Genomic DNA, 55,471 nt, shown 5'->3' on the forward strand with positions numbered 1-55,471 from the left:
TGCTCGAAGGGCTTGTGCCGCGAATAGCCTATGCCGCCGTGCACCTGCATGGCGCGGTCGGCGGCCTCGCAGACCAGCCGGTTGCCCCAGTAGTTGCACATGGAGACCTTGTCCGAGAGTTCGCGCTCCACGGCCTTGTGCTCCATCTGGTCCATCTGCCAGGCGGTCTTGCGGATCAGGAGGCGCAGCATTTCCGCCTGGGTCGCCAGCTCCACCAGGGGCCACTGGATGGCCTGGTTGTCCGAAAGGGGTTTGCCAAAGGGCTTGCGCATCCGGGCGTACTTGACGCTCTCCTCGATGCAGTAGACCGCCGCGCCGAGCGAGGACGCCGCCTGCCGGATGCGGTTCTGGTGTACGAAGCTCTGGCCGAGGCCGAGGCCGCGGTCGATCACGCCCCAGTAGCTGTCCTCGGGGATCCAGACATTTGTGAAGCTGACCCGCGGGTGGTCGGTGGGCATGTTGAAGGTCCAGAGATACTCCTCGACCTTCACGCCAGGCGCATCCGCGGGCACGATGAAGCAGGTGATGCCGGTGGCGTCGCCGTCATTGCCGCTGGTGCGGGCGAAGACCATGCAGTGGGTGGCCACGTGCATGCCGGTGGACCACATCTTCTCGCCGTTGATCAGCCAGCCCGGCTTGCCGTCCTTTTCCTGGGGGACGGCGCGGGTCTCCATGTGGGTGGCGTCCGAACCGTGGAGGGGCTCGGTCAGGCCGAAGATGGTGCGCATCTTCCCGTTCAGCAGGAGGTCGGCGTACGTCGCGTACTGGGCGTTGGTGGCGAACTCCTTGAACATCAGGATGAAGGGGTTGTTCCCGACGATCGAATGTTCGTTCTGCAGGTCGTTGTGCAGGCCCAGGCCCTTGGCGGCCAGGTGCTCGCGGATCACGGCCATGGCCAGGTTAGTCCCGCCCTTGCCGCCCATTTCCGTCGGCCAGGCGAAGCGCAGGTGTCCCGCCTCGTCGGCCAGCTTGCGGGCCTGGCCCAGCAGGTCTTCCCACTCGTGGCGGGGCAGGCCGCCGCGGTCCCAGTCGGTCCGCGCCCACTCCCGGCGGTGATCGAAGAAGCGGATGTTGTCGTCCTTGCGCTCGAGCGGCTTGATCACGCGCTCGATGAACTCATCGAGTTCCCCAAGGTAAGCAACGAGTTCGGGGGGCAGATTGAAGTCCATGACGTTTCCCTTCGGTCAGCCGGTCTTGCGCCGTTTCGATTGATGTTCTCGATTTACAAGCCCACCCTCAGGCGGGCAGATCGTCAAGTCCGCAACTCTCCTGAGGCGCCCCTACGTCATGGAAGTCGATATTCCCGCCGCCCTCAATGTCCTGGCGCCGAAGCTGGGGGGAACGTCCGTCGAAAAGGCCCAGAGGCTGACCGGCGGGGCCAGCATGGAGACCTGGGCCTTCACCCTGGTGGGCGGCGGCGAGCCCCGACCCCTGATCCTGCGGCGTCGGTCGGTCCCGATGGATCCCGAGACCTCCCGGTCCGCCACCATGGCGGCGGAGGCGGCCCTGATCCGCGCTGCGGAGCACGCCGGCGCCCCGGTCGCGCCCCTGGTCCGGCTCTGCCAGCCCGAGGATGGCCTGGGCGAGGGTCACATCACCGGCTTCGTCGCCGGGGAGACCCTGGGCCGCAAGATCGTCGCGGATCCGAAGTTCGAAACGGTGCGGCCGCACCTGGCCCGCCAGTGCGGCCAGATCCTTGCGCGCATCCACACGATCCCCGCTGGCGCAGCGCCCCTGGCCACCGCCGACGCCCAGGGCGAGCTGGACCGCTATGAGGCCATCTACCGCTCTTCGGGGGCCGAACGGCCGATCCTGGAGATGGCGATCCAGCACATGCGGCGGAACCTGCCGCCGCCCCTGCCCAACGTCGTGCTGCATGGCGATTTCCGGAACGGCAACATGATGTTCGACCCCGACAAGGGGGTGGCCGCGGTGCTCGACTGGGAGCTGGCCCATGTGGGCGACCCGGCGGAGGACCTGGGCTGGCTGTGCGTGAACTCCTGGCGTTTTGGCCGGGCTGACCGCCCCGTCGGGGGCTTCGGCGAGTACCAGGACCTGCTGGAAGGCTACATCGAGGCTGGCGGCGCCGAGATCCCCCTGTCGCGGGTCCTGTTCTGGCAGGCCCTGGGGTCCCTGAAGTGGGGGATCATGTGCCTGATGATGTATTCCAGCTATGCGACAGGGGCGACAAACTCGGTGGAGCGTCCGATGATCGGGCGCCGGGTCTCCGAGACCGAGATCGACCTGGTGAACCTTCTGGAGGCGGGCCTGTGATCGAGCATCCCCGGGCGGACGAACTCATCGAGGCGGTGGCGGGCTGGGTGGAGTCCATCCGCCCCCAGCTGGATCCCCGCGACGCCTTCCTCTCGCGGGTGGCGGTCAACGCCCTCAACGCCGTCAAGCGCGAGCTGGTCCAGGGACCGGCCGCCGAGGCCGCTGCTGTGGCGCGGCTCTCCGCCCTGCTGGGGGTGGAGGGCGACATAAAGGCCCTGAACGCCGAGCTCTGCGAGCGCCTTCGCCAGGGGGCCATGGATGTGTCGACCCCCGGCCTCCTGGCCGCCCTGAAGGCCGGGATTGAAGACCAGATCGCCATCGACCAGCCGTCCTACGTATCGGTGAAGGTCCGCTGAAACCCGAATTCCAGGAGGAAACCATGGCCACCACACAAGTGCGGACCGACGAGGTCCTCTACGAGGTCTCCGAGGGCATCGCGACCCTTACCCTCAACCGGCCGGACCGGCTGAACACCATCTCCGGGCCCATGCTGAACCAGCTCACGGCTCTGCTGGTCCAGGCGAACGAGGACCCCGAGGTCCGCGTCGTGATCCTGACCGGGACCGGCAAGGCCTTCTGCGCAGGCCTGGACCTGGTGAGCGCCACCCAGGGTTCCGGGATCGGGTCCGACACCTCGGGCCAGAACGTCTCGGTCAACCTGGACCTGCGCAACACCCCGCCGACCGTCCTCTTCGCCATGGACAAGCCGACCATCTGCGCCCTGAACGGCTCAGCCGCCGGCTACGGCATGGACACCGCCATGGGCTGCGACATCCGCATCATGGCCCAGAGCGCCAAGATGGCCGCCGCCTTTGTGCGCCGGGGCATCGTGCCGGAATCCGGCGGTACCTGGTTCCTGCCGCGCCTGCTGGGGTGGGCCCGCGCCGCCGAGCTGATCTTCACCGGCCGCACCCTGTCGGCGGAAGAGTCCCTTGAGCTCGGCCTGACCAACGCCGTGGTCCCGGACGAGGAGATCCACACCGCCGCCCGCGCCATGGCCCGGGAGATCGCCGACAATGCGCCCCTGGCCGTACAGTCGGCCAAGCGCCTGATGCGGATGGGCCTGAACGAAACGTTCAATGACCACGTGCACCACGTCTACCTGCAGTTCCTGCAGCTGATGCGCACCCGCGACTTCCGCGAGGGCATGGTCTCCTTCCTCGAGAAGCGTCCGGCCGAATTCACCGGCCGCTAGGGCTCAGCGACGCCGATTCTTGCCCAGCTCGTCCGGACAGCCCCGGGCGAGCAGGTCGGGAACCGGCCCCTCCACCCTGTAGAGCGGATAGCGGTCGACCCGGCTGGTCGGCACGCCGCGGATAAGCTCGCCCATGGGGGTGACCTTGCCAAAGCACGCCTGCAGGTCGGGCAGGGACAGGCGTCGGCTCTTGTCCAGGACGAGGCCGGGACGGTCGACGGGAGCCGGGGCCGCATCTGGCCAGCGTTCGCGCTCGATCAGGTGGACCAGGGGCGCCTTGACCTGACCGGTGGCCGCCAGCTGCGAAAGTGCGCCGTAGTGCGCCACGCCCACCCAATCGGCGCCGGCCGAGACCCGGGCCGCCTCGACCTGGCGGGCGAAGTCCGGCCAGCCTCTTATCGGCAGGAGGGGATCGGTCCGGGAGTTGATCGGGGGGCCCTGTAGTCCCGCCCAGGCCAGCACCCCGACCATCGAGACGGCGCCCAGGCCGAGACCTCCCGCCAGCAGGCGGGAACGCCAGCCCCGGGGCCGGTCCGTCACCGCGCCGGCCACCGCCAGGGCGAAGGCGGCGAAGACGGTCGCGGGCCAGTGCGCCTGCACCCGGTCATGCAGGCTGTGGAGGGCCAGGTAGAGGCAGAAGGGCAGGGCGGCCAGCAGGGGCAGGGACAGGTCCATGCCGCCCACCCGACCCCGGTTGCGGATCACGGCCCAGACTCCCAGCCCCGCCAGGACCGCGAGGATGGGATTGAGCAGGACGAACTGGGTCGTCAGCAACTCGCCCAGGTAGGCGGGGCGGAACTGGGAGGGCTCGACCCGTCCGAACTGTTTCTCGAAGGTCAGCCAGTCGTGGGTGGCGTTCCAGGCGAGATTGGTGGCGAAGACCACCCCCGCTGCGACGACGGCGGTCCAGGGCCAGGGCGTAAGGAGCCGTCTGCGGCCTTCCGGTGAGGCGGCCAGCCACAGGACCACACCGGGGGCGAGGAAGAGAGCCGAGTACTTCGAGATGCAGGCCAGGCCCGCCGCCAGTCCCGCCAGGACCCAGAACCGTGGGCTACCGCCGGCCGCGATCCGAGCCAGCACCGACAGGGTGGCGGCCCAGAAGAAAATGGCGGGCGCGTCCGGTGTGGCGAGTATGCCGCCGGCGCCGATGGTCAGCATGGCGTTGTAGGCAAGGGCCGCGACCAGGCCCGTCCGGGCGCTTCCGCCCAGGCGTCGGGCAAGATCCGCGGTCAGCCAGGTGGTCGCAGCAGCGCCCAGTATGGGCAGGAGACGCACCCCCAACGGGGTGTCGCCGGCCAGGAAGGTCCCGAGCCGGATCCACCAGGCGATCATCGGCGGGTGATCGTAATAGCCCAGGTGCAGGTGCTGGGACCAAAGCCGATAGTAGGCCTCGTCTTCGGTCAGGGGGATGACGGCCGCCGCCCAGAGTCTCAGGGCGGTGAGCGCTAGGATCAGCAGCCAGAGGCCCCGGCCCGCGTCCAGCCTCACCAGACGGCCTTCGAGGTCGTGACGTAGTTCCAGGCGGCGGCGACGACGGCGCCCGCAAGGCCCGCCACCCACCAGGCGGGGCCACGCTCATAGACCACCGTGGCGACCGCCACATTGGCGGCGAGGGGCACGCTGCAGAGCACGCAGAACTTGATGTAGCCGCCGACCAGCTTCAGCCCCTTCAGGCGCCGGTCCCGGTAGGTGACAGCGTTGTTGATCAGGTAGTTCGAGGTCATGGCCCCAAGGGCGGCCAGGGTCTGGGCCCAGGAGAAGCCCAGGTGCAGGAGGCTGCGCAGGATGGCCAGGTGCACCACCACCCCGCTGGCCCCGACCATGGCGAACATCAGGAAGCGGGGCGAGATGACATCCCTGCTGAGCTTGGCGACCAGCAGGCCCAGGTACTGGACCACGACGCCGTTATCGAGCTTGGAGTCCCCGGCCTCGCGGGCCCGGAAGGTGTAGGGCAGCTCGATGATCTTCAGCGGCCGGTCCTGCGAGGCGACGATGTCGAACAGGACCTTGAAGCCCGAGGTCGAGAGGCGGGGCGCCACCGCCTCCACCACTGAACGGCGGACCATGAAGAATCCGCTCATGGGGTCGGTCAGGTCGGCCTTGAGGACCTGCCGGCCCAGCCAGTTTGCGAGGCGGCTGCCCGCCTCGCGCCGTGCGCCCAGGGCCGAAGCGTCCGCACCGGGCCCGCCGCAGTAGCGACTGCCCACGGCAAGGTCCGCGCCCTCCTGGTCGAGGGCGCGGAGCATGTCGGGCAGCAGGCGTTCATCGTGCTGGAGGTCGCCGTCCATGACGGCCACGAAGGGCGCTGCGCTGGCCATGATCCCCTCAATGACTGCGCCCGCCAGTCCGCGGCGTCCCACCCGATGAAGGCAGAGGACGCGGGGATCCACGGCGGCCACGGCCTTGACCTCGGCGGCGGTGCCGTCCGGGGAGTTGTCGTCCACGAAGATGACCTGCCAGCGCCGGCCGGCGAGAGCCGCCTCGACCAGGCTGATCAACTTGCGGACATTGGCCCGCTCATTGAAGGTCGGGACAACGACCGTCAGCTCAAGGCCGGCGGAGGCGGGAGAGGCGGCTGGCGCGGTCGGGTCGGAATCAGGCAATCGACACCCCATGTCTGGGCGTGGTTTACAGCCGGTGACCCGGCAAGGCCAGCCACGGCCCCGGCGACGGGGCGAAGGAAGGGACAGGCGATGACAAACCGGATGGGGATGGCGCTGGCCGCCGGGCTTTCAGCCCTGGCCCTTGCGGCGCCCGTCGCGGCCGACAGTGTTGGCCGTCCGCGGCCCGGCTATTGGGAACTGACCAACGTCTTCACCGTGGTGGTCACCCAGAAGAAGGTCGAGCGACGCTGCCTGGTGGCCTCCGAGATCAATAAGTTCATGACCTCGCCCTCCAACCGCCACTATGCCTGCACCTATCCCTCCCGTGCGGTGGGGGATGGCAAGATCCTCCTGAAGGGCAGTTGCAGCACCAAGGAGGGCCAGGTGGCCGACGTCACCGCCACCGGCGGCTATTCGCCGGAGACCTTCCGCCTCAAGCTCGCCCTCTCGACGCGGATCGCCGGCATCCCACTGGCCGGCACCGCCACCACCACGGCCCGTCGCCTGGGGGACGCCTGTCCGCCCGAAGCGGCCCGCTCCGACGAGGCCAAGCGGGTCCTGAAGGGCGGGAACACACCGCCGCAGAGCTGATTTCCGAAGGCCGGCCTGTCCGGCGCGCCATCGAAGGGATAGTCTGGAGCCATGTCCGAGGTTGAAGCCCGTCTCGCCGCCGCCGGTATCGTCCTTCCGGTCCCCGTCGCGCCCGTCGCCAACTATGTCCCCTTCGTGCGGAGCGGGTCACTGGTCCACATTTCCGGCCAGGTGTCCGTTGACGCCGCTGGCGGCGTGAAGGGCGTAGTGGGGGTGGAGGTCGACCTCGAGGCCGCCCGCGCCGCCGCCCGGCTGTGCGGGATCAACCTCCTCGCCCAGATGAAGGCCGCCTGCGAGGGCGACCTCGACCGCCTGGTGCGGGTGATCAAGCTTGGCGGTTTCGTCCAGGCCGGTCCCGACTTCTTCGACATTCCCCAGGTGGTCAACGGCGCCTCGGACCTGATGGTCCTGGCCTTCGGCGACGCCGGGCGTCACGCGCGCTCGGCCGTGGGCGTCTATCGCCTGCCCCTGAACTTCGCGGTGGAGGTCGACGCCGTGGTGGAGGTCCGATGAAGGCGCAGTTCGGAGAGGCCTGGGACCTCCTCTTCAGTCCCGCCATCGCCCATCGGGGACTCTGGAACCCCGACGGCCTCCCTGAGAACTCCCTCGGCGCCTTCCAGGCAGCCTGCGAGGCCGGATACGGGATCGAGCTGGACGTCCACATCACCGCTGACGGCGAGGCCGTGGTCTTCCACGATAACACCCTGAAGCGGATGACGGGCCGGGAAGGCCGGGTCCGGGACTACACCGCAGCCGACCTTGCGGGCGTGTCCCTGAAGGGAACCGAAGAGACCATCCCGACACTGTTGGAGGCCCTGGCCCTCATCGGGCGCCGCGCCATGGTGCATGTGGAGCTCAAGACTCCCTTCGGCGAGGTGGGCCCGCTGGAGCAGAGGGTCCACGAGATCCTGATGGACCATGCCGGCCCCACCTGCGTGATCGGTTTCAATCCCTACAGCCACGCCTGGTTCGCCGACCGGTTCCCGGGCGTCCTGCGCGGGCTGGACAGCTATCGCTGGAATGACGAGGCGACCCACATCTCGCCCGAGCAGCGCAAGGCCTTCGCCCGGCTGGAGCATGTCTCGATCGCCCGCCCGCACTTCCTGGCCATGAGCCTGGACACGGTGGCCAATCCCGAGGTCGCCGCCCACCGCAGGGCGGGCATGCCCGTGGTCGCCTGGACGGCGCGGACGCCGGAGCAGGCGGAGGCCGCGAGGCCACACTGCGACAACGTCATCTTCGAGGGCTTCCGGGCGTGACGCTGAAGCCCGCGGTGCGCATCAGCCGCCGCATCGCCGAGATCGGCCGGGCGGACTGGGACGCCTGTGCAGTGCGTGGAGATCAGCCCTTCAACCCCTTCATATGCTTCGATTTTCTCGATTGCGCTGAAGAGGCGGGCTGCGCTGTGGAAGCCCAGGGATGGGGGCCGCAGCACCTGGCCGTCGAGGACGAGGCGGGCCGTGTCGCCGCCGTCATGCCCCTCTACCTGAAGGGGCACAGCCAGGGTGAGTACATCTTCGACCACGCCTGGGCCGAAGCCTACGAGCGGGCCGGCGGCCGGTACTATCCCAAGCTCCTGTCTGCGGCGCCCTTCACCCCCGCAACCGGCCCGCGCCTGCTCGTCCGCCCGGATGTTGATCCTGACCTGGGCCGCAAGGCCCTGCTGGGAGGCGCCCTGACGGTCTGCGAGCGCTACGGCGCTTCGGGCCTGCACGTGAATTTCCCGACCCGCGATGAGTGGTCCTGGCTGGGCGAGGCGGGCATGGCCCTGCGCGAGGGCCAGCAGTACCACTGGCTCAACCGCGGCTATGCGACCTTTGACGACTTCCTCGCCGACCTCTCCTCGGGGCGGCGCAAGACCATCCGTCGCGAGCGGCGCGATGCGGGGCAGGGGCTGGAGATCCTCTGCCTGACCGGGTCCGACCTGACCGAGGCGCATTGGGACGCCTTCTACCGCTTCTATGTCGACACCGGGTCGCGCAAGTGGGGCCGGCCCTACCTGAACCGCCTGTTCTTCTCCCTGCTGGGCGAGCGGATGGCCGACCGGGTGCTCCTCATCATGGCGCGTCGGAACGGGCGCTGGATCGCCGGAGCCCTGAACCTGATCGGCGGCGACTGCCTGTTTGGCCGCAACTGGGGCTGCGTCGAGGACGTGCCCTTCCTGCACTTCGAGCTCTGCTACTACCAGGCCATCGAGTGGGCGATCGGGCGGGGGCTGGCGCGGGTCGAAGCCGGCGCCCAGGGGCAACACAAGATCGCCCGGGGCTATCTCCCGGCGCCCGTCCACTCGGCCCACTTCATCGCCGACCCGGCCCTGCGCGGCCCGGTCGAGGACTACCTCCGGCGCGAGATGGCCGCCGTGGAGGAGGAGATGGAGTGGCTCTCCGAGGCCTATTCCCCCTTCCGTCAGTCTGGAGACGCCTGATCGCGGGCGTGCTATCCCGCGGTGACCAGCTAGGGGAGACCGCCATGAGCCTCGACGGCGCCTACGATCCGGGCAACATCTTCGCGAAAATCCTGAGGGGTGAGGCGCCCTGTGCCCGCGTCTTCGAGGACGAGCACGCCTTCGCCTTCATGGACGTCTTCCCGCAGAGCCGGGGCCATATCCTGGTCATCCCCAAGCATTCCGACGCCCGCAACCTGCTGGAGGAGGATCCGGCGCGGCTGGCGCCCCTGATCCTGGCTGTCCAGCGCGTGGCCCGGGCCGTGCGCGCGGCCCTGTCCCCGGACGGCCTTGTCGTGACCCAGTTCAACGGCGCCCCGGCGGGGCAGACCGTCTACCACCTGCACTTCCACATCATCCCCAGGTGGGAAGGTACGCCCCTCGGTCGTCATGCGGCCGGCGGCATGGCGAACCCGGACGAGCTCGCCGAGCTCGCCCGCCTGATCGCGTCAAAGATCAGCTGACCTGCTCCTTCTGGGGGGGGCGAAATCCGGGGGAGGATTACTCCCCCAAGGGGGAGCTCCCGCCGGAGGCGGGTGAGGGGGTCAACGGCGTTTCTGGAGACCCCCTCCGTCGCGCTGCGCGTGCCACCTCCCCCTGATGGGGAGGAATAACAGACTCCATAAGGGCCCGTGGGAGGGCTCCGGGGGAAGCCAGGTCAGGGGCTGCAGGCCCTTCGCGCCCGCAACCCGCCCGCTCAGTCCGCGAGTTCCGGCGCGGGGGAACGTCCCTTGCGCGGCGTCTCGATGACCGGCGCTCCGGGTTCGCGCTTCTCGCCCTCGATGTCGAAGGCCAGCTTGCCGTCTCGCAGGACCACCTTGACGTGGCCGCCGCGGGTAAGGCGCCCGAACAGGATCTCGTCGGCCAGCGGCTTCTTGATGTGCTCCTGGATGACCCGGCCCAGGGGGCGAGCGCCGTAGAGCTCGTCGAAACCGTTCTTGGCCAGCCAGTCCGCCGCTTCGTCCGAGGTCTCGATGGTCACGTGGCGGTCGGCCAGTTGACCCTCCAGCTGCATGACGAACTTGATCACGACCTGGCGGATGATCTCCGGCGTCAGGGGGCGGAACTGGACGATGGCGTCCAGGCGGTTGCGGAACTCCGGTGTGAAGAGCCGCTTCAGGGCCTCCTCGACCTCATCCGCCTGCTTGCCGCGGCCGAAGCCGATGGCGTTGCGCTGGGCGTCCGAAGCGCCGGCGTTGGTGGTCATGATCAGGACCACGTTCCTGAAGTCGACCTTCTTGCCGTTGGCGTCGGTCAGGACGCCGTGGTCCATGACCTGCAGCAGGATGTTGAAGACGTCCGGATGGGCCTTCTCGATCTCGTCCAGCAGGACCACGCAGTGCGGGTGCTGGTCGACCGCGTCGGTCAGCAGGCCGCCCTGGTCGAAACCGACATAGCCGGGAGGCGCGCCGATAAGCCGGCTGACCGTGTGGCGCTCCATGTACTCGCTCATGTCGAAGCGCAGGAGCTCGATGCCCAGGGTCGAGGACAGCTGCCGGGCCGTCTCGGTCTTGCCGGTGCCGGTGGGGCCTGAGAACAGGTAGCAGCCGATGGGCTTGCTGGGGTCGCGCAGGCCGGCCCGGGCCATCTTCATGGCGGCGGAGAGCTGCTCGATGGCGTCGTCCTGGCCATAGACCGCCCGCTTGAGGTCGGACTCCAGCTGGAGCAGGGCCTCGGTGTCGGACTTGGAGACCGACTTGGGCGGGATACGGGCGATCTTGGCCACCACGGCTTCGACCTCCTTGAGGCCGATCACCTTCTTGCGGCGGCTCTCGGGCAGCAGCATCTGGCTGGCGCCCGCCTCGTCAATGATGTCGATGGCCTTATCCGGCAGCTTGCGGTCCGAGATATAGCGGGCCGACAGCTCCACCGCCGCCTTGATGGCGTCGTTGGTGTAGCGGAGCTTGTGGAACTCCTCATAGTAGGTCTTCAGGCCCTTGAGGATCTTGATGGAGTCCTCGATCGTCGGCTCGTTGACGTCGATCTTCTGGAACCGCCGGACCAGGGCGCGGTCCTTCTCGAAGTGCTGGCGGAACTCCTTGTAGGTGGTCGAGCCCATGCAGCGCAGGGTGCCCGAGGCCAGGGCCGGCTTCAGCAGGTTCGAGGCGTCCATGGCCCCGCCCGAGGTGGCGCCGGCGCCGATCACGGTGTGGATCTCGTCGATGAACAGGATGGCGTCGGGGTGGTTCTCAAGCTCCTTGACCACCTGCTTGACCCGCTCCTCGAAGTCGCCGCGATAGCGGGTGCCCGCCAGAAGGGCGCCCATGTCGAGGGAAAAGATGGTCGATCCGGCCAGCACTTCCGGAACCTGCTTGTTGATGATCTTGCGGGCCAGGCCCTCGGCGATGGCCGTCTTGCCCACGCCGGGGTCGCCGACAAGAAGGGGGTTGTTCTTGGTCCGGCGGCACAGGATCTGGATGCAGCGCTCGACCTCGGCCGACCGGCCGATCAGGGGGTCGACCTTGCCCTGCTTTGCCTTCTCGTTGAGGTTCACGCAGTAGGCGTCAAGGGCCTCGCCGCCCGTCTTGACCGCCGCCTTCTCCTCGTCTTCGGACCCCTTGACCGGCTTGGCCTCGCTGGCCCCGGCCTTCTTGGCGATTCCGTGGGCGATGTAGTTCACCGCGTCGTACCGGGTCATCTCCTGCTCCTGCAGGAAATAGGCCGCATGGCTCTCACGTTCGGAGAAGATGGCCACGAGCACGTTGGCGCCGGTCACTTCATCGCGTCCGGAGGACTGGACGTGGATGACGGCCCGCTGGATCACCCGCTGGAAGCTGGGCGTAGGCTTGGCGTCCTCGCCGTCGTCGACGATGAGCGACTTCAGCTCGTTGTCGACATAGTTGGTCAGGGTGGTCCTGAGGACGTCGAGGTCGACGTCGCAGGCCTTCATCACCCCGACCGAGTCCTCGTCGTCGGTGAGCGACAGGAGCAGGTGCTCCAGGGTCGCGTATTCGTGCTTTCGCTCATTGGCGAGGGCAACGGCCCTATGCAGGGACTCTTCGAGCTGGCGCGAGAATGACGGCACGGTCGCTAGTCCTTTTCCATGGTGCACTGCAGGGGGTGCTGGTGGCGGCGGGCGGTGTCGATCACCTGCGCCACCTTGGTTTCGGCGACTTCGTAGGTGTAGACGCCGCAGACCCCGACGCCCGTCTGATGGACGTGCAGCATGATCCGCGTCGCCTCCTCCCGCGACTTGTGGAAGTACTGTTCCAGGACGTAGACCACGAACTCCATCGGCGTGTAGTCGTCGTTCAGGATCAGCACCCGATACATTGAGGGCCGCTGGGTGCGGGTCTTGGTCTGGGTGATCACCGCAGAGCGATCGCCCGTCCCCTGATCCCCCTGCTTGCGCTCGGCCATCCGATACGTCTCCACGGGCGCCGCCTGACGGCGCCCCTCAGACTCCGATTAGATATGCCAACCCCCAAGGAATGAAAGGGCCTTGGCGGGGCCTGCGGACCGATGCGGGGCCCGACGCCAAAGTTTTCCACATATCCCTCGACCCGGGACCGTCGGCTCAGGCCTCCGTGTCGGGTCGCCTACGCGTGGCCAGGTCCCGGCCCGAAGCGAGGATTCCCGGCCCGAAACGCGCCCGGATGGCGTCTGCAGCCCGCTCGGCGGCCAGGGTGCGGGGATCCTCGGCGGCGAAGAGGTCGCCGCCGGTCGCCTCGGCCGCATGCAGATCCGAAAGGCCGACCCCGATCAGGCGGAAGGCCCGGCGCCCGCCCGCCGCCGTCTCCGCCGCCAGCAGCCCACGCGCAGCGGCGAGCAGGGTGCGGGCGGTCTGGGTCGGGGCCTCCAGGGTGCGCCTTCGGGTGAGGATGCGGAAGGCGGGATCCTTGAGCTTTAGGGTCGCGACCCGCCCGGCCTGGCCCGCAGCGCGCGCCTGCCGGGCGACCCGCTCCGCCAGCCGGACGAGATGGGCGTCGAGATCCTCTGTCACGCTGAGGTCAGCCTCGAAGGTGGTCTCGGCGCTGATCGACTTGCGGATCTGGCCTGGGTCGACCCGCCGGCCATCCTCGCCCCGCGCCATGGCGTGAAGCCGAAGTCCGAAGTCGCCAAAGCGGCTCGCCAGGGTTCGAAGGTCCGCCCGGGCGATCTGGCCGATCCGCTCGAATCCGGCCTTCTCCAGGCTGCGGGCCATCACCGGTCCGACGCCCGGCAGGATTCGTACGGACCGTCCGGCCAGGAAGTCCTGGGCCTCGGCGGCGCCGATGACCGAGAAGCCCCGCGGCTTGTCGAGGTCCGAGGCGATCTTGGCGAGGAACTTGTTGGGGGCCAGGCCCACCGACACGGTCAGCCCGGTCTCGGCCTCGATCCGCGACTGCAGGCGCGCCAGGGTCAGGGCCGGCGGGGCGCCGTGCAGGCGCTCGGTGCCCGACAGGTCCAGCCAGGCCTCGTCGAGGGACAGGGGCTGAACCAGGGGGGTCAGGTCGCGCATCATGTCCATCAGGCGCCGGCTTTCCGCACGGTAGCGGGCGAAGTCCGGCGGCAGCACCACGGCCTGGGGGCAGGCGGCGAGGGCCTTGAACATGGGCATGGCCGAGCGCACGCCGAAGGTGCGGGCGATGTAGCAGCAGGTGGTCACCACCCCGCGCCGTCCGCCGCCGACGATGACCGGCCGGTCCCGCAGTTCCGGCTGGTCGCGCTTCTCCACCGAAGCGTAGAAGGCGTCGCAGTCGATGTGGGCGATGGACAGGGCGTCGAGCTCGGGATGGGCGATGCGCCGGGGCGAACCACAGGCCGGGCAGCGTGGGGCGGGCGCGCCGGGCGCCAGGCAGTCGCGGCAGAGGGCCTTCACCGGTCCCACAGCCAGGCGGCGCCGCGGACGCCGGAGGAATCCCCGAACTCCGGCCTGACGATGTCGCACCGCCAGTCATCGGCGAAGACCCAGGGCCGGATGCGCGCCGCCAGCCCTTCGGCCAGGCCCGAGAGGCCGCCGACCCCGCCGCCGAGGACGATCACCGCCGGGTCCAGCAGGTTGACCACCCCGGCGAGCCCCCGGGCCAACCGTTCGGCATGACGCTCCAGGGCCAGGCGCGCCCGGGGCTCGCCGCCTTCGGCCAGGTCGGCCAGGGCCTTCGCCGTCAGGTCGCGGCCGTCGTCCCGTGACAGTCCGGGGCCGGAGAGCCAGGTCTCGAGGCACCCGGTCCGGCCGCACCAGCAGGATGGGCCGGGCGTCTCGGAGGGGCCGGGCGAGGGCAGGGGACTGTGCCCCCACTCGCCGGAGATCCCGTTGGCGCCGGTGGAGAGGCCGCCCCGGACCGAGAGGCCTCCGCCCACCCCGGTCCCGAGGATGACGGCGAAGACCGGATCGGCGCCCGCAGCAGCCCCATCCCGGGCCTCCGAGACCGCAAGGCAGTCCGCGTCATTTGCATACCGGACGGGTCGCTCCAGGCGCCGGGCGAGGTCTGCAGGGAAGGCCCGGCCGTTCAGCCAGGTCGAGTTGGCGTTGCGCAGGAGCCCGGTGCGGGGATTGACGGAGCCAGGGCCGCCCACCCCCAGACGTCCGGCCCGGGCCCCGGCCTGGCGCTCCGCCTCCGCCAGGACCCCGGCGATGGCTTCCAGGCCCGTCTCGTAGTCGCCGGGGGTCGGCCTGCGGACGCGGGCCAGGAACGCGCCTTCGGGCGAGATCGCCGCAGCCTCGATCTTGGTTCCCCCCAGGTCGAGGCCGAAGGCGATCATCGTCCGCCGGTCTCCAGGGACTGGGCGATGGCCGCCTCCAGGGCCTCCCAGCCGTCGATCCGCGGATGCAGGTCGGGCCGGCTGGGGGCCATGGGCCTCAACCGAACGTCAGCTACAGTCTGGAACCGGGCGATCTCCGGGGCGTGCTCGGCCACGGAATCGAGGTTTGGGATCATGTCGTCGATGAAAGCCGCCCGGCCAGAGGCCTGGGCGGCCAGCGCCGCCGCCACGGGTCCCTTGAGGCCGCTGTTGACCAGGAGGGGATAGTCCATCCCATGTTTCTTGAGCCAGCGCGCGCGCCCTGCCAGCGCCTGGCCCGGGGCGTTCGTCAGGATGACGATGTCGGCCTGGCTGGACAGTCGCGCCAGGGCTTCCGGTCCGCCCTGGGCCACGGGCATGTCCTCGACGGCGTCCCGGAAGAAGGCCTGGAAGTGAACCTGCCCGGTCTCGATGTCGATGTGGCGGTCCTCGCCCGGGCGATAGATGTTCTGGAACAGGGCGAAGCGGTCGAAGCGCATTTCCAGGCCCTGGCCCGCCAGGTACCGGGCGAACCCTTCCATGAAAAGTCCGAGGACCTCGTCGACATCGACGATGACCAGGGGGCGGTCGCCGCGGACGCCGAGGGCCTTCAGGTCCGGTGGCGGATGGTCAGGTGAAGTAAAGGTCATGAACCGTTGCTCGGCTAACGCGTGCTTAAGGATATCCGTGGGATAGCTTGGGCGAAATGACTTTCCGGGCGCATACCGGGGGCAAGTTGCGGGTCGGTGGACGGATGGCCAAGAAGGTCCTCATCGTCGAGGATAACGAGCTGAACATGAAGCTCTTTCATGACCTGCTCGACGCCCAGGGCTATGAGACCCTCCAGACGCGTGAGGGGCTGGAGGCCCTTTCGCTTGCGCGGGAAGCCCGCCCGGACCTGATCCTGATGGATATCCAGCTGCCCGAGATTTCGGGGCTGGAGGTGACCAAGTGGCTCAAGGAGGACGACGAACTCGCCTCCATCCCCGTGGTCGCCGTGACCGCCTTCGCCATGAAGGGGGATGAGGAACGCATCCGCCAGGGTGGGTGCGAGGCCTACATCTCCAAGCCGATCTCGGTCTCGGGCTTCCTCGATACGATCCGGAAGCTGCTGGACTAGGCCATGACCGCCCGGATCCTGCTTGTCGACGACGTGGAAGCCAGCCGCCGGATCCTGGAGGCCAAGCTCACTGCGGAGTACTATCAGGTCCTGGTGGCCGAGGACGGCGCAGGCGCCCTTGACCTCGCGGCCCGCGAGCCTCCGGACATCATCCTTCTGGACGTCCTTATGCCGGGCATGGATGGACTTCAGGTCTGTCGCGCCCTCAAGGCGGATCCCGAACTCCGGCACATCCCTGTCGTCCTGCTGACGGCGCTCGACAGTCGAGAGGCTCGCCTCGAAGGACTTGAGGCCGGAGCCGACGAGTTCCTGTCCAAGCCGATCGACGACGTCATGCTCTTCGCCCGGCTCCGAAGCCTGGCGCGCCTCAAGGTGATGATCGACGAGCTCCGTGAGCGCGAGGAAACCAGCCGCCGCATGGGCATGGCGCCCATGCCTGGCGCCCGGCTTGGCGCCTCGGGCGGCCGGGTCCTGGTGGTCGATGATGATCCCGAACGCGCCCGGGCCCTGGCTGAGGATCTCGCCGTCGAGCACAGGCCCGTAATCGAGACCGAGGCTGAGAAGGCCCTGATGTCGGCCAGGGGCCCCATCGACCTTGCGGTGATCAATATCGCAAGCCAAAGCTTTGACGCCCTCAGGCTGGTCGCGCGGCTCCGGTCCGGCGATCATTCTCGGCAGGTGCCCATTCTCGCAGTCGTCGATTTCGACGCCCGGGACCGGGTCCTCAAGGCCCTCGACCTGGGGGTCAACGACCTTATCGCCTGGCCTGCAGACGCCCTTGAGCTAAGGGTCCGCTCCCGAGCCCTGATCCGACGCAAGCGGTACTCCGATTATCTTCGGGACACCGTGGCCCAGTCGATGGAACTGGCGGTCACTGACCAGCTCACGGGGCTGAACAACCGCCGCTACATGATGGGCCAGCTCGACGCCTTGCTTGAGCGCACCTCCTCGGGCGGAGACCCTGTCTCCCTTCTGATGCTCGATATCGACCACTTCAAACGGGTCAACGACACTTGGGGGCACACCCTGGGTGACGAGGTGCTGCGCGAAGTGGCCATCCGCCTGGCCTCCAGCGTCAGGGCGGTGGATATTCCTTGCCGCTATGGCGGCGAGGAGTTCGTGGTGGTCATGCCTGCGACCCGCCTGACCGACGCCGCCCGCATCGCCGAGCGCATCCGGACCGCCATCTCGGTAGAGCCCTTCGCGGTGGGCGATCGGGAGATCCCAGTCACCGTGTCCCTGGGCGTATCGGCCAGCGATGGCGCCGACGACCGGCCGGAGTCGCTGATCCGCCGGGCCGACGAGGCGCTCTATGAGGCCAAGGCCGCCGGCCGCAACCAAGTGGTCATTCGCCCCCGGCGGCCCTGACGCCGGCCGAGAGGTCGAGCGCCCAGCCCCGAAAAGCAGAACGCCCGGCTATCGCCGGGCGTCCCTGAAATCCCAGTGGGGCTCAAAGCCTACTTGATCTTCCCTTCGCGGAACTCAACGTGCTTGCGCGCGATCGGGTCATACTTCTTCAGGACCAGCTTCTCGGTCATGGTCCGGGCGTTCTTCTTGGTGACGTAGTAGAACCCGGTGTCGGCCGACGAGTTCAGCTTGATCTTGATGGAGGCGGGCTTCGCCATGGTCGGTCCTCGCGGGGCCGGTCACGCCGGCAGGGTTCCTAAAGAGCGCGGGAAAATACGAATCCCCGTCGCAAAGTCAATCCGCGGCTAGAGTTCCCGTGGACGGGCGGGGCCCATGCGGAACCGCATGTAGGGGATTGGCCGGTTCGGATTGTCCAGGCGCTCCCGGGTTTCCTGGATCACGGCCCGCGTCACGGTGGGCAGGGGCAACTCGAGGGCTTCCTCCAGTTCGAACCAGGCGATCTCTTCCAGCTCGCCGCAATCCGGCTGACGCTCCAGGCTGACCAGGCGCTCGGCGTCGGCCATCAGGAACCAGGTGTCGAACCTCTTGCCCACGTTTGGCGGCGTCACCGCCCGGTAGATGATCGACAGGGCCTCCAGGTCCGGCTGGACCCCCTGTTCCAGGAATTCGCGCCAGGGGCCGGCGATCGGGCGCGGCTCAGCCGGGCGGCCAAGGAGCAGGCCGGCTTCCTCCCAGGTCTCGCGGATGGCGGCCTTGCCAAGGGCCCGGCCCTTCGTCAGGGGCATGTAAGCCTCGAACTTTCCCGCCACTTCCGGACGCAGGTCCGTCGCAGCGGGCGCACGGAAGTCGGCCCGGTCGATCCGGCCGCCCGGGAAGACCCAGAGGTTCGGCATGAAGTTGTGCCCGCCGTGCCGCTTGCCCATCAGGACGCGGGGCTTTGGCCCGTCTCGTCGGATGATGAAAAGGGTGGCGGCGTTGCGCGGCCGCACGGCCTTTGCGCCCTCGGGGCGCATGGGCGTGCGTTCAAGGGCTCGGTTGGGCTGAAGGGCGTCGCTCATGGCCGGAGTTTAGGCCCTGCCGCCCCCTCTGCAAGCGAGTCCTTGCGCGGGTCCGAGATTAGCCTGTCATCTCCGCTTCCCTTTCCGGACCCCCGGCGGCGGGCCGCCCCTTCGGCGGGCATCCACCGCGCCGGGACGCTTCGGACCCCGTCCCCGGGGCGGGGGAGGGGCGCCCTTGACCGGATCGCTCAGCATGTCGAAGAGCAGGCCGCCAGTGACCGGCGTCGCCTCCACCAGCCGCACCTCGACGGGCAGACCCAGGGGCCAGTGTGCGCCCGACCGCTCGCCCACCAGGGCATGGGCGGTCTCGTCGTGGACGAAGAACTCGCCGCCCAGGCGCGAGATCGGGATAAGGCCGTCCGCCCCGGTCTCGTCCAGCCGGATGAACAGTCCGAAACGGGTGACGCCGCTGATCCGGCCGGTGAAGGTCGCGCCGACGCGGTCCGCCAGGAAGGCGGCCACATACCGGTCTATGGCGTCGCGCTCGGCCGCCATGGCCCGACGCTCGGCGGCGGTGATCATCTCGGCGGTGCCCTTGAGTTGGGCGATGTCGCGGTCCGTCAGGCCGTCGTCGCCGAGACCCAGGGCGCGGATCAGGCCCCGGTGGACGATCAGGTCGGCGTACCGGCGGATGGGCGAGGTGAAGTGGGCGTAGCGGTCCAGGTTCAGGCCGAAGTGGCCGATGTTGTCGGTGTCATAGATCGCCTGCATCTGGCTGCGCAGGACGACCTCGTTGATGATGGCGGCGCTGGGGCTCTCGCGCGTCTCCTCGAGGAGGCGGTTGAACCTTTCCGTCCGAGGCGCCTCGCCCTTGGACCAGGGCAGGCCCAGGGTGCCCAGGAAGTCGGCCAGGGCGTGCACCTTTTCCAGGCTGGGCGTGTCGTGGACGCGATAGATCAGGGGCGTCTTCCGGGCCTCAAGCGTCTGCGCGGCGCAGACATTGGCCTGGATCATCATCTCCTCGATCAATTGGTGCGCCGGCAGCACCGTGCGGGTCCGGATGGAGGCGATCCGCCCCTCGGAGTCCATAAGGATGCGCCGTTCAGGGCTCTCGATCGCGAGGGGAGAGCGCCGGCGCCGGGCGTCCAGCATCACCGCATAGGCGGCGTAGAGGGGTTTCAGCACCCGGTCCAGCAGGGGGCCGGTGACCTCGTCCGTCCGCCCCTCGATGGCGGCCTGGGCCTGCTCGTAGGACAGCTTGGCCGCCGAGCGCATCAGGCCCCGCACGAAGCGGTGGCCCGTTTTCCGGCCAGAGGCGTCAAAGACCATCCTCACCGCCAGGCAGGCCCGGTTCTCACCCGCCCTGAGGCTGCAAAGTCCGGCGGAGAGCCGTTCGGGCAGCATGGGCTCCACCCGGTCGGGGAAATAGACGCTGTTGCCCTTCTCCCGGGCGGTCCGGTCCAAGGCTGATCCAGGCCGGACATAGGCGGCGACGTCGGCGATCGCCACCCAGACGATCCAGCCGCCGGGGTTGGACGCGTCCCCATCGGGCTCGGCGAAGACGGCGTCATCGTGGTCCCGGGCGTCGGGCGGATCGATAGTCACGAGGGGCAGGTCGCGCAGGTCCTCGCGGCCCTTGAGGTCCGCCTCCTGAGCAGCCTCCGCCTCGGTCTCGGCGGCTTCGGGGAAGCCGGTGGGAATGCCATGGGCGTGGATGGCGATCAGGGAGGCGGCCCGCGGGTCGTCCTCGCGCCCCACGCGCTCGAGGATCTCTCCTCTGTGTAGGCCGAAGCGGCGTCCGCCCGGGACCAGGCGGGCGACGACGAGGTCGCCGTCGCGCAGGTCCGGCGGCGCCAGACCCTCGATCAGCACCTGGTCGCGAGAGCGCCGGTCGACGGGTTCCACACGCACCTGTCGGGCCGACTTGCGCACCACGCCGAGCACCCGGTGAACGGCGGCGCCCAGGCGCTTGATCAGCCGGGCCTCGGTCTCGCCGGACTCCAGGCCCTCGAAACGCACCAGCAACCTGTCGCCCAAGCCCGGCGCGCCCGACGCCGCCTCGCTGCGATCGGGCGCCAGGCGCACGAGGGGCGTATCCTCGCCCTTGACCAGCCGCACCATCAACTCGCCGTCGGCGTCACGCTCCACCACTTCGACCACCCCCACGGGCGGCAGGTCGCCGGGCAGGGCCACGCCCTTGCGGCCGCGGCGTCCCAGCTCACCGGAGTCCTGTAAATCCCGCAGCATGTCCCTCAGGGCGATGCGGTCGGAGCCGCGAAGGCCGAACGCCCGGGCGATGTCGGAGCGGTCCGCTTCGCCGGACTCGCGGATGAAGGCGAGCAGGGTCTCGCGGTCCGGCAGGCCCTGGGGCGGGCGGCTGCCGGAGCGGGGGGCGGCGTGGGGCCGGCGGGGCGGGCGGGGTCTGGCCATGGGGTCAGACTAGACCCTTTCTCAGGATTCCGGTGAGGACTTCCGCGGGGGCCGGGCGCGGGCCGCTGCGGTGGCCTTGGCTTTTGGCGCCGCCTTGGCCTTCGGAGCCGCCTTCGCCTTGGCCGCCACCTTCGGCTTGGCCGCAGGTTTGGCCCGGGCCGCCGGCTTGGTCTTGGCCGGCGACTTGGCGGCGCGGGCGGCTATCAGGGCGACTGCGTCCTCGAGGGTCAGGGTCTGCGGATCATCGCCCCTGGGGATGTTGGCGTTGACGTCCCCGTGCTTCACGTACGGCCCGAAACGTCCTGACAGTATGCGCACCGGCGCACCATCGGCCGGGTGGGCGCCCAGTTCCCGAAGAGCCGCCGCAGCCCCCCGGCCGCCGCGCCCGCCAGCCTTCTTCTCGGCCAGGAGGGCCACGGCGCGGTTCACCCCGACCTCGAAGACCTCATCTACACCCGGCAGGTTGGCGTAGACCCCCGCGTGCTGGACAAAGGGGCCGTAGCGCCCGATCCCAGCCAGGATGACCGCGCCGTCCTCGGGATGCAGCCCGATCTCCCGCGGCAGGCGCAGGAGCCGCAGGCCCTTCTCAAGGTCCATGGCTTCGGGCGACCAGCCCTTTGGCAGGGAGGCGCGCTTGGGCTTCTCGCCTTCACCCAGCTGGACAAAGGGACCGAAACGCCCGGACTTGAGGAAGACCGTGAGGCCGGTCTCGGGATCAGTCCCCAGTTCGCGGTCGCCCGAGGGGGCGTCCCCGTCCTCCGACGGCGGCCCGAACTTCCGGGTGTAGCGGCACTCCGGATAGTTGGAGCAGCCGATGAACGGCTCGAACCGGCTGGGCTTCAGCGAAAGCTCGCCAGTCCCGCACTTGGGGCAGGTCCTGCCGCCCTCGCCAGGGAAGAGGAAGGGGCCCAGCGTCGTGTTCAGGACCTCGATGACGTCCCGCGTCGGCTGCTTCAGGACTTCGGCCGTGGCCGGCTGGAACTCGACCCAGAATTCGCGGAGCAGGGCCTTCCAGTCGAGGTCGCCAGCCGAGACCTGGTCGAGCTTTTCCTCGAGGGCCGCGGTGAAGTCGTATTCGACGTACCGGTTGAAGTAGGACTCCAGGAACACCGTGACCAGGCGGCCCTTGTCCTCGGGGATGAAGCGGTTCTTCTCCATCCGGACATAGCTGCGGTCGCGGAGGACGGACAGGATCGAGGCGTAGGTCGACGGCCGGCCGATGCCGAGCTCTTCCATCTTGCGGACCAGGCTGGCCTCGGAATAGCGCGGCGGCGGTTCGGTGAAGTGCTGGTCAGCCTTGGCCTTGCGCACCTCGGCGGCGGCGCCCTGGCTGAGGGCCGGAAGCCGGCCGCCTTCCTCGTCCTCGGGATCGTCCCGGCCTTCCTCGTAGACCTTCAGGTAGCCTTCGAAGAGGACGACCTGGCCGGTCGCCCTCAGGCCAGTCCGGCCATCGGGGGTCGACAGGTCCACGGTGGTGCGCTCGATCCGAGCCGACTCCATCTGCGAGGCCAGCATCCGCTTCCAGATCAGCTCGTAGAGCCGGCCAAGATCGCCCTCAAGACGCAGGGATCCGGGGTTCCGGGCCAGGCTGGTGGGGCGGATGGCTTCGTGGGCCTCCTGGGCGTTGCGCGCCTTGGTGCGGTACTGGCGGGCGGACTCGGGCACGTAGTCGGCGCCGAAAAGGCCGGAGATGACCTGCCGGGCCTCCTGGAGGGCCTCGGGCGCCGACTGGACGCCGTCGGTCCGCATGTAGGTGATCAGGCCGACAGTCTCTCCGCCGATGTCGACGCCCTCGTAGAGCTTCTGCGCGGCCTGCATGGTGCGCTGGGCCGAGAAGCCCAGCTTGCGGGCGGCCTCCTGCTGGAGGGTCGAGGTGGTGAAGGGCGGGGCGGGCGAGCGCTTCGCCGGTTTCTTCTCCACAGCCGAGATGGTGAAGGCGCCGGTTTCCACCGCCCGGCGCGCGGCCTCGGCCGCATCGGCGTCGGGCAGGTCGAACTTGGTAAGCTTGCGGCCTTCGTGAACCGACATACGGGCGATGAAGGGCGCGCCGGCCGAGGTCATGTCGGCCTCGACGGTCCAGTACTCGCGGGTGATGAAGCGCTCGATCTCGATCTCGCGGTCGACCACCAGCCGGAGGGCGACCGACTGGACCCGTCCGGCCGAGCGGGCGCCCGGCAGCTTGCGCCAGAGCACTGGAGAGAGGTTGAAGCCCACCAGGTAGTCCAGGGCCCGGCGGGCCAGGTAGGCCTCGACCAGCTCCATGTCGATCTGCCGCGGCGACTTCATCGCCTCGGTCACCGCCGACCGGGTTATGGCGTTGAAGACCACCCGCTCGACCGGCTTGTCCTTCACGGCCCGCTTTGACCTCAGGACATCGAGGACGTGCCAGGAAATGGCCTCGCCCTCGCGGTCGGGGTCGGTCGCCAGGATGATGCGGTCCGAGGCCTTGGCCGCCTCGGCGATCTCGGAGAGCCGCTTGGAGGCCTTGGCGTCGACCTCCCAGGACATGGCGAAATCCTCGTCCGGACGCACCGAGCCATCCCGGGGAGGCAGGTCGCGGACGTGGCCGTAGCTCGCCAGGACCTTGTAGTCCGACCCCAGGTACTTGTTGATGGTCTTGGCCTTGGCGGGGCTCTCGACGATGACGAGGTTCATGCGTTTCCTTGGGGCCTGATGGCCCTGTGAAGGGGCGCGAAGGTGGGACGGCGAGGGGGCGGCTGTCAACTTGGACCGCTGAAGGGCCGCCGGGTCAGGCCAGGGCCGCGCCGCCTCCTGCCGTGAAAACGACATGCCCGGCCAGTTCCAGCTCGGCGATGGCGGCGTTCACTTCCGCGGTCGAAAGGCCGGAGAGCCGGACGATTTCATCCCGCGGTGCGGGCGATGGCGACAGGAGGGAGAGGAGCCGCTGCCGGGCCGACTCCGGGGCCTCCGCCGCCGCCTCCGCGCCTTTGGGCGGGGCGGGCTCGAACTCCAGGCCGGGCTCGGCAAGACCCGCGAGGCCGGCCAGGGCCCGAAGCACATCCTCGGCGCCCTCGCAGACGGCGGCGCCCTGTCGCAAAAGGTCGTTCCCGCCCCGGGACCGGGGGTCGAGGGGGGATCCAGGCACGGCCAGGACCTCCCTGCCCATCTCGGCCGCGAGGCGGGCGGTGATCAGCGATCCTGACCGGAGCTCGGCCTCCACCACCACCACGGCGCGGGAAAGGCCGGCGATGATCCGGTTGCGACGGGGAAAGTCGGCGGCCGAGGCGGTCCGCCCCGGAGGGTTCTCCGAGACCGTGCAGCCGCCCGAGTCGAGGATGGACCGATAGAGGTCGGCGTGCTGGGGCGGATAGACATCGTCGACTCCGCCGGCGAGGACGGCCGCGGTTCCCGTCGCCAGCGAGCCCTGGTGCGCGGCGCCGTCTACACCCCGGGCGAGGCCGGAGACGACGGTCAGGCCCGCTGCGCCAAGGTCGGCGGCCAGGGTTCCGGCGAACCTTAGTCCCAGGGCGGAGGCGGCGCGCGCGCCGACGACGGCGACACAGGTTCGTTCCAGCGGGCGCGCATCCCCGAGCACCCAGACCAGGGGGGGCTGTGGGTCGAGGGCGGCCAGGGGTTCGGGAAAACCAGGGTCGCACGCCAGCAGAAGCTGGGCGCCCAGCGCCTCGCCTGCAGCGATCTCGTCCTCGGCCTGTGTCGCCGAGAAGGGGGAGAGGAGGCTGACGCGCCCGGCTCTTCTGGCGAGGTCGGGCAGGGCCTCCAGGGCCAGGGAGGGGTCGCCAAACCGCCGCATCAGTTCCCGGAAGGTGACCGCGCCGACGCTGGAGGTCCGCGCCAGCCGCAGCCAGTCCCGTCTGAAGGCGGCGGGGCGATCCGTCACGGGGCCGGGGAAGGAGGTTCGGCCGGCTTCCGCCCGCCGCCGATCCTGGGCTCTTCGCCCTTAACGATGCGCCGGACGTTGTCCTGGTGACGGACGAAGATCAGGGCGCCCATGAAGAGGGTCAGGAGCACGATGGCGTGAGGCGAGTGGAAGGCGAGCAGGGCGAAGAGGGGTGCGAGGGCCGCCGCCGTCAGGGCGGCGAGGGACGAGATGCGGAACAGGAGGGCCATGACCAGCCAGGTGGCCGCCGCCGCCGCGCCGACCGGGAAGGCCGCCGCAAGCAGGGTGCCGAAGAAGGTCGAGACCCCCTTGCCGCCCCGGAACCGAAGGAAGACGGGGAAGAGGTGGCCCAGGAAGGCCGAGCCGGCCGCCAGGGCGACCATCATGTGCCGGGTGGCCTCCGGGGCGTTTCGTGTCAGGAGGACGGCGCCCAGGACGGCCAGGGCGCCCTTTCCCCCGTCGCCCAGCAGGGTGAGGAGGGCGAGGTCCTTGCGCCCGGACCTCAGGACATTGGTCGCGCCGATATTGCCGGACCCGATGTTTCGGGGATCTCCGGCGCCCGCCAGCCTCATGCTGATCACGCCGAAGGGCGTGGATCCCAGGAGATAACCTCCGACCATGACGGCGGCGATGATGAGCGTTTCATTGGACATTGGCGGCGGGCTCCTCCGGCAGCCCGTGCAGTCTAGGTCGCCGCCACCCCCGCGTCACCCTCGAGGCGAAGACAAGCACGCCGGGAAATGTTCGTCAAACGTTCTCTTTCAGGGCGCGATTTCAGCCCTCGAAGACCGTCCGTCCGGCGACGAGGGTTCGCCGGACCACGCCCTGCAGGCGGCGGCCGTCGAAGGGGGTGTTGCGCGAGCGCGACCTCAGGGCCTCCGGGTCCACGACCAGGGGCGCATCAAGGTCGCACAGCACCAGGTCCGCCGGGGCGCCGGGCGAGATCCGGCCGCACGGCAGACCCAGGAGATTCGCTGGCCGCACCGTGACCGCGGCGATCAGGTCGATCAGCGGGATCCGCCCCTCGTGATGGAAGGCCAGGAGGGCGGGCAAAAGGGTCTGGAGTCCCACCGCGCCGGGGGCCGCTTCTGCGAAGGGCAGGCGCTTGTCTTCCGGCGGGGCGGGGGCATGGGCTGACACCACCACGTCGATCAGTCCGTTCGCCAGCGCCTCGATCACCGCCTGTCGGTCGTCCTCGCCGCGCACGGGCGGGTCGAACTTGAGGAAGGTTCGGTAGTCGCCGATGTCGATCTCGTTGAAGGCCAGGTGATTGATCGAGGTGGAGGCGAAGACCGGCAGACCGCGCCGCTTGCCGCGGTCAAGCGATTCGAGGGCGCAGGCCGTGGTGACCTGGTCGACCAGAAGCCGGGCGCCGGTCATCTCCACCAGGGCCAGGTCGCGCTCGAGCATGATCTTCTCGGCTTCCGGCGGGGTGCTGGGCAGCCCCATGCGTCCGGCGAACTCGCCCGAGGTCGCGGCCGCGCCCTCGCTCAGCCAGGGATCGGAGGGGCGGTGGGCCACCAGCATGCCAAATCCCTTGGCGTAGGCCAGGACCCGGCGCATGACCTTGGAGTTGACGATGGGGCGGTCGGCATCGGTGACGTAAACGCAGCCGGCCTCGGCCATGAGGCCGATCTCGGCCATGCGCTCGCCAGCACAGCCCTGGGTGGCGGCGCCGGCGGGCAGGATGTTCACCAGGCTGGAATCCCGGGCGCGCCGGCGGATGAAGTCCACCACCGAGGCCTCGTCGATCACCGGGTCGGTGTCAGGCTGGACCACGAAGGTCGTCACGCCGCCCGCCGCCGCCGCCTCCGAGGCCGAGCGCAGGGTTTCCCGGGTCTCGAAGCCGGGTTCGCCTGTCTTGGCCCGCAGGTCGACCAGACCGGGGATCAGGAGGGCCCCGCCTGCGTCAATGACCTCCAGGTCCGCGCTGACCGGGCCGGGATCAGAGCCGGCGATCCTGTCCTCGATGACGCCGTCGCGGACGCGGACGGCGCCGCGGGAGTCGAGCCCCGAGGCGGGATCGATGATCCGGGCGTTCACGATGGCCAGGGGACGATGCGCGCCGGCGGTCACAGCTGGAACCTTTCGAGCCATTTCTCCTGGGCCGGCGCGGTGTAGGCGGCCAGTTGCTCCAGTAGCCGGGCCGGGTCGTCTCCGAAGATCAGCATGTCCCGGTGCGCCTCCCGCAGGAAGCCTTCGCCCACGGCGTGATCGAGGAAGGCGCGGAGGGGATCATAGTAGCCGTCGACATTCAGGAAGGCCGCCGGCTTGGCGTGAATGGCCAGCTGGCCCCAGGTCCAGATCTCGAAGACCTCCTCCAGGGTGCCGGCGCCGCCGGGCAGGGCGATGAAGGCGTCGGACAACTCCGCCATGCGCGCCTTGCGCTGGTGCATGGTCTCGACGATCTCGAGGCGGGTCAGGCCTTCGTGTTCCAGCTCCTTGCGGGCCAGCGCCCGGGGCAGGACGCCGAAAACCTCGCCTCCGGCGGCGATGGCGCCATCTGCTGCGGCGCCCATCAGGCCGACCTTGGAGCCGCCATAGACCATGGCCAGCCCCGTCTCGGCCAGGATGCGCCCGGTCTGCGCCGCGGCTTCGACGTAGATGGGCCGGAAGCCAGGGCTGGAGCCGCAGAAGACGCAGACCGCCCGCATCAGGCGTTGTCCAGCCGGGCCGCCAGGGCCGCCAGGACGGCCATGCGGGCGGCGACCCCCATCTCCACCTGGTCCTGGATCAGCGAGATGGTCAGGTCGTCCGCGACGTCTGAGTCGATCTCCACCCCCCGGTTCATGGGCCCGGGATGCATGACCTTCACATGGTCGGCGGCGGCGCCCAGCTTTTCCCGGTCCAGGCCCCAGAATCGGAAGTACTCGCGCGGGGAGGGGGCGAAGGCGCCGTCCATCCGCTCCAGCTGGAGCCGAAGCATCATCACCACGTCGCAGCCGGCGATGCCCTGGCGCAGGTCATGGAAGACCTGGACGCCCCAGCGGTCGGCCTTGGCCGGGATCAGGGTGGGCGGACCCACCAGCCGGACCTCGGCGCCCATCATCTGCAGGAGGCCGACGTTCGAGCGTGCGACCCGGGAGTGCAGGATGTCTCCGCAGATCGCCACCCGCAGGCCGGCGATCCGACCGAAGGCGCGGCGCATGGACAGGGCGTCCAGCAGGGCCTGCGTCGGGTGCTCGTGCTGCCCGTCGCCGGCGTTGATGACCGAGCAGGACACCTTCTGCGCCAGCAGCGAGGCTGCGCCGGACGCGGCGTGTCGCACCACCAGGATATCGGGCCGCATGGCGTTCAGGGTCACCGCCGTATCGATCAGGGTCTCGCCCTTGGTGATGGAGGACGAGCGGGGGCTCATGTTGATGGTGTCGGCCCCCAGGCGCTTGGCGGCCAGCTCAAAGGAGCTCTGGGTCCGGGTGGAGTTCTCGAAGAACAGGTTGATGAGGGTCCGACCCTTGAGCAGGTCGAGTTTCTTGGCCGCCTGTCGATTCAGGTCGACGAAACCCTCCGCCAGGTCGAGCAGGGCCGCGACGTCGACGGGGTTGAGATCCAGGACGGAAAGGAAATGACGGCGGGGAAATGGGAAGGTCCTGCCCAGGACCTCGCTCAGACCGTGTTCGGCGCCGCTCATCAAAGCGCCGTCTTAGGGGGCTTTCCCGCGCAAGCCAAGGAAAAGGCTCAGGAGCGGCCCAGGGCCCGGAGCCGGTCCAGCGCCGCATCCAGTATCCAGGCCGCCGCCGCGCGGTCGACCACCTCGGCCCGCTTGCCCCGCGAGAGGTCCGCTTCCCCGATCAGGGTTCGCTCCACCGCGGCGGTGGACAGCCGCTCGTCCTGGAATGTCACCACCAGTTCGGGTCGCAGGCGCAGGAGGTTCCGGCCCAACGCCCGGCACGACTGGCAGCGGGGGCCCTCGGTCCCGTCCATGTTGAGGGGCAGGCCAATCACCAGGGTCGCGGATCCGCGCTCGTCCATCAGGCGGAAGAGGGCCGCCGCGTCATCGGTGAACTTGCTCTTGCGGATCACGGAGTGGGGCGTCGCCACCATCCAGGCGGCGTCGCTGAAGGCCACGCCAAGGGTTTTCTCCCCGGCGTCCACCCCCGTTAGGGCGCCCCGCCGGGGCAGGGCCTGGGGCAGTTCGTCGAGGTCGATTACGGGCATGGGCTTCCTTACGCCGGATGGCGCTCAGCGACCATGCGCCGCATCAAGTTCAGGTTTGGGCGCCTCAGGAATTTCTGCAGGGCCAGACGCCCTTGAGGGCCGCGACCACCACAGTGTCCGCGCTGTTGTTCAACGACTCCGGGTGGGACCGCAGGTATTGCAGGACGGCCTGGACCACGAGGCCCTGAGTCACGTCATCGCCCGAGCAGACAAGAGTGCCCGACATGGCGTCATGAACGCCGATGACGTAGCCAAAGGCGGCGGAGTCCCGGACCGTCTCGTCGGAGTCGTCGCTGACCCATCCCTCAAGTCCGACCTTCAGGGTCTTCCCCGTCATGAATTCCCCGGCCGCCCGGGCTGGAAGGGCGGCGGCGGCGAGACTGGCGATGAGGGCCAGGGCGAGAGCAGATTTCATGGCGATTTCCTTCGCAGCTGGGTGCGCCTTGTGCGCGTCAGGGCCCCAGATTTCACGGGTCAGGCTAACTTTCCCTAAAGGACGGCGAACATAAAACGCCCCTGTGAGCCGCCGCCCAACGATCCTGTCTGGCGTTCCCGTCCTCGTTCTGGCCGACCTTCCCGGCCGGGGCGACGCGACGGATATTGTCGGCGCGGCCCTGGAAGTCGGGGCGCGCTGGATCGCCCTTGGCGCGGATCGTCTTCCCGGGGGTTTCCTCGACCTTTCGACCGGCGTGGCAGGTGAGATCGCCCAGAAGTGCGTCAATTACGGGGTTGGCCTGGCCGTGCTGGGCGACCTCTCGGCCGCCGCAGAGCGTTTGGCTCCACTCCGTGACTGGATGCGCGAGAGTAACCGGGGCCGCCATGTCTGGTTCCTGGCCGACGAGGCCGAACTCGCTGTGCAGCTTGCCTCGAAGGCGGAAGGCTGATGCGCCGGATCCTGGCCGCCGCCGTCCTCTTCGCCGGCCTCGCGGGCCTTGCCGCCCCGGCGCGTGCGGACCTTTCCCGGATGAGTGCAGAGAGCACGGACAGCTTCGCCAAGAAGACGGATATTGCGGTCGGAGAACTGTTCGACCTCAGGCTCAAGGTCGGGGTCTTCCCGGGTCTCTGCACCTACACCCTGAAGATCGCGGCTCCGTCCGGATCCGGATATGCGGACCAGACGTTCCAGGTCGAGGTCGTTGACGAGTCCCACTACCGGTACAAGCTGCCGAATGGCTGGGGCGGAAACTACGAGTTCCCGGGCCTTGATCCCGTCGTCTACGGCGTGCCCCTGTTGACCCCGGGTCGCTTCGAGATCCAGGCTTCCAGCGCCAACCCCTCCTGCCGCATCAAGGCCCCGCCTCTGTCGATCAACGTCAGGCCGGACTACAGCCCCATGACGATCTCGATCTACGGGCGGCCGGGCCAGTCCCTGGTGAGACGCCTCGATGGCGGCTGGACCCTCGCCCCCGGGGAGAAGTTCCTCTGGATGTCCGAGCGGGCGGCCGCGGACCTCAGGCTCATGGCGGACAGCTACATTCCAGGCGCCTGGGCGCAGATTTTCCCGGCGGCCTTCGCCAACGCCTGGTCGGGGGCGGGGGTGCAGCTCAAAGGAGTGACGGAGCGAGCTTGGGTCTCCGACAAGGAACCGCCGCTCTCCGATGCGGGTGAGACCGATGATGATCGCCTGCTGGTCCTGGCCCTGGGCCGGGAAGCGGCCTGGGTGGAGGAAGATGTCAAGGCAGGCCGGCTCGTGAAGGTGGTGGAGTTCAGTCCCGAGGTCATGATCCAGCCTCTCCGTGAGGGGGCCCGCGGGCTCGCCGAGGCCGAGAGGGCCCGTTCCGTGAAGGCCGAGACGAACCGCAGCCGGCTGGGTGACCCCGCGACCATCGTCGGCCTAAGGATCGGACCGCCCCCGGGCCAGGCTCGCCCCACCCCTGCGCCGCAGAACTCAGTGAGGTAGCGATGGCGCACCTGTCCGCAAACTGGAGTCTGAGGCGGCTTCCGGCCGCTCTGGCGTTCACCACCGCCGCCGCCCTGGCCCTTGCGACAGGGGCCTCGGCCGCCGGGTCCGGGCGGGTCTGCGCCGTGCGGTCAGCGGATTCCCTCCAGTCGGAGCTCCTGGCTGTCTACCGGAGCGACTCCAACTTCGCCGCCTTTGCGGGCCTTTCTGCAGGCAAGGGCTTCGACGAGGTGTTCGACAGCGCGGACCTCCTCTTCGCCGCCATCCAGAAGGGGCGCTGCCAGGCGGTGGTCACCGATGGCGCAACGGCGGCGGCGCTCTCAGCCGCCCTCGGGCGGGACGGACTGCCCAATGAAGCCTATGAGCTCCAGGGCCGGGAGGCGCTGATCGATGCGCTGTGGAAACAGAACGGGTTTTCTTCCCGCGCAGGGTTCGAATTCGCGCGCAGCGTGAGCCCCCGCCTGGACGCCGACGATGTCCGCCGCCTCGCTCCCTACGGGGTGCGCGACGCTTCCGGCCATGGCGCGGCCATGTCGCGGATGAAGACCTCCGGATACTCCAGCCAGACCACCACGGGCGCTCTCCTGGCTTTTCTCGATGACGAGAAGATCGGCGCCGCTTCCGGCAAGTCGGCCGTAGCCGTCCAGCATGCGCGGGCGGAGCGGGCGAGGGCAGAGGCCGCCGCCGCCCGCCGGGCCGAGTTGGCCGAGTTTCCCTATGTCGCCTATGTGAGTTGCGGCATGGGCGGGAACCACATTTCCACACCCGCCTGTTTCATGGATACGGACCTGGAGGTCCGCAATGGCTCGGTCTCCAGCCTCTACAAGATGTACGAGTTGGACCGCGCCGGGGACGAAACCGGGATGGGCCTGCGGATCCGGCTGCGCAGCAGCTTCACCCTGCGGGCGCGCAACTCCGACGACACCCTGGTCCTCGGCGTGACGGTGAAGAACGCCTCCACCGGCCAGGTCCTCTTCCAGCAGCAGGCCGGCCAGTTCAGGACAATTCTGGTCTCGCGCTAGGGCGGTCGGCGGCCCTTCAGGCCTCTCCAGCCCGGCTCGAGAGCAGTTTCACGAAGTCCTCGAACTCGATCATCCAGCCATTGCGCTGGAGGGACTCGACGCGGAAGGGGCGGGGCGGCAGCTCATCCCAGGCCATGCAGCCGGGATAGACCTGGTGGCCGATCGTCGCCGGTATGCCCTCAACATTGTAGAAGAGAGCCGAGTCCTCGGTCAGCCCCCAGGCATCCAGGTCGATCATGGCGTTCCCTCCCGGACTGACAATAGCAGGGTTCAGCGCAATTGAAGCTTCCCGGCTTGGGTTCAGCGCCCTTGATTTCCGCACCGGAATCCGGCGCCTGAGGGCATGAGCGCCCAGGGTGGATCTTCCATCGTCGTGGTCGGGGCCGGCGTGTTCGGCCTCACGACGGCCGTGCGGCTTGCCGAAGCCGGACTGAAGGTGCGCGTCATTGCCGGGGCGCCGCCCGGGGAGACGGCCTCCGGAGTGGCTGCGGGCATGCTGGCTCCGGCCTTCGAGACCGCTCTGGACCCACCCGGGGGCGCCAGCCTGCCGTTGATGCTGGCCGCACGCGACCTCTGGCCCGCCCTGGCGGAGCGGCTCGGCGTCGCGCTGGACAGGTCCGGTGCGGCGGCGGCGGGCCCGGCGGGCTGGCTTGACGACCTGGAAGTGCGGCTCGCCACCCTTGGGCTGCAGCCGGAAGCGGTGGGGCGGGCTGATCTTGAGGCCTGGGCGCCCGGGATGAACCCGGTCTTCGGTCGGGGACTCATGACCCGGGAGGACTGGCGGATCGAGCCCCGCCTTGCACTTGCGGCCCTGGTTTCGCGGCTTACGGAGCTGGGGGGGCGGATCGATCACGAAGTCCTGTCGGCGGAGGCTGCCCTTGCGATCCAGGCGCCGCTTGTCCTGGCGACGGGGATCGACCAGCGGCTTTCCCGCCTTGCTCCGGAGTTGGCTGCCCTCGAGCCCATAAAGGGACAGATCCTCCACAGGAACGACCGTCCGGGTCCGGCGCGGGTGATCCGCACGGAGGGCGCCTACGCCCTGGCGTCGGGCGGGGGCCTGCTGGCCGGGGCGACCATGGAGGCGGGGCGTGCAGACCGTATCCCGGACCGCGGTGCGCAGGCCGGTCTCCGGTCGGCGATCGCGGGGCTGTTCCCCAGCCTTCCCACCGCAGGATGGCGGACGCGTGTCGGGGTGCGGGCGGCCAGTCCCGATGGCCTTCCCCTGGCGGGATGCAGCGGTCGGGAGGGTCTGTTCCTGGCAGTCGGCGCCCGCCGGAACGGGTGGCTCCTGGCGCCGCTCGTGGCGGACATTGTCACTGCGGCGGTGACCGGGAAGGATGGCGGCCCCTGGGCGTCGCGACTCGATCCGTCGCGGTTCGCCCGGGACGACGGGGAGGGGCGGGCATGAGCGGGTTCGACTTTACTGAGGCCCAGCTGGAGCTCCAGGGCGGCGTGCGCAAGCTCTGCGAGGGCTTTGACGCCGACTACTGGCGACGGGTGGACGAGACCGGGGACTTTCCGGAGGCCTTCGTGGCGGCCATGTCCGCCGGCGGCTGGCTGGGCGCAGCCATGCCCGAGTCGCTTGGCGGAGCGGGCCTGGGGCTGACCGAAGCGGCCCTTATCATGCAGACGGTGGCGGAATCCGGCGCAGGATTCTCCGGCGCCAGTGCGGTGCACCTGAACATCTTCGGGCCCATGCCAATCGTGAAGTTCGGCTCTGAAGCCCAGCAGGCCAGCGCCATCCCCCGCCTGATCGATGGGCGGGACCGCATGTGCTTCGCGGTTACCGAGCCGGACTCCGGGCTCGACACGGCCAGCCTGACCACCCGCGCCGAGCGCTGCGGGAACGGTTGGGTGATCAACGGTCGCAAGGTCTGGACGACCATGGCCCAGCGGGCGAACAAGATCCTCATCATCGCCCGGACCACCCCCCGGGAGGCGGTGAAGCGGCCGACCGAAGGCCTCAGCCTCTTCTACACCGACTTTGACCGCAGCCGGATCACCGCGACCGTAATCCCCAAGATGGGTCGCCGGGCGATCGAGTCGAACAGCGTCTTCATCGACAACCTCGAGGTCCCGGGCGAGGATCTGGTGGGTGAGGAGGGCAAGGGCTTCGCCTACCTTCTGTCGGGCCTGAATCCCGAGCGGGTGTTGATCGGGGCGGAGGCGGTGGGCCTGGGCCGGGCGGCCCTGAAGCGGGCGTCGGACTATGCCCGGGAGAGGCGGGTCTTCGGCCGGCCCATCGGACAGAACCAGGGCGTCGCCCATCCCCTGGCGCGGGCGTGGATGGGCCTTGAAGCCGCCAGCCTGATGGCCTTCCGGGCCGCCGCCCTGTTTGACGCGGGCAAGCCCTGCGGTGCAGAGGCGAACGCCGCCAAGTACCTGGGCGGGGAGGCGGGATTCGCCGCATGCGAGGCTGCGGTGCTGACCCACGGCGGCATGGGATACGCCCGGGAGTATCACGTGGAGCGCTACTTCCGGGAGGCGATGATCGCCCGGATCGCGCCCGTCAGCCGCGAGATGATCTGCAACTATATCGCTGAACAGGTTCTGGACCTGCCCAAGAGCTACTGATATTCATATTTCGTTAATCACGGTGAACGGATAGGGTTAATCTGCCGTTTACCATACCGGGGCAGTTTCCGGGCATGACGATCAGTGGAATCAGGTCCGCGGTGCAGAGCATCATCCAGCGCGCGAGCGCTGCGACGGGTGTCGACGCCGGCTACCTGATGAAGACGGCCCAGCGGGAAAGCAGTTTCAACCCCGCAGCCCGGGCCTCCACTTCTTCCGCCGCCGGTCTGTTCCAGTTCACCGAGCAGACCTGGCTCGCGACCGTGAAGTCCTACGGCGAACGGCATGGGTACGGCGCCTACGCGAACCAGATCCGACAGGACGGAGACGGGCGCTATGTCGTCACCGGCGGTTCGCGCCAGGCGGTCATGGATCTTCGCCTGGACGCCAACGCCGCTTCTGTGATGGCCGGCGAATTGACCTCCCGGAACGCCGCATACCTGAAGGGGAGGATCGGGCGCGATCCTAATGCTGGCGAGCTCTACGCGGCGCACTTCCTGGGGCCCGCGGGTTCGGCGCGCCTGATCGAGGCCGTGGAGAGCCAGCCCATGGCGCCTGCGGCGGCCTACTTCCCGGACGCCGCCAGGGCGAACCCCACGATCTTCTACAAGGGCGGCCGTCCCGCCACCGTGAAGGAAGTTTATGCCGACCTTGTCCGTACGGGTGGCATCACGGTCATGCCCGTGCAGACCCAGCAGGCGGACTACATCCAGTATGCCGACAGCCGGAGGGAAGACATCCGGCGCGAGCAGCAGGCCCTGATGGCGTTGATCCTCGGCGGTCGTGATGACCCGTCGGGCCTTGGAGGCTCCGGCGGCGGCGGGCTTGGCGGACGCCTGGGCGGATCCCTCTTCTCAACCGAGATGCTGAGGGTCCTGGCCAGCGCGGCGGCATCTGCCGACAGGACGTCCGGCAAGCCGGAGTCCGAGGCCAACGCCGGCTAGGCGGCTGCGCCTGAGGCGAACAGGGCCTCGATTTCACCCTCGGAATAGCCCAGCTCTGAAAGCACCGCCCTTGTGTGCTCCCCCAGGCCCGGGGGGGCGGGGCGAACCGGCTGGTCGGCCCCGGGGAAGCGCGCAGGGGCCGCTGGCGAGCGGAAATGCCCTCCCTGGCCATCCTCGACCTCGACCCATCCCCCGGCCGCCGCCACCTGTGGGTCAGCGACGACCTCAGCCGGGGTCTGAACCGGAGCCCACACGAGGTCCTCGCCGTCGAGGCGCGCCCTAACCTCGTCGAAGGTGAAGGCGACGAAGGCGGCTTCCAGTTCTTTCACCAGCTCGGCGCTGTGGATCCGCCGTGAACGACCATTTGCAAAGCGCTCGTCATCGGCGAGGTCCGGCCGGCCGCAGGCCCGGGTCAGGGCCTTCCAGTCTGCGCCGCCCCCCCGGGGATTGAGGACGAACCAGTGATCGTCCGAACTCCGGTAGAAATTGGCCAGGGGATCAAAGGGATCCGTCCTGGGCCGGTTCGAGGCCAGCCGCCCGAAGGCGAGTTGCACGGCCATGTCCGACGACACGGTGTAGACCCCGGTCGCCAGAAGCGAGGTCTGGACCAACCGGCCCACGCCGGTCTGGCTGCGCTCGTAGAGGGCCGCCAGGATGGCCGACACAGTCGCCATGGAAGTCGTGTGATCGCCCACCCCGGTGCGCAGGATGAAGGGGTCAGATCCTTTCGGCGCGTGCATCCGGGCCACGCCCGAACGGGCCCAGAAGGCGGTGACGTCGAAGCCGGGCAGGTGGGCGTCCGGGCCCTCAAGCCCGTAGCCCGTCACCATGGCGTAGACGAGGCGCGGGTTGTCCTTCCGCAAGGTGGCCTCATCCAGTCCCGCCCGCTTCAGCGCCGCCGGACGGACATTCGTGAGGAAGACATCGGCTGTCGCGGCCAGTCGGGCCAGGGCGTCTCGGCCTTCCGGGCGGGAAATGTCCAGGACCACAGCTCGCTTGCCGCGGTTGTCGACCGCGAAGGTCGGGTTCCCGGCCACCGCGTTGCGCGTATCTGCGAAGACATGACGCATCGGATCGCCTTCCGGGCGCTCCACCTTGATGACGTCTGCGCCCCAATCGCCCAGGATTCCCGCTGCGCCCGGAGCCGCGATGTAAGATGCGAACTCCACGACTTTCAGACCCTTGAGAAGCATTTCCTCATCCCTTTTTCGGCGCTCTGCTCGTGCCTTTTCCCACGAATCGCAATCGGGCTGGCGGTAAATTTTCGTTAAACCTGATGCGACATTAATGACGTTGTAGGAAGGTTTGGGCGACCCGCCGAATGCGGGGCGTCGGTGTGTTTGTGGGAGGCGGTCATCCGCACCATTCTCAAGGGCGCCACGCCAGAAGAGCGTGCCAAGGCCGCGGAGCAGGTCTGCCTGACCATTGACCGCTCGCGCCTGACCGAAGAAGGCCGCATGGCGGCTGAGGAGATCCTTCCGATCCTGGCGGAGGACGCCTGCGAGCTAGTGCGCCGGGCCCTCGCAGTGACCCTCAAGTCCTCTCCGGCGGTTCCCCGCCATATCGCCCTGAAGCTGGCGCGCGACGTCGACAGTATCGCGCTTCCGATCCTTTCGGCGTCGCCGGCCTTCACCGAGGAAGACCTCGCCGAGATCGTCCGGATTGGAGGCCCCGCCCGGCAGGTGGTCATCGCCAAGCGGTCCCACGTCACCCCGGTGGTTTCGGAATCGATTGTCGATCATGGCGTCCAGCGGGCCATCGAGGCGCTCTGCGCCAATGACAATGCCGAGATTCCCGAGCGGTGCCTCCAGCGGGTGGTGGAACGCTACTCTCGATCTGAGTCCGTGCTCAGCGCGGTGGCCTATCGCCGGACCCTGCCCATGCCGGTCACGGAGAAACTGGTGAGGCTCGTCAGCGACGCGGTCCTGGACCACCTCGTCAGCCATCATGAGATTCCGCCGGACATCGCCGTGGCCATCGCCCTCGGCGCCTACGAGCGGGCGACGATCGACCTTGTGGACCAGGCGGGCCTGACCGGGGATCCGGCGAGATTCGTCGCCCACCTCAACAAGCACGACCGGCTTACGCCGTCCCTGCTTCTGCGGGCCCTCGCCAACGGTCACATGGCCTTCCTGGAGCACGGACTTGCGGAACGGGCCGAGGTTCCGCACCGTCGGGCGAGGCTCATGATCCATGACGCCGGCCCCCTCGGTCTTCGGGCCGTGTACGAGAAGGCCCAGCTTCCGGTCCGGCTATACCCCGCCTTCCGGGCGGGCGTGGACGCCTGGCGGGCCCTTGAGGCGGAGGGCGGCCCACTGGACAGGAACCGCCTCCAGACCCTCATGCTGGAGCGCTTCCTGAGCAGCGACGCCGTGGAGTTCAATGTGCTCCAGGAAGATCTTGTCTACCTGCTCGCAAGGCTGGACCGGCAGCTTGGTCTGGATACCGCTGAGCTCGCCCAGTCAGCCTGACGCCTTCGCGGAAGGCTTGCCAGCGCAGACCAAGGCGTCCCATCATCGCGCCATGACCGAGATCGCCCCCGACAGCGCCATCAAGCCTGCAGCCACCATCCTCCTGCTTCGTGATGCGCCGGAGTTCGAGGTGCTGATGGTGAAGCGGCACCACCAGATAGATTTCGCATCCGGCGCCCTCGTTTTTCCCGGCGGCAAGAGCCACGAACGGGATCATGCAGAGGCGTGGTCCCAGTTCGCCCTTGGCTTCGAGAACTTCGACGAGGTGCAGCGTCCCCTGCGTATCGCCGCCATACGTGAAGTCTTCGAGGAGGCGGGAATCCTGCTCGCCCGGACCCCGGACGGTGGGATGTTCCGCGGTGAGGCGGCTCCCATGGATATCCGCAAGGCGGTTGACGCGGGCGACCTGTCCTTCCTGGATGTGGTGCGGGACCTTGGCGTTCGGCTCGACCTGACCGCCCTGACGGTCTTCGCCCGCTGGATCACACCGCCCCTCACGCCCAAGCGCTTCGACACCTGGTTCTACGCCGTGAAGGCGCCCGAGGACCAACTGGCTGCATGTGATGGCCGGGAAACCGTGGATGCCGAGTGGATCTCACCCCTCGAGGTGCTGAACCTGGCGCAAAGCGGCGCCCGCAAGGTGATCTTCCCGACCCGGATGAACGTACAGTTGCTGGCCGAGGCCTCAAGCGCGGAGGATTGCATCGCGAGGGCCCAGGGCCGGGCGCTGGTGACCGTGCTGCCAAAGATCGAGGACAGGGCGGGCGGCAAGGTCCTGACCCTGCCGCTGGACGCCGGATATGGCGATGTCGCCGAGCCGCTGGACCGGGTGATGTAGGTCGTTCAGCTCTCGGGGTCGAAGGCGGAGACCTTGGACTCAAGTTCCTTCACCAGGGCCCGTCCCACGGGGTTCTCGTCCGACTGGATCTGGTTGCGGGCTGCAGCCTTGATCGCATCGACATGGACGATCACGAGGGGCAGGGGCGAAAGGCGCCGCCTTTCGGGAGAGTCGATGAGGCGGCAAAGGGTGCCCGCGATCTGGGAGATGATCGGATAGCCGTAGGTGGTCCCCAGGCCCTTCAGGTCATGGGCCCGGTGGTAGAGAGCCTCCATGCTCATGTCCGTTCGCCCCTCAGACTGGACCAGGGACATCGCGCTTTCGAGGCGCGTGATCTCGACCTTGAGCCATTCCTCGAAGTTCACCGACATGGCGGCGAGGGCCGCCTCTGCGCGGGCCACGGCGTCAGGGTCGATCCGGAGGCGCCGGTTGCTGGCGGACGACATGGGTGGTCCTGTTTCCGAAGGTGACGTGACTTTCAATCCTTAACAGCTGGCGGTTAACGACCCGTGCAGGGCGTCACGCGGAAAACTGCTCCGCCAGGACCCTCTCCTGAAGGCTCCGGCCAGCGTCGAAGAGCATGGTCATGGAAGCCTCGCGGTCTTCGGAGACATGGACTTCAACGACATCTCGGACCTCGAAGTTGTCGGCCACGGCGCTCACCGGGCGCTTCTCGGGTTCAAGAACCTCGAAGCAGACCCTGGCTGCATGGGGAAGGAGGGCGCCCCGCCAGCGCCTTGGCCGGAAGGCGCTGATCGGGGTGAGGGCGAGGACCCGCGCCTCGAGGGGGATGATCGGCCCGTGGGCCGAGAGGTTGTAGGCGGTTGAACCGGCCGGGGTCGCCACAAGGGCGCCGTCACACGAGAGCTCAGCCAGGCGTTCGGTTTCGTCGATCAGGATCCTGAGCTTCGCCGTCTGCCGGGTCTCGCGCAGGAGCGACACTTCATTGAAGGCCCGGGCGGTGAAGCGCTGGCCTGCGGCGTCGACGGCGGTCATTACGAGGGGATGGATCTCTGCGTGCTCTGCAGCGGCGATCCGGGCGGGGAGGTCATCCTCCTCGAAGTCATTCATCAGGAATCCGACCGACCCCCGATTCATCCCGTAGATGGGCGCCTTTCGGGCCACGGGCAGGTGCAGGACCTCCAGCATGAAGCCGTCGCCGCCGAGGGCTACGATGACGTCCGCCGTCTCAAGGGGCGCATCGCCATAGCGTTCGGCCAGCCGCCGCCGGGCGTCCTCGGCTTCTGGCCTGTCGCTGCTGAGAAAGGCCATCCTGAGGGGGGGCTGCGAAGACGGTGAGGTCACGACGGGCCCTCAGATTTCCGCGATCGCCCGGCGGAACGCGGAGGCTGCAGCGCTGGGATTGACCTTCACAAACGCGTTCATGGCGCGACGATCGCCATCCGTTCCTCCGCCAGGAAGGCCATGGTTCAGGTTGCGCACCTGAGCGAGCAGGCTTGGGAAAACCGTCCGGTCCACGCCAACAGCCGCACAGGCGAGGGCCAGGATTTCAGGCCGGCCGCTGTCCAGGGCCTTGCGGACGTCGCGCGCTTCAAATCGACCCAAGGTGGCCAGTCCGGCGACGAACAGGGACAGGCGGCGGTCTTTCAGGGCCTTTACCAGGAAGCCAGGCCTGAGCTGTCCGGACATGTCGAGCTTGGCGACGAGTTGGCGGTCGCTGCGCTCTTCGTCGGTCTCGGTCGGGGCCATGGTCTGGAGACGGCCGCCCTGCGCCTTGCCCGACTTCGCTTCGCTGACCGAGAGGCTGAGGGCGCGGTCCAAGGCGGGGGTATCAAGGTCAAACCTTCCGGCCAGGGACTTGCGGAGGGTCTCGCCCACCCAGGCGTATAGATACCCGGCGAGTTCGTCGTTCAGGCCGGGATGCTGGGTAAGCGGAGAGTGGAGGGAAGCCACCTCCTGCGCCTTGTTGACCAGATCAAAGAGGTGGTCCCGGGAAACCCGCGCCGTCTCATTCTCGACCAGGGCGGTCATCACCTCGGGCTTTCCGGCCTTGAGGATGGCCTCGACTACCTGAGGCCCGATCTCGGGTCGGCGGGCGACCTCGACCTGGTGTTCCAGAGTCGCCTCGACGAGGATCCGGATGAGGTCCGGGTCCTTCAGGATGGGGCTGCGGGCGATGATCGGCCGGGCGATCTCGATGTCGTCGAAGGACAGGATGTTGATCAGGGCCGACGGCGCCCAGTCTGCAGAGGCGATCTTGTCGGCCAGCCGCAGCCGGATGTCGAACTCGGCCTGGAAGACGAGGTCGAAGAAGACCTGGGACAGAAGGGCCTGGACCCGGGGGGAGCGCAACTCTTGGGAATTGCCGTCGCAAAGATCCACCAGGCGGATGAGCAGCCGCTCGCGATCCGCGACGTCGCGGCTCTTGGCGAGGGACATGATCTCGTCCACCCTGTCGCTCAACAAGAACTCTCCGCAGGTGGCCTGTTTGACAGGGAACGCTGGCGATGCGCCCACATTCCTCCGCCAGCGCGATCGCCGGATGAATACCTATAGAACAAGCGGAACGGAATGTTGAGGCATGTCATGTCGTCCACCTTCATCCTGAGCCTTGACCAGGGCACGACCTCCACCCGGGCCATCCTGTTCGACACCGCCGGGATTGAGGTCGCCAGCCTCTCCGAGCCGCTCCAGCAGTACTATCCCGGGGACGGTGAGGTGGAGCATGACGCCTCGGAGATTTACGCAGCCGCGGTCAAGGTGCTGAGGGGCGTACTGGAGATGGCGGGGCGCCGCGCCTCCGAGGTGGCGGCCATCGGGGTGACGAACCAGCGCGAGACCATTGTGGTGTGGGACCGCAAGACCGGAGAGCCTGTCGGGCGCGCCCTGGTCTGGCAGGACCGCCGGACGGCGCCGGCCTGCGAGGCGCTGCGGGCGAAGGGCGTGGAGCCCCGGGTGACGGCGCTCACTGGCCTTCTGCTGGATCCCTACTTCTCGGGCACCAAGCTGGCCTGGATCCTCGATAGCCAGCCGGGCCTGCGGGCCCGGGCGGAGGCGGGTGAACTTCTTGCCGGCACCATGGACTGCTGGGTGATCTGGAAGCTTACGGGCGGGGCGGTCCACGCCACTGACGCCACCAACGCTTCCCGGACGCTACTCTTCGACATCCATGCCCAGGACTGGTCCGATGAACTCCTGGACCTGTTCCGCGTCCCCCGCGGGCTCCTGCCGCGGGTTCTCAACTGCGCAGACGACTACGGGAGAACCCTGCCGGAGTTCCTGGGCGGGGCGATCGCTATACGGGGGGTCGCTGGCGACCAGCAGGCGGCCCTGATGGGACAGGGTTGCATTCGCCCCGGCGAGATGAAGGCGACCTACGGAACCGGGTGCTTCCTGCTGCTGAACACGGGCGAAACCGCGGCGCGGTCCTCCGCGCGCCTCCTGACGACGGTGGCGGCCCGTCTTGATGGAAAGGCCACCTATGCCCTTGAAGGTTCGATCTTTGTCGCTGGCGCAGCCCTGCAGTGGGTGAACGAGGGCCTGCAGGTCCCCGGGGGCGGCGCCGAAGTCGAGGCCCTGGCCCGACGCGCGCGCCCTGGCCATGGCGTGACCCTGGTTCCCGCCTTCACAGGCCTGGGGGCCCCCTGGTGGGACCCTGAAGCCCGCGCAGGCCTCCTCGGCATGACCCGAGACACAGGCATTCCCGAGATCGCCGACGCCGCTTTTGAAGCGGCCGCCTTCCAGACCCGCGACTTGATCGAGGCCATGAGGCTGGATGCGCCTGCAGCCTTTGGGCCTGACGCCGAGCTCCGTGTCGACGGGGGCATGTCGCGTTCGGCCTGGTTCTGCCAGAAGCTTGCGGACCGGACCCGGACCCCGGTAGGCCGCGCCGCCTACGAGGAAACCACCGCCCTTGGCGCAGCCCTCTTCGCCGGTCTGGGCTGCGGGATCTTTGCAACCCCCGCCGATGCGGCGTCCGCCCGCCCCCAGACCACCCGGCTCTCGCCCCAGGGTGACTCGGAGGCGGCCGACCAGGCCTATGCCGGCTGGCTACGCGCAGTCTCCCGCATCCGTTCCGACGCCTAGGCTCCGCCCCCCGCCCTTGACCTTTGGGAGCGTCGGGGCGACCCTTCAGCCAGAAGTGTTCTGAGGGAGGTCGCCATGGCTGATGGTTCGCTTGCGGGCATTGTCTCGCTGAAGGGCAAGGTAAGCGAAGAGGAGTGGCAGGCCCGCGTCGATCTCGCGGCCCTCTATCGGCTCGCCGCCCTGCACGGGTGGGACGACATGATCTACACCCACATCTCGGCCCGCATTCCCGGGCCAGAGCACCATTTCCTGATCAACCCGTACGGTATGCTGTTCGACGAGATCACGGCCTCGTCCCTGGTGCGCATCGATGTCGAGGGCAACATCCTCCAGGAGACGCCCTATTTCATCAATCCGGCGGGTTTCACCATCCACTCCGCGGTTCACATGAACCGCGAGGACGCTCATTTCGTCATGCACCTGCACTCGGACCAGGGCGCGGCGGTTTCCTCCCAGAAGGAGGGCCTCCTGCCCCTTACCCAGCATTCGCTGATCTGCCTGCCGCACCTCGCCTACCACGACTATGAGGGCATCGCCCTCAACCTCGACGAGCGCGAGCGGCTGGTCGCGGACCTTGGCGACAAGAGCCTGATGCTGCTTCGCAACCACGGCACACTGGCCCTGGGCGAAAGCGCGGCGGAGTGCTGGAACGGGATGTTCTTCCTCGAGCGCGCCTGCAAGCAGCAGGTCATGGCGCTTTCCTGCGGCCGCGAGAACGTCCTGATTGCGCCGGAGGCTGCACAGGACGAGGTGCGCCGGCAGGTTGAACGCGGCATTGGCGGGAAGCTGGGTTGGCCGGGGTGCCTGCGCAAGCTCGACCGGGAAATGCCGGGCTACGACGCCTGATCAGAGCCGGGGCGCCGGTTTCCCCCGCCTGCGGACTCCTCCGGGGTGGACGCAGCGGAAACCCGCGCCTAGGAAGCGCTCTCATTTCTCGCTGACGCCCTAGGATTCGTCGGGGCCCCGGAGTTTATGCGCACGTGCTCAGGCGGCACTTCTTTCTCGCCCTCGCGGTCGGCGTCGTACTGCTCATGCTGGTGGCCGGGGGACTGAAGCTCTTCTCCGGCGGCAAGGGAGACGCAAGCGGTTCACCCCAGGCCGCGGCCGCGGGCGGCAAGCCTGGCAAGGGCAGGGGAGGGCCGGGCGGCCCGCGTGGCGAGGTGCCGCAGGTTTCCCTCGTCAGCCCGGGCAACCGGACCTTCACCGAGCGTCTCGAGCTCCTTGGCGTCGCCAAGGGCCGTCAGTCCGTGACCCTGTCGGCGGCGACCACCCAGCTTGTCAGCCGGGTCCTGTTCACCCCTGGCCAGCGCGTGGCCAAGGGGCAGGTCCTTGTCGAACTCAAGACCACCGAGCAGGACGCCGCCCTGGCCCAGGCCCGCGCCCGCGAGGTCCAGGCCCGTCGGGCCTATGAACGCTGGCGCACACTGGGCGAGCAGGGCTACGCCTCCGTCGCGGCGGTGGACCAGTATGACGCCGCCTGGAAGAGCGCCCGGGCCGACGTCGGCGCCGCCGAGGCCCGGCTGGGCGACCGGGTCATCCGCGCACCCTTCTCAGGCGTAGTCGGGCTCTCGGACATCGCCCCCGGCGCCATCATCAACCCCGGCGCCGCCATCGTGACCCTGGACGACCTGTCCGCGGTCCGGGTGGACTTCCAGGTGCCTGACCGGTTCCTTTCCGCCGTGAAGGAAGGCCAGGCCCTGACCGCGACGGTGGACGCCTGGCCGGGCGCGCGCTTCGAGGGTCGGATCATTCGCCTGGACACCCGGATCGACGAGCGCACCCGGGCCCTGACAGCGCGATCGGAGTTCGCCAGCCCTGAAGGCAAGCTCAAGCCCGGCATGATGCTGCGGGTCGGCGTCAGCCAGGGCGTCCGCACGGCCCTGGCCCTGCCGGAATCCGCCGTAGCGGTCCAGGGCGAGGGCGCCTCGGTCTTCGTCGTGGTCGAGGAAGCCGGCCGGATGAGCGTCCAGCAGAAGCCGGTGGTCGCCGGCCTCCGGCAGGATGGTTGGGTCGAAATCCTCGAAGGCGTGACGCCGGCCGACCGGGTCGTCGCTGACGGCCTCAACCGCATCCAGTCCGGGCAGACCGTCCGTCCCGCGGGGGCGCCGCCCACCGCAGGCGGCCAGGGGGGAGGCGCCGCCCCGCGCAGGGCCGGATGATGCTCTCCGACATCTCGGTCCGGCGACCGATTTTTGCGGCCGTCGGGGCCATCCTCCTCTGCGTGATCGGCATCGCAAGCTATCTGGCCCTTCCCGTTCGGGAACTGCCCAGCGTGGATCCGCCGACGGTCAGCGTGTCCACCACCTACCGGGGGGCTTCCGCCGAGGTGGTCGAGGAGCGGATCACCCAGGTCATCGAACGCCAGGTCTCCGGCATCCAGGGGATCGACCGGGTCAGTTCTTCCTCCCGCGACGGGGGGAGCCGGATTTCCATCTCCTTCACCCTCGACCGGAACCTCGACGCCGCGGCGAACGACGTGCGCGACGCGGTGAGCCGCGTCACGCCGCTCCTTCCCGACCAGGCCGACCCGCCGCAGATCGCCAAGGCGAACGCGGATGACTCGCCGATCATGTTCATCAGCCTCACGTCGACGACGCTGAACCGGCTGCAGCTGACGGATTACGCCAACCGATACCTCGTCGAGCGGCTCTCCACCGTGCCAGGGGTGGCCCAGGTCGGGGTGGGCGGCGCGCAGGTCTACGCCATGCGGATCTGGCTCGATCCCCTCGCGATGGCGGCCCGCGGCGTCACCGTCGACGACGTGGAGTCCGCGCTTCGAGCCCAGAACCTGGAACTGCCTGCGGGTTCGCTGGAAGCGCCCACGAAGGACTTCACCATTCGCGTGGCCCGGGGCTATGCAACGCCCAAGGACTTCGCCCAGTTGCCGGTGACGGCCTCGGGCGCCAACCGCGCTTCCACCACCGTGGCCGGCCAGCAGGGCGCGCTCGGCTCGTCCGCCAGCGCCGCCGGGGCGGCGGCGTCGCCCCTGTCGGCTGCAGCGAGCGCCGCCAACCCCAACGCCTATGTCCTGCGGCTGGGCGATATCGCTCGCATCGAGGAGGGCCCGGACGAGCGCCGGCGTCTCTTCCGTTCGAACAATGTCGACCAGGTCGGCCTCGCCATCACGCGTCAGTCCCAGGCCAATGAACTGGAGATCTCGGAGGGCATCCGCGAGCAGATCGCCGATATCAACCGTAGCCTTCCGTCCGGGACGAAGATGGAGGTGGCCGTCGATTTCACCACCTTCACCCGCCACGCCCTGCAGGAAGTCTGGGTCACCATGGGCATGGCCCTTGTCCTCGTGGCGGTGGTCAACCTGATCTTCCTCGGCTCCTGGAGGGCGGCCGTCGTTCCCTCGGTGGTCGCGCCGATCTGCATCCTCGCCACCTTCATTGTCCTGGCGGCGCTGGGCTTCTCGGTGAACCTCCTCACCCTCCTCGCCCTGGTGCTGGCCATCGGCCTGGTCGTGGACGACGCCATCGTCGTGGTCGAGAATATCCAGCGGCGCATTGACGAGGGCGAGGATCCCCTCGTGGCCGCACAGAGGGGAGCCCGCCAGGTCTTCTTCGCCGTGGTCGCGACCACCGTGGTGCTGGTCTCGGTCTTCGCGCCCCTGATGTTCATGCCAGGCTTCACCGGCCGGCTGTTCGTCGAGCTGGCCGTCTCGGTCGCGGCGGCGGTGGTCTTTTCCTCGCTCCTTGCCCTCAGCCTTTCCCCCATGCTCTCGTCGCTCCTGCTGCGGCGGTCGGGGACCGGCGGGCCCTTCATGAGGGCCTTCAACGCCGGGATGGGCTCCCTCCGGACGTCCTACCAGGCCTCGCTCGAAGCCCTCCTGGCGCCAGGCCGGCTTGCCTTCGCTTCGGTTGGAGCGGGATTGCTGATCGTTGTCTTCGGTCTGATCGCCGGAGGCCTCGCCCTCGTCATCCCCAAGGAATTGGTCCCCACCGAGGACCGGGGGCGTGTGGACATCTCGATCCAGGGCCCCGAGGGCGCCGGATACGACTACATCCTGCCCGCCTCGCAGGCCGTGGAGTCACGCCTCCTAGGTCTCCTGAAGGACGGGGTCATCGAGCGCTACACCCTTAGCGTGCCTGGATTTGGACGCAGCCAGTTCGGCTCGGGCGGCGGCAACGCCAGCCTTCCGGACACCCGGGAGCACAAGATCACTTCGCAGGACCTCGCCGCCCAGCTCAACCGCGAGTTCTCCGGCATTACCTCGGCCCGGGTCATCGCTTCTGTCCGTCCCTCCATCCAGCGTGGCGGCGGCGGTGGCGGCGGCTCCAGCGTCAACGTCATCGTCGTGGGTGACGAGTATCCGCAGATCGAGCGCGCGATCCAGCCCCTGCTGGCGGCGGCGCGGACCAATCCCGGCCTCGCGCGTCCTCGTCTCGATTATGAACCGACGTCGCCCCGCCTGCTCGTGGAGCTGGACCGGGACAAGGCGGCGCAGCTTGGCGTCTCGGCCCAGGCGGTCGGCCGGGCCCTGGAAACCCTGTTTGGCTCCCGCAAGACGACGACCTACGTCAAGGGAGGCCAGGAGTACGACGTCATCCTGCAGGCTGACCGTTCCAAGCGGATAAACGAGTCGGACCTGCGAAACGTCTATGTCCGGGCGGCCTCAGGGGCCTCGGTGCCTCTCTCCGCCCTTGTCACGACCGAGATCCGCGGCGACACCCCCAGCCGCGACCGTGTCGACCGACTGCGGGCCATCACCCTCTCGGTCCAGCTGAACCCCGGCTACACGGTGGGCGAGGCCGTGACCTTCTTCCAGCGGGAAATCGACAAGCGGCCGGGCACGACGGTCAAGTGGGGCGGTCTCGCCCGCGACTACCTCGAGGGCGGAACCGCCGTCTACGGGGCGCTGGGCCTGGCCCTCATCCTGGTCTTCCTCGTGCTTGCCGCCCAGTTCGAGAGCTGGATCCATCCCCTGGTGATCATGCTGACGGTACCCGTGGCGGCGGTGGGCGGCCTCTTTGGCCTCCTCGTCAGCGGGTCGACCCTCAACACCTACAGCCAGATCGGCCTGATCATGCTGGTGGGCATAGCCGCCAAGAACGGGATCCTCATCGTCGAGTTTGCAAACCAGTTGCGTGATGAGGGGCGGACGGTCCGGGACGCCGTGATCGAGAGCTCTGTGCTTCGCCTGCGGCCGATCCTGATGACGTCGATCTCGGCGGTGGCGGGCGCCATACCGCTGATCGTCGCCGGGGGAGCTGGCGCGGAATCCCGGCGGACGATCGGGGTCGTCATCTTCTTCGGGGCGATCTTCTCGACCCTCCTGACGGTGTTCCTCGTGCCGGTCTTCTACAGCCTGCTGGCGAGGTACACCCAGTCTCCCCAGGCCAGAGCGCGGAAGATCGAGGCCTTCGAGGCCCGCGAGGCCGCCACCCCCGCGGAGTAGCCCCGCCTATTTCGCGGGGCTGGTGTTGACCTTAAGGAAGGCGATCAGTGCGGCTCGGTCGTCAGGCGACTTCATGCCCACGTAGGACATCTTGGTGCCCTCGACGAGGCCACGGGGATTCTCGATCCACTTGTCCATGGTGGCGACATCCCAGGTGAGGCCGGAGGCCTTTAGGGCGTCGGAATAGTTGAACCCCGCCACATGGGCGGCCTTGGCGCCAAAGGTTCCCCAGAGGTTGGGCCCGGTCAGGTTCGTCCCACCCTGGACATAGGTGTGGCAGGATCGGCACATGGCGTAGAGGGCCTCACCCTTGGCAAGGTCGGCGCTGCGGTAGGGCTCCGGCAACTCCGCCAGCAGGGCGGTCTTCTGGGCCTCGGTCAGGACGGCCGGTTCCGCTGTGGGCGCCGACCCGGCGCCGCCCTCCGGCGCGGGTTGGCTGCAGGCGGCGAGGGCCAGGCCGGCCAGCAGGGCGACGGCGGAAAGGGATCGGGCGGCGGACATGGGCGTCTCCGAAACTGGCTGGCCCCCCTTGGGCCAGGCGCGAAAATCCTCTGGTGCCGGCTACAGGACTCGAACCCGTGACCTTCGGTTTACAAAACCGCTGCTCTACCAGCTGAGCTAAGCCGGCCCGGGCGCTCCGATGCCACGCGCGGCGCCCCGTGCCAAGTGCGCATGGCCTGGATGCGCCTCCGGGGTTCTGGATGCCGGCCCGGCGGACCCCTAGACTGGCGTCAAGCCACGGGGGTCCCGAATGCCTGAAACTGTCCTTCTGAACATCCAGGACCGCGAAATGGGTCGCGTGGCCTTTGTCACCCTCAACAGTCCGGGCCGCCTGAACGCCCTGGACTCCAACATGATGGAGGCCTTCGCCGGACTTTTGGAGGAACTCGCCGGGGATGCTGGCCTCCGCGCCCTTGTGCTGACAGGGGCCGGGGAGCGGGCCTTTATCGGCGGCGCCGACATAAACGAAATGGCGGCCTTCGCGGATCCTGCGGCCGCCCGCGCCTTCATCACCCGTGTCCACAGGTGTTGCGCCGCCCTGAGGGATTTGCCGGTTCCGACCCTGGCGCGAATCCAGGGCTTCACCTTCGGGGCTGGCCTGGAGGTCGCGGCGGCTTGCGACCATCGCATCGCTGCAGAGGCCGCTGTCTTTGGGATGCCCGAAGTCCGGCTGGGGATCCCTTCGGTGGTGGAAGCCGCCCTGCTGCCCCAGCTGATCGGGTGGGGAAGGACCCGGGAGCTCCTCCTGTTCGGCGCTGACATCCCGGCCAGCCAGGCCCTGGCGTGGGGACTGGTCGAGCAGGTCGTCCCCGCGGAAGACCTGGATGCTGCAGTCGAGACGAGGCTGGCCCATCTCGCCCTCTGCACGCCGGGCGCGGTGCGGCTCCAGAAGTCCCTGATCCGGGCCTGGGAGGACCTGCCTCTCCGGGAGGCCATTGCGGCTGGGATTGATTCCTTCGAGGCGGCCGCCGCTGGCGGCGAGCCCGCCGTCGCCATGGCCGGGTTCCTCGAGCGCCGACGCCGGGAGAAGGCCGCCCGCAGTTAAGCTGGACCCGGAATTCGCCGGGCGGATTGCGAGGGCCTATGGCGCGCGGAGCGGGCGTCCTGTAAGTCGCCGCTCCCAAGCCTCCTCATTTCGAGCCTCACATGACCCGCATCCTCATCACCTCGGCCTTGCCCTACATCAACGGGATCAAGCACCTGGGGACGCTGGCGGGATCCATGCTGCCGGCCGACGTCTTCGCCCGGTTCAAGCGCGCCCAGGGTCATGAGACCCTCTACATCTGCGCCACCGACGAACACGGCACGCCCACCGAACTCGCTGCTGCGGAGGCCGGCGTGGACGCCGCCACCTTCTGCCTGCGCCAGCACGAGGTGCAGGCTGATCTCGCCCAGCGGTTCGGTCTGTCCTGGGATCACTTCGGAAGGTCGTCCTCCGTCCAGAACCGGGAGATGACCCAGGCGATGGCGCGGCGGCTCTGGGAGAACGGCTTCATCGAGGAGCGCGTGACCCAGCAGGTCTATTCCAACGCAGACCGGCGCTTCCTGCCGGACCGCTACGTGATCGGAACCTGCCCGCATTGCGGTTACGCCGCCGCCCGCGGCGACCAGTGCGAGAACTGCACCCGGGTCCTGGACCCCGCCGACCTCCTGTCTCCTCGATCGGCCGTATCGGGTTCGGAAGACATCGAAATCCGGCCCTCCAAGCACCTCTTCCTTCGCCAGAGCCTCTTTGCCGACCGCCTGCGGGCGTGGATTGAGGACAAGAAGGCGTCCTGGCCCGTGCTGGTCACCTCCATCGCCCTGAAGTGGCTGGACGAGGGTCTCCAGGACAGGGGGATCACCCGGGACCTGGAATGGGGCGTTCCCGTCAACGCCGCCGACTGGGGTCCGAACCCCGAGGGACGCACACCGGACATCGAGGGCCTGGCGGGCAAGGTCTTCTACGTCTGGTTCGACGCGCCCATCGAGTACATCGGCGCTACGCGGGAGTGGGCGGACGCGACGGGCGGGGACTGGGAGCGCTGGTGGCGGGGCGAGGCGGCTTCGGACGTGACCTATGTCCAGTTCATGGGGAAGGACAACGTACCGTTCCACACCGTGGGCTTTCCCTGCACCCTCATCGGGGTGAACGAGCGCCTGGGTGCAGACGGCGCCTGGACACCTGCCTCGAACACCCCCTGGAAGCTGGTCGACCGGCTGAAGGGCTTCAACTGGCTGGACTATTACGGCGGCCGATTCTCGACCTCGCAGCAGCGCGGGGTCTTCATGGACCAGGCCCTGGAGCTTCTGCCTCCGGACTACTGGCGCTGGTGGATCATCGCCAACGCCCCGGAGGGCTCGGACGCCAGTTTCTTCTGGGAACAGTTCCAGGCGCAGATCAACGCTGACCTGGCCGATGTCTTCGGCAACTTCGTGAACCGGATCCTGCGGTTCACGGAAAGCCGGTTCGAGGGCTGCGTCCCCGAGGGCGGGGAGGAGGGCCCGCTTGAGGCCCGCCTGCGCGCCGATGTCGCAGAGAAGCTGGGGGAACTGACCGCCCAGCTCGAGGCCCTCGAAATGCGCAAGTCCGCCCAGGCCCTTCGGCAACTGTGGGTGCTGGGCAACCAGTACCTGACCGAGGCGGCGCCCTGGACAGCGGTCAAGACCGACCGGGACCAGGCGGCCGTATCCGTCCGGATGGGCCTGAACCTCGTGGCGCTCTTCGCCCGGGTCTCGCGCCCCTTCATTCCCTTCACTTGCGAAGTCGTGGCCGCTGCGGTCGGCGAGGCCCCCGCCGCCGGTTGGCCAAACCCGGACCAGGCCCTCGACCTTCTCGCCCCCGGGAGGGAGGTGAAGGCGCCGGAGGTGCTCTTCCGCAAGATCGAGGGCGAGCAGGTCGAGGCCTGGCGCGCCCGGTTCGGCGGCCCCGAGGCCGCCTGAACTAGCGGCCGGTCAGGGCTTCGCGGCTCTTCTCTTCCTCGGGACTGATATCCAGGGGGTCCGGCGCCGCGGCGTTGTAGGCGGGGGTCTGCTGCAGGTCGATGACGACCGAGCGGTGACCCTGCCAGATCATGTGCAGGGCGACGTAGAAGACGATGGCGAGGCCGACAAAGCCCAGCCAGCGGTGCCTTTGCAGGAGGCTGGCGATCCAGGTGGCGGCCACGCCCATCAGGGCGATGGAAAGCAGAAGACCCACCACCAGCACCCAGACATGTTCCCGCGCCGCGCCGGCGACGGCCAGCACGTTGTCGAGGGACATGGCGACGTCGGCGAGCAGGATCTGCGTCATCGCCTGGCGCATGGTCTTGGGTTGGGCCCGGACTGCGGGCTCTCCGGCGAACTCGACGCCGGTGGCCTCTTCGAGGGCTTCTGCAGCTTCCGCAGCTTCGGCTTCATGACCCTCTCGCAGCTCACGCCACATCTTCCAGCAGACCCAGAGAAGCAGGATCCCCCCGGCGAGGAGCAGGCCGATCAGCTGGAGGAGCTGGACCGTCACCACGGCGAGGGCGAGGCGCAGGGCGACGGCGGCGATCAGGCCGTAGAGTATGGCCTTGCGCCGCTGCTCGGCAGGCAGGCCGGCCGCTGCGAGCCCAACGGCGACGGCGTTGTCCCCGGCGAGGGCCAGGTCGATCATGATGACCTGCGCAAGGGCGATGAGGGCGTCGGCGGAGGGGAGGGCGATATCCAGCATGCCCTCTTTTGGCGCGCTGCGGGGCGGCGGGCAACCTTGCTGCGCTTGCCGCGATGAAGGGGCGGCGGCAAGGTGGTGGAAACACACGGGAGGACGCCCCAGATGAACCGGGCCCTGACGCCGCCTGAGTCGGTCCTCGAGCCCGGCCTGCCGATCATCGATCCGCATCACCATCTCTGGGACCGGCCCGGCGCCCGCGGCGCCGATCTTCCCCCGCCGTCCCACCCGTTTGAAGCTGTGATCCGGCTTTCACCCCGCTACCTGTTCGACGAACTGCTGGCCGACATGACCAGCGGTCACAAGGTGGTGGCGACGGTCTACATGGAGTGCGGGGCCATGTACTGCCGGGGTGCGGCGCCAGCCTTCCGGCCCGTCGGCGAGACGGAGTTCGTCAATGGCGTTGCAGCCATGTCGGCCAGCGGCATCTATGGCGACGTCCGGGCATGTGCGGCCATCGTCGGGCACGTGGACCTGACCCTTGGGGCCGCAGCCCGGGAGGTCCTTGAGGCCCACATGTCCGCGAGCGCCAGGTTCCGCGGCATCCGGCACGCCGCCGCCTCAGATCCGGATTCGGCGGTGCTGGGCCCCTTGGCCGGCCGGCCTGCAGGTCTCTACCGGGATGCAAGGTTCCGCGAAGGGTTCGCCCAGCTTGCGCCCCTGGGCCTCTCCTTTGACGCCTGGCTGCTGGAGCCCCAACTCGACGACCTGATCGACCTGGCCCGCGCCTTTCCGGACACCCAGATCATCCTGGACCATGTCGGGACGCCCTTGGGGCTGGGCGATTATGTCGGACGGCGGGACGAGCGGTTTGGCGTCTGGCGGAAGAAGATCCAGGCGCTGGCGGCCCTGCCGAACGTCGCTTGCAAGGTTGGCGGCCTGGCCATGGCCTTCCCGGCCTTCCCGTCATTCCTTTCGGATCCGCCGGCATCATCGGAGCAGCTGGCCCGGGAGTGGCGGCCCCATGTCGAGTCCTGCATCGAGGCCTTCGGGACGGACCGCTGCATGTTCGAGAGCAATTTCCCGGTGGATCTCGGTTCCTGCGACTACCGGACCCTCTGGAACGCCTTCAAGCGCCTCGCGGCCGGCGCCTCCGCTACCGAGAAGACGGACCTGTTCTCCGGGACCGCCCAGAGGATCTACAGGGTTGACCTGACCTGAGGGCGAGGGGGCCTTGCCCCAGCCGCCAACCGCAACCAAAGTCACGATGAAAACAGACAGGGGAGAGAACCATGGCGATCGATTTTGAAATCCCGGAAGACGCAAAGGCGATGCGTGAGCGGGTCCGGCGGTGGGTGCACGAGGAATGCATCCCGGCCGAGAAGCGGCTGGTGGACCGCGAGTCCTTCAAGGTGGTGCTGGCCGAACTGAGGGCCAAAGCCCGTTCGCAGGGCCTCTGGAGCCCCTTCATTCCCAAGGAATACGGCGGCATGGGCCTCGGGCCCCTGGCCAACGCCCTGGTCCAGATGGAGCTGGGCGAAAGCCACCTGGGCGCCCTGTCGATGAACAGCCAGGGACCTGACGACGCCACCATGCTGACCCTGCTGGCGCACGGGACAGACTTCCAGAAGGAAAAGTACCTCAAGCCCCTGCTGAACGGTGAGAAGCGCGTCTGCTACTCCATGACCGAGAAGGCCGCCGGCGCCGACGCCACGGGCATGCAGACCCGGGCGGTGAAGGACGGCAAGGGCAACTACGTCCTGAACGGCGAGAAGTGGTTCTCGTCGGCCGCCAGCGCCGCGGACCTCGCCCTGGTCATGGCCATGACGGATCCGGATGCACCCCGTCACCAGCGCTACTCGACCTTCATCGTCGAGTTGCCGAACCCCGGCTACATCATCAAGCGCGACATCCCGACCATGGCGGCCGAAGGCCCGCTCTCGCACATCATGGGCGGCGGCCACTCCGAGATCGAGATCAAGGACCTGGTGGTCCCGGCGGAGAACCTGCTGGGCGGCGAGGGCAACGGCTTCAACATGGGCCAGCACCGTCTCGCCTACGGCCGCCTGCGGCACGGCATGCACAATGTCGCCCTGGCCCAGCGGGCCCTGGACCTGGCGGCCAAGCACGTCACCTCGCGCGAGACCTTTGGCCAGAAGCTGTCCAAGCGGCAGGGGGTCCAGTGGATGCTCGCCGACTGCGCCAGCGAGCTCTACATGGCCCGCCTCATGCTCCTCCACATCGCCTACAAGGCCGAGAAGGGCATGGACCTGAGGCAGGAAAACTCCATCGCCAAGGTCTTCCTGGCGAACATGGTGCACAAGGTGGTCGACACCGCGATCCAGCTGCACGGGGCCCTGGGCTACAGCCGCGATACGCCGCTGGCGGCCTGGTACACCCACATCCGCTCGCAGCGTCTGGTGGATGGGCCGGACGAAGTGCACCGGTGGACCACTGGCCGTAACGTGATCCGCGCCTTTGAGCGGGATGGCACCACGGCGGCGGCGGCGGGCGGCGACCTGCTCTGACGAACGGGCTCAGCGGCGGGGGCGGGCGGCCTCATAGAGGGCCACCGCCGCCGCCGCCGACACGTTGAGGCTCTCGAAACCGCCCGGCATGGGAATGCGGGCGGTTTCGTCACAATGTTCGGCCACCAGACGGCGCACGCCTTCGCCCTCTGATCCCAGGACCAGCACCACCGGGCCCCCGTCAAGCACTGCGGAAAGATCGCGTTCAGCGTCCCCGTCCAGCCCCACGGCCCGCCATCCCAGGTCGGAAAGGCGATCCAGCGCCCGGGAGAGGTTCACCTCGCGGGCGACGGGAAGGATGTCGACGGCGCCAGCCGCAGCCTTGGCCAATGCCCCCGAGAGCCTCGGGGCCCGCCGCTCCTGCAGGATCACGCCGCGGGCGCCGAAGGCGGCGGCCGATCGCAGGATGGCGCCGACGTTCCCGGCGTCGGTCACCTGGTCCAGCATGAGAAGGACGGCGCCTGCCTCCGGCGCGAAATCCTCAAGGTCCACAGTCTCAGGTTCGGGCCCCTCCAAGGCCAGGCCCTGGTGCGCGGCGCCGGCTGGAAGGAGACGGGCCAGGCCGGCGGCGTCCATGGTCTCGAGTCGCTTCTGAGGTCCGAATCGCCGTTCGAGCTCACGGGCGCGATCGGGGGTGGCGACGAGTCGGCGCAGGGCCGGCCTCGCCGGATTTGAAAGGGCCGCCTCAACGGCGTGGACGCCCCAGATCCAGTCCCCGGAAACCGCCTGGAAACGGGCTTTCGGAGGGCCGCCTGACCCGGAAGACACAGGCGGTCCGCGCCGCTTCCGGCCTGCGTTGCGTTCGGGATGCGAGGCCACTATAAGACGCGCTCCAAATTGAGGCCGGGGCTTTTCCGGGCCTTGATAGGATGTCCGGCGCGCTGGGGGAATGT

General features: G+C 68.7%; 53 protein-coding genes and 2 tRNA genes (2 of these 55 cut by a window edge). 27 read left to right on the forward strand and 28 right to left on the reverse strand.

Annotated features, from left to right (window positions below; all coding sequences use genetic code 11):
- Window positions 1-1,169, reverse strand: partial view of an acyl-CoA dehydrogenase family protein gene (locus HYN04_RS05055; protein ID WP_110449753.1) — the 5' portion only. 157 nt of this gene lie to the left of the window's left edge; only the first 1,169 of its 1,326 coding nucleotides appear in the window; its start codon is at window positions 1,167-1,169; the stop codon falls past the left edge of the window.
- Window positions 1,170-1,287: 118 nt separating this feature from the next.
- On the opposite strand from HYN04_RS05055, the gene HYN04_RS05060 reads away from it, so the two are divergent.
- Genes HYN04_RS05060 through HYN04_RS05070 form a run of 3 tightly spaced genes read left to right on the forward strand, consistent with a single transcriptional unit; the run spans window position 1,288 to window position 3,469 of the window.
- Entirely contained in the window at window positions 1,288-2,274 is a 987-nt protein-coding gene (locus tag HYN04_RS05060) for a phosphotransferase family protein (RefSeq protein WP_110449754.1), read from the forward strand.
- A complete protein-coding gene (locus HYN04_RS05065; protein ID WP_110449755.1) occupies window positions 2,271-2,630 on the forward strand; it encodes a DUF6285 domain-containing protein in 360 nt (119 codons plus the stop codon). Before HYN04_RS05060 ends, HYN04_RS05065 begins: the two co-directional genes overlap by 4 nt.
- Window positions 2,631-2,653: 23 nt before the next feature.
- Window positions 2,654-3,469 (forward strand): enoyl-CoA hydratase/isomerase family protein, encoded by an 816-nt coding sequence (locus HYN04_RS05070; protein WP_110449756.1) that lies wholly within the window; start codon window positions 2,654-2,656, stop codon window positions 3,467-3,469.
- Between the two features lie 3 nt (window positions 3,470-3,472).
- Here HYN04_RS05070 and HYN04_RS05075 read toward each other — a convergent pair whose 3' ends face one another.
- Together HYN04_RS05075 and HYN04_RS05080 are read right to left on the reverse strand one after the other, a co-directional pair.
- Window positions 3,473-4,957: an ArnT family glycosyltransferase gene (locus tag HYN04_RS05075; RefSeq protein ID WP_110449757.1), complete on the reverse strand. Its 1,485-nt coding sequence runs from the start codon at window positions 4,955-4,957 to the stop codon at window positions 3,473-3,475.
- The gene (locus tag HYN04_RS05080) at window positions 4,954-6,072 is read right to left on the reverse strand and encodes a glycosyltransferase family 2 protein (RefSeq protein WP_199285996.1); all 1,119 of its coding nucleotides are present in this window, start codon (window positions 6,070-6,072) and stop codon (window positions 4,954-4,956) included. The genes HYN04_RS05075 and HYN04_RS05080 overlap by 4 nt, the downstream gene beginning before the upstream one ends.
- Before the next feature lie 90 nt (window positions 6,073-6,162).
- Here HYN04_RS05080 and HYN04_RS05085 point away from each other — a divergent pair, with 90 nt between their 5' ends.
- Genes HYN04_RS05085 through HYN04_RS05105 form a run of 5 tightly spaced genes read left to right on the forward strand, consistent with a single transcriptional unit; the run spans window position 6,163 to window position 9,570 of the window.
- On the forward strand, window positions 6,163-6,663 hold the full coding sequence (locus HYN04_RS05085; protein WP_110449759.1) for a DUF3617 domain-containing protein: 501 nt from the start codon (window positions 6,163-6,165) through the stop codon (window positions 6,661-6,663).
- Window positions 6,664-6,714: 51 nt separating this feature from the next.
- Entirely contained in the window at window positions 6,715-7,176 is a 462-nt protein-coding gene (locus HYN04_RS05090) for a RidA family protein (protein ID WP_110449760.1), read from the forward strand.
- Window positions 7,173-7,922, forward strand: a complete 750-nt coding sequence (locus HYN04_RS05095) for a glycerophosphodiester phosphodiesterase (protein ID WP_110449761.1) — start codon at window positions 7,173-7,175, stop codon at window positions 7,920-7,922. The genes HYN04_RS05090 and HYN04_RS05095 overlap by 4 nt, the downstream gene beginning before the upstream one ends.
- Window positions 7,919-9,088, forward strand: a complete 1,170-nt coding sequence (locus HYN04_RS05100; protein WP_110449762.1) for a GNAT family N-acetyltransferase — start codon at window positions 7,919-7,921, stop codon at window positions 9,086-9,088. Before HYN04_RS05095 ends, HYN04_RS05100 begins: the two co-directional genes overlap by 4 nt.
- A gap of 44 nt (window positions 9,089-9,132) precedes the next feature.
- Entirely contained in the window at window positions 9,133-9,570 is a 438-nt protein-coding gene (locus HYN04_RS05105; RefSeq protein WP_110449763.1) for an HIT family protein, read from the forward strand.
- 233 nt (window positions 9,571-9,803) lie between these two features.
- Here HYN04_RS05105 and clpA read toward each other — a convergent pair whose 3' ends face one another.
- The 5 genes from clpA to HYN04_RS05130 all read right to left on the reverse strand — a co-directional run bounded on the left by clpA (window position 9,804) and on the right by HYN04_RS05130 (window position 15,459).
- On the reverse strand, window positions 9,804-12,131 hold the full coding sequence (gene clpA / locus HYN04_RS05110) for an ATP-dependent Clp protease ATP-binding subunit ClpA (protein ID WP_110449764.1): 2,328 nt from the start codon (window positions 12,129-12,131) through the stop codon (window positions 9,804-9,806).
- A gap of 5 nt (window positions 12,132-12,136) precedes the next feature.
- Window positions 12,137-12,466 carry an ATP-dependent Clp protease adapter ClpS gene (gene clpS, locus HYN04_RS05115; protein ID WP_110449765.1) on the reverse strand — a complete coding sequence of 110 codons (330 nt, stop codon included), beginning with the start codon at window positions 12,464-12,466 and terminating at the stop codon, window positions 12,137-12,139.
- A gap of 157 nt (window positions 12,467-12,623) precedes the next feature.
- Window positions 12,624-13,907 (reverse strand): DNA polymerase IV, encoded by a 1,284-nt coding sequence (locus HYN04_RS05120; protein WP_110451302.1) that lies wholly within the window; start codon window positions 13,905-13,907, stop codon window positions 12,624-12,626.
- Entirely contained in the window at window positions 13,904-14,791 is an 888-nt protein-coding gene (locus HYN04_RS05125) for an ROK family protein (RefSeq protein WP_110449766.1), read from the reverse strand. Before HYN04_RS05125 ends, HYN04_RS05120 begins: the two co-directional genes overlap by 4 nt.
- Window positions 14,788-15,459 carry a hypothetical protein gene (locus HYN04_RS05130; protein WP_241962695.1) on the reverse strand — a complete coding sequence of 224 codons (672 nt, stop codon included), beginning with the start codon at window positions 15,457-15,459 and terminating at the stop codon, window positions 14,788-14,790. The genes HYN04_RS05125 and HYN04_RS05130 overlap by 4 nt, the downstream gene beginning before the upstream one ends.
- Window positions 15,460-15,563: 104 nt before the next feature.
- Here HYN04_RS05130 and HYN04_RS05135 point away from each other — a divergent pair, with 104 nt between their 5' ends.
- Both HYN04_RS05135 and HYN04_RS05140 read left to right on the forward strand, forming a co-directional pair.
- Window positions 15,564-15,929: a response regulator gene (locus tag HYN04_RS05135; protein ID WP_110449767.1), complete on the forward strand. Its 366-nt coding sequence runs from the start codon at window positions 15,564-15,566 to the stop codon at window positions 15,927-15,929.
- A 3-nt stretch (window positions 15,930-15,932) separates the two neighbouring features.
- A complete protein-coding gene (locus tag HYN04_RS05140; RefSeq protein ID WP_110449768.1) occupies window positions 15,933-17,297 on the forward strand; it encodes a PleD family two-component system response regulator in 1,365 nt (454 codons plus the stop codon).
- An 89-nt stretch (window positions 17,298-17,386) separates the two neighbouring features.
- On the opposite strand, the gene rpmG is transcribed toward HYN04_RS05140, so the two are convergent.
- From rpmG to HYN04_RS05195, 11 genes are all read right to left on the reverse strand, one after another.
- Entirely contained in the window at window positions 17,387-17,554 is a 168-nt protein-coding gene (gene rpmG / locus HYN04_RS05145) for a 50S ribosomal protein L33 (protein ID WP_110449769.1), read from the reverse strand.
- An 87-nt stretch (window positions 17,555-17,641) separates the two neighbouring features.
- Window positions 17,642-18,355: an NUDIX hydrolase gene (locus HYN04_RS05150; protein ID WP_110449770.1), complete on the reverse strand. Its 714-nt coding sequence runs from the start codon at window positions 18,353-18,355 to the stop codon at window positions 17,642-17,644.
- 66 nt (window positions 18,356-18,421) lie between these two features.
- Window positions 18,422-20,725 (reverse strand): ribonuclease R, encoded by a 2,304-nt coding sequence (gene rnr / locus HYN04_RS05155; protein WP_110449771.1) that lies wholly within the window; start codon window positions 20,723-20,725, stop codon window positions 18,422-18,424.
- Window positions 20,726-20,746: 21 nt separating this feature from the next.
- A complete protein-coding gene (gene topA / locus HYN04_RS05160; RefSeq protein ID WP_110449772.1) occupies window positions 20,747-23,380 on the reverse strand; it encodes a type I DNA topoisomerase in 2,634 nt (877 codons plus the stop codon).
- Window positions 23,381-23,474: 94 nt separating this feature from the next.
- Window positions 23,475-24,584: a DNA-processing protein DprA gene (gene dprA / locus HYN04_RS05165; protein ID WP_241962696.1), complete on the reverse strand. Its 1,110-nt coding sequence runs from the start codon at window positions 24,582-24,584 to the stop codon at window positions 23,475-23,477.
- On the reverse strand, window positions 24,581-25,237 hold the full coding sequence (gene plsY / locus HYN04_RS05170) for a glycerol-3-phosphate 1-O-acyltransferase PlsY (protein WP_110449773.1): 657 nt from the start codon (window positions 25,235-25,237) through the stop codon (window positions 24,581-24,583). Before plsY ends, dprA begins: the two co-directional genes overlap by 4 nt.
- Before the next feature lie 121 nt (window positions 25,238-25,358).
- Window positions 25,359-26,681, reverse strand: a complete 1,323-nt coding sequence (gene pyrC, locus HYN04_RS05175) for a dihydroorotase (protein WP_110449774.1) — start codon at window positions 26,679-26,681, stop codon at window positions 25,359-25,361.
- Window positions 26,657-27,238, reverse strand: coding sequence for an LOG family protein (locus HYN04_RS05180; protein ID WP_110449775.1), 582 nt, complete (start codon window positions 27,236-27,238; stop codon window positions 26,657-26,659). The genes pyrC and HYN04_RS05180 overlap by 25 nt, the downstream gene beginning before the upstream one ends.
- A complete protein-coding gene (locus HYN04_RS05185; RefSeq protein ID WP_110449776.1) occupies window positions 27,238-28,215 on the reverse strand; it encodes an aspartate carbamoyltransferase catalytic subunit in 978 nt (325 codons plus the stop codon). Before HYN04_RS05185 ends, HYN04_RS05180 begins: the two co-directional genes overlap by 1 nt.
- Window positions 28,216-28,262: 47 nt before the next feature.
- Complete coding sequence (gene ruvX, locus HYN04_RS05190) at window positions 28,263-28,742, reverse strand: Holliday junction resolvase RuvX (RefSeq protein ID WP_110449777.1); 480 nt, start codon at window positions 28,740-28,742, stop codon at window positions 28,263-28,265.
- 64 nt (window positions 28,743-28,806) lie between these two features.
- Window positions 28,807-29,157 (reverse strand): Rap1a/Tai family immunity protein, encoded by a 351-nt coding sequence (locus HYN04_RS05195; protein WP_110449778.1) that lies wholly within the window; start codon window positions 29,155-29,157, stop codon window positions 28,807-28,809.
- Between the two features lie 103 nt (window positions 29,158-29,260).
- Here HYN04_RS05195 and HYN04_RS05200 point away from each other — a divergent pair, with 103 nt between their 5' ends.
- Genes HYN04_RS05200 through HYN04_RS05210 form a run of 3 tightly spaced genes read left to right on the forward strand, consistent with a single transcriptional unit; the run spans window position 29,261 to window position 31,664 of the window.
- Window positions 29,261-29,626, forward strand: a complete 366-nt coding sequence (locus HYN04_RS05200) for a DUF4180 domain-containing protein (protein WP_110449779.1) — start codon at window positions 29,261-29,263, stop codon at window positions 29,624-29,626.
- Window positions 29,626-30,642, forward strand: a complete 1,017-nt coding sequence (locus HYN04_RS05205; protein WP_110449780.1) for a hypothetical protein — start codon at window positions 29,626-29,628, stop codon at window positions 30,640-30,642. Before HYN04_RS05200 ends, HYN04_RS05205 begins: the two co-directional genes overlap by 1 nt.
- Before the next feature lie 2 nt (window positions 30,643-30,644).
- Complete coding sequence (locus HYN04_RS05210) at window positions 30,645-31,664, forward strand: hypothetical protein (protein WP_110449781.1); 1,020 nt, start codon at window positions 30,645-30,647, stop codon at window positions 31,662-31,664.
- 16 nt (window positions 31,665-31,680) lie between these two features.
- On the opposite strand, the gene HYN04_RS05215 is transcribed toward HYN04_RS05210, so the two are convergent.
- Entirely contained in the window at window positions 31,681-31,902 is a 222-nt protein-coding gene (locus HYN04_RS05215; protein WP_110449782.1) for a hypothetical protein, read from the reverse strand.
- Between the two features lie 105 nt (window positions 31,903-32,007).
- On the opposite strand from HYN04_RS05215, the gene HYN04_RS05220 reads away from it, so the two are divergent.
- From HYN04_RS05220 to HYN04_RS05230, 3 genes are all read left to right on the forward strand, one after another.
- On the forward strand, window positions 32,008-33,072 hold the full coding sequence (locus HYN04_RS05220) for an NAD(P)/FAD-dependent oxidoreductase (protein WP_110449783.1): 1,065 nt from the start codon (window positions 32,008-32,010) through the stop codon (window positions 33,070-33,072).
- Window positions 33,069-34,238: an acyl-CoA dehydrogenase family protein gene (locus HYN04_RS05225; RefSeq protein ID WP_110449784.1), complete on the forward strand. Its 1,170-nt coding sequence runs from the start codon at window positions 33,069-33,071 to the stop codon at window positions 34,236-34,238. Before HYN04_RS05220 ends, HYN04_RS05225 begins: the two co-directional genes overlap by 4 nt.
- Before the next feature lie 101 nt (window positions 34,239-34,339).
- Window positions 34,340-35,182, forward strand: a complete 843-nt coding sequence (locus tag HYN04_RS05230) for a transglycosylase SLT domain-containing protein (protein WP_422385662.1) — start codon at window positions 34,340-34,342, stop codon at window positions 35,180-35,182.
- Here the strand turns inward: HYN04_RS05230 and HYN04_RS05235 are convergent.
- The gene (locus HYN04_RS05235) at window positions 35,179-36,375 is read right to left on the reverse strand and encodes a CaiB/BaiF CoA transferase family protein (RefSeq protein ID WP_110449786.1); all 1,197 of its coding nucleotides are present in this window, start codon (window positions 36,373-36,375) and stop codon (window positions 35,179-35,181) included. The two genes, HYN04_RS05230 and HYN04_RS05235, sit on opposite strands and share 4 nt — an antisense overlap.
- A gap of 147 nt (window positions 36,376-36,522) precedes the next feature.
- Between HYN04_RS05235 and spbR the strand changes: the two genes are divergently transcribed.
- Entirely contained in the window at window positions 36,523-37,653 is a 1,131-nt protein-coding gene (gene spbR, locus HYN04_RS05240) for a SpbR family protein (RefSeq protein WP_241962697.1), read from the forward strand.
- Window positions 37,654-37,705: 52 nt separating this feature from the next.
- Window positions 37,706-38,491, forward strand: coding sequence for an NUDIX hydrolase (locus HYN04_RS05245; protein ID WP_110449788.1), 786 nt, complete (start codon window positions 37,706-37,708; stop codon window positions 38,489-38,491).
- Window positions 38,492-38,496: 5 nt separating this feature from the next.
- On the opposite strand, the gene HYN04_RS05250 is transcribed toward HYN04_RS05245, so the two are convergent.
- The 3 genes from HYN04_RS05250 to HYN04_RS05260 all read right to left on the reverse strand — a co-directional run bounded on the left by HYN04_RS05250 (window position 38,497) and on the right by HYN04_RS05260 (window position 40,915).
- Complete coding sequence (locus tag HYN04_RS05250; protein ID WP_110449789.1) at window positions 38,497-38,937, reverse strand: Hpt domain-containing protein; 441 nt, start codon at window positions 38,935-38,937, stop codon at window positions 38,497-38,499.
- A 73-nt stretch (window positions 38,938-39,010) separates the two neighbouring features.
- The gene (locus HYN04_RS05255) at window positions 39,011-39,763 is read right to left on the reverse strand and encodes an NAD kinase (RefSeq protein WP_110449790.1); all 753 of its coding nucleotides are present in this window, start codon (window positions 39,761-39,763) and stop codon (window positions 39,011-39,013) included.
- Window positions 39,764-39,805: 42 nt separating this feature from the next.
- Window positions 39,806-40,915: a DUF2336 domain-containing protein gene (locus HYN04_RS05260; RefSeq protein WP_241962698.1), complete on the reverse strand. Its 1,110-nt coding sequence runs from the start codon at window positions 40,913-40,915 to the stop codon at window positions 39,806-39,808.
- A 123-nt stretch (window positions 40,916-41,038) separates the two neighbouring features.
- Between HYN04_RS05260 and glpK the strand changes: the two genes are divergently transcribed.
- The 4 genes from glpK to HYN04_RS05280 all read left to right on the forward strand — a co-directional run bounded on the left by glpK (window position 41,039) and on the right by HYN04_RS05280 (window position 47,939).
- Window positions 41,039-42,538 (forward strand): glycerol kinase GlpK, encoded by a 1,500-nt coding sequence (glpK, locus tag HYN04_RS05265; RefSeq protein ID WP_110449791.1) that lies wholly within the window; start codon window positions 41,039-41,041, stop codon window positions 42,536-42,538.
- A 75-nt stretch (window positions 42,539-42,613) separates the two neighbouring features.
- Window positions 42,614-43,384 (forward strand): class II aldolase/adducin family protein, encoded by a 771-nt coding sequence (locus HYN04_RS05270; protein WP_110449792.1) that lies wholly within the window; start codon window positions 42,614-42,616, stop codon window positions 43,382-43,384.
- Between the two features lie 134 nt (window positions 43,385-43,518).
- Window positions 43,519-44,697 carry an efflux RND transporter periplasmic adaptor subunit gene (locus HYN04_RS05275; protein WP_162599552.1) on the forward strand — a complete coding sequence of 393 codons (1,179 nt, stop codon included), beginning with the start codon at window positions 43,519-43,521 and terminating at the stop codon, window positions 44,695-44,697.
- Entirely contained in the window at window positions 44,697-47,939 is a 3,243-nt protein-coding gene (locus HYN04_RS05280) for an efflux RND transporter permease subunit (protein ID WP_110449793.1), read from the forward strand. Before HYN04_RS05275 ends, HYN04_RS05280 begins: the two co-directional genes overlap by 1 nt.
- Window positions 47,940-47,945: 6 nt before the next feature.
- Here the strand turns inward: HYN04_RS05280 and HYN04_RS05285 are convergent, their stop codons facing one another.
- Entirely contained in the window at window positions 47,946-48,440 is a 495-nt protein-coding gene (locus HYN04_RS05285; protein ID WP_110449794.1) for a c-type cytochrome, read from the reverse strand.
- A gap of 51 nt (window positions 48,441-48,491) precedes the next feature.
- A tRNA-Thr gene (locus tag HYN04_RS05290) sits at window positions 48,492-48,567 on the reverse strand.
- A gap of 123 nt (window positions 48,568-48,690) precedes the next feature.
- Between HYN04_RS05290 and HYN04_RS05295 the strand changes: the two genes are divergently transcribed.
- Both HYN04_RS05295 and metG read left to right on the forward strand, forming a co-directional pair.
- Window positions 48,691-49,485: an enoyl-CoA hydratase gene (locus HYN04_RS05295; protein ID WP_110449795.1), complete on the forward strand. Its 795-nt coding sequence runs from the start codon at window positions 48,691-48,693 to the stop codon at window positions 49,483-49,485.
- A gap of 101 nt (window positions 49,486-49,586) precedes the next feature.
- Window positions 49,587-51,362 (forward strand): methionine--tRNA ligase, encoded by a 1,776-nt coding sequence (gene metG, locus HYN04_RS05300; RefSeq protein ID WP_110449796.1) that lies wholly within the window; start codon window positions 49,587-49,589, stop codon window positions 51,360-51,362.
- Window position 51,363: 1 nt separating this feature from the next.
- Here metG and HYN04_RS05305 read toward each other — a convergent pair whose 3' ends face one another.
- A complete protein-coding gene (locus tag HYN04_RS05305; protein WP_110449797.1) occupies window positions 51,364-52,113 on the reverse strand; it encodes a YjbE family putative metal transport protein in 750 nt (249 codons plus the stop codon).
- 102 nt (window positions 52,114-52,215) lie between these two features.
- On the opposite strand from HYN04_RS05305, the gene HYN04_RS05310 reads away from it, so the two are divergent.
- Entirely contained in the window at window positions 52,216-53,271 is a 1,056-nt protein-coding gene (locus tag HYN04_RS05310) for an amidohydrolase family protein (RefSeq protein ID WP_110449798.1), read from the forward strand.
- A 71-nt stretch (window positions 53,272-53,342) separates the two neighbouring features.
- Window positions 53,343-54,578, forward strand: a complete 1,236-nt coding sequence (locus HYN04_RS05315; RefSeq protein ID WP_110449799.1) for an acyl-CoA dehydrogenase family protein — start codon at window positions 53,343-53,345, stop codon at window positions 54,576-54,578.
- Between the two features lie 9 nt (window positions 54,579-54,587).
- Here HYN04_RS05315 and rlmB read toward each other — a convergent pair whose 3' ends face one another.
- On the reverse strand, window positions 54,588-55,397 hold the full coding sequence (gene rlmB, locus HYN04_RS05320) for a 23S rRNA (guanosine(2251)-2'-O)-methyltransferase RlmB (protein ID WP_110449800.1): 810 nt from the start codon (window positions 55,395-55,397) through the stop codon (window positions 54,588-54,590).
- 64 nt (window positions 55,398-55,461) lie between these two features.
- On the opposite strand from rlmB, the gene HYN04_RS05325 reads away from it, so the two are divergent.
- A tRNA-Tyr gene (locus tag HYN04_RS05325) sits at window positions 55,462-55,471 on the forward strand (it continues 76 nt past the right edge of the window).

This window comes from Phenylobacterium parvum (assembly GCF_003150835.1).
Taxonomy (GTDB): Bacteria; Pseudomonadota; Alphaproteobacteria; order Caulobacterales; family Caulobacteraceae; genus Phenylobacterium; species Phenylobacterium parvum.

Coding starts and splice junctions, on each gene's coding strand:
- HYN04_RS05140 (WP_110449768.1), top strand. CDS start 15,933: ATGACCGCCCGGATCCTGCTTGTCGACGACGTGGAAGCCAGCCGCCGG.
- ruvX (WP_110449777.1), bottom strand. CDS start 28,742: ATGCCCGTAATCGACCTCGACGAACTGCCCCAGGCCCTGCCCCGGCGG.
- topA (WP_110449772.1), bottom strand. CDS start 23,380: ATGAACCTCGTCATCGTCGAGAGCCCCGCCAAGGCCAAGACCATCAAC.
- HYN04_RS05225 (WP_110449784.1), top strand. CDS start 33,069: ATGAGCGGGTTCGACTTTACTGAGGCCCAGCTGGAGCTCCAGGGCGGC.
- HYN04_RS05285 (WP_110449794.1), bottom strand. CDS start 48,440: ATGTCCGCCGCCCGATCCCTTTCCGCCGTCGCCCTGCTGGCCGGCCTG.
- HYN04_RS05255 (WP_110449790.1), bottom strand. CDS start 39,763: ATGGCCTTTCTCAGCAGCGACAGGCCAGAAGCCGAGGACGCCCGGCGG.
- rpmG (WP_110449769.1), bottom strand. CDS start 17,554: ATGGCGAAGCCCGCCTCCATCAAGATCAAGCTGAACTCGTCGGCCGAC.
- HYN04_RS05095 (WP_110449761.1), top strand. CDS start 7,173: ATGAAGGCGCAGTTCGGAGAGGCCTGGGACCTCCTCTTCAGTCCCGCC.
- HYN04_RS05085 (WP_110449759.1), top strand. CDS start 6,163: ATGACAAACCGGATGGGGATGGCGCTGGCCGCCGGGCTTTCAGCCCTG.
- HYN04_RS05295 (WP_110449795.1), top strand. CDS start 48,691: ATGCCTGAAACTGTCCTTCTGAACATCCAGGACCGCGAAATGGGTCGC.
- HYN04_RS05090 (WP_110449760.1), top strand. CDS start 6,715: ATGTCCGAGGTTGAAGCCCGTCTCGCCGCCGCCGGTATCGTCCTTCCG.
- HYN04_RS05125 (WP_110449766.1), bottom strand. CDS start 14,791: ATGATCGCCTTCGGCCTCGACCTGGGGGGAACCAAGATCGAGGCTGCG.
- plsY (WP_110449773.1), bottom strand. CDS start 25,237: ATGTCCAATGAAACGCTCATCATCGCCGCCGTCATGGTCGGAGGTTAT.
- HYN04_RS05185 (WP_110449776.1), bottom strand. CDS start 28,215: ATGAGCGGCGCCGAACACGGTCTGAGCGAGGTCCTGGGCAGGACCTTC.
- rnr (WP_110449771.1), bottom strand. CDS start 20,725: ATGGCCAGACCCCGCCCGCCCCGCCGGCCCCACGCCGCCCCCCGCTCC.
- HYN04_RS05215 (WP_110449782.1), bottom strand. CDS start 31,902: ATGATCGACCTGGATGCCTGGGGGCTGACCGAGGACTCGGCTCTCTTC.
- HYN04_RS05070 (WP_110449756.1), top strand. CDS start 2,654: ATGGCCACCACACAAGTGCGGACCGACGAGGTCCTCTACGAGGTCTCC.
- HYN04_RS05270 (WP_110449792.1), top strand. CDS start 42,614: ATGGCTGATGGTTCGCTTGCGGGCATTGTCTCGCTGAAGGGCAAGGTA.
- clpS (WP_110449765.1), bottom strand. CDS start 12,466: ATGGCCGAGCGCAAGCAGGGGGATCAGGGGACGGGCGATCGCTCTGCG.
- metG (WP_110449796.1), top strand. CDS start 49,587: ATGACCCGCATCCTCATCACCTCGGCCTTGCCCTACATCAACGGGATC.
- HYN04_RS05235 (WP_110449786.1), bottom strand. CDS start 36,375: ATGCTTCTCAAGGGTCTGAAAGTCGTGGAGTTCGCATCTTACATCGCG.
- HYN04_RS05195 (WP_110449778.1), bottom strand. CDS start 29,157: ATGAAATCTGCTCTCGCCCTGGCCCTCATCGCCAGTCTCGCCGCCGCC.
- HYN04_RS05150 (WP_110449770.1), bottom strand. CDS start 18,355: ATGAGCGACGCCCTTCAGCCCAACCGAGCCCTTGAACGCACGCCCATG.
- HYN04_RS05135 (WP_110449767.1), top strand. CDS start 15,564: ATGGCCAAGAAGGTCCTCATCGTCGAGGATAACGAGCTGAACATGAAG.
- HYN04_RS05060 (WP_110449754.1), top strand. CDS start 1,288: ATGGAAGTCGATATTCCCGCCGCCCTCAATGTCCTGGCGCCGAAGCTG.
- pyrC (WP_110449774.1), bottom strand. CDS start 26,681: ATGGCTCGAAAGGTTCCAGCTGTGACCGCCGGCGCGCATCGTCCCCTG.
- HYN04_RS05315 (WP_110449799.1), top strand. CDS start 53,343: ATGGCGATCGATTTTGAAATCCCGGAAGACGCAAAGGCGATGCGTGAG.
- HYN04_RS05130 (WP_241962695.1), bottom strand. CDS start 15,459: ATGACCTTTACTTCACCTGACCATCCGCCACCGGACCTGAAGGCCCTC.
- glpK (WP_110449791.1), top strand. CDS start 41,039: ATGTCGTCCACCTTCATCCTGAGCCTTGACCAGGGCACGACCTCCACC.
- HYN04_RS05205 (WP_110449780.1), top strand. CDS start 29,626: ATGCGCCGGATCCTGGCCGCCGCCGTCCTCTTCGCCGGCCTCGCGGGC.
- HYN04_RS05310 (WP_110449798.1), top strand. CDS start 52,216: ATGAACCGGGCCCTGACGCCGCCTGAGTCGGTCCTCGAGCCCGGCCTG.
- HYN04_RS05305 (WP_110449797.1), bottom strand. CDS start 52,113: ATGCTGGATATCGCCCTCCCCTCCGCCGACGCCCTCATCGCCCTTGCG.
- HYN04_RS05220 (WP_110449783.1), top strand. CDS start 32,008: ATGAGCGCCCAGGGTGGATCTTCCATCGTCGTGGTCGGGGCCGGCGTG.
- HYN04_RS05210 (WP_110449781.1), top strand. CDS start 30,645: ATGGCGCACCTGTCCGCAAACTGGAGTCTGAGGCGGCTTCCGGCCGCT.
- HYN04_RS05180 (WP_110449775.1), bottom strand. CDS start 27,238: ATGCGGGCGGTCTGCGTCTTCTGCGGCTCCAGCCCTGGCTTCCGGCCC.
- HYN04_RS05105 (WP_110449763.1), top strand. CDS start 9,133: ATGAGCCTCGACGGCGCCTACGATCCGGGCAACATCTTCGCGAAAATC.
- HYN04_RS05250 (WP_110449789.1), bottom strand. CDS start 38,937: ATGTCGTCCGCCAGCAACCGGCGCCTCCGGATCGACCCTGACGCCGTG.
- HYN04_RS05245 (WP_110449788.1), top strand. CDS start 37,706: ATGACCGAGATCGCCCCCGACAGCGCCATCAAGCCTGCAGCCACCATC.
- HYN04_RS05280 (WP_110449793.1), top strand. CDS start 44,697: ATGCTCTCCGACATCTCGGTCCGGCGACCGATTTTTGCGGCCGTCGGG.